Below are 57,671 nucleotides of genomic sequence, written 5' to 3'. Positions count from 1 at the left end.
GGTGTAACTTTTTAAGTCCAAGAGTTTTAACAGTAATACGTTGATCTTCAGGACGACCAATCACACTGCGAGTGAGGGTAATTTCTAACTTATTCGCCATTGTTTTCCCTCCTTATCCTAACAGTTCTTCTACCGTTTTTCCACGTAACTTCGCAACTTCTTCAGCACTCTTTAGATCATTTAATCCAGAGATTGTAGCACGAATCATATTAATTGGAGTGTTTGAACCTAAAGATTTTGAAAGAATATCAGCTACACCAGCTAACTCAAGTACCGCACGAACAGGTCCTCCTGCGATAACTCCAGTACCTTCTGATGCTGGTTTTAAGAGAATGTTACCTGCACCAAATTGACCGATAACTTGGTGAGGAATTGTAGTACCTACCATTGGTACCTCAATTAGATTTTTCTTAGCATCCTCAATTGCTTTACGGATTGCTTCTGGTACCTCTTGAGCTTTACCAGTACCGAAACCTACATGACCGTTTTTATCACCTACAACAACTAGTGCTGCAAAGCGGAAACGACGACCACCTTTAACAACTTTTGCAACGCGGTTTACCGTAACTACGCGTTCTTCAAGCTCTAATTTGTTTGGATCAATACGACGCATTCTTTGTGTCCCTCCTTTTGCGATTAAAATTCTAGTCCAGCCTCGCGAGCAGCTTCAGCTAGAGCCTTTACACGACCATGGTATAGATAACCCCCGCGATCAAATACAACTGTTTTAACGCCTTTTTCGATAGCACGTTTTGCTACTAATTCTCCAACCTTTTGAGCAGCATCAGCATTGCTTTTAGAATCTAAATTAAGATCTTTATCTAATGTAGACGCACTTACTAAAGTAACTGAGTTAGTATCGTCAATTACTTGAGCGTAAATGTGTTGGTTAGAACGATATACGTTTAAACGAGGACGTTCTGCTGTGCCTGTTAACTTAGCACGAACACGTGCGTGTCTTTTTTTACGTACAGCATTTTTATCAGCTTTAGTAATCATTTAGGTCACTCCTTTCTTATCAACTAAGCGATATTACTTCGCAGTTTTACCTTCTTTACGACGTACATGTTCGCCTTCGTAGCGAATACCTTTACCTTTGTAAGGCTCTGGTGGACGAACGTCACGAATATTAGCTGCAATAGCACCTACACGCTCTTTATCAGTTCCTTTTACAAGAACTTTAGTTTGTGATGGTACTTCAATTTCAATACCAGACTCAGGTGTGATTTCAACAGGGTGAGAGTAACCAACGTTAAGAACTAACTTGTTACCAGATTTAGATGCACGGTAACCGACACCGATAAGTTCTAAACCTCTTTCAAAACCTTTAGAAACACCTTCTACCATGTTTCCTAATAAGCTACGAGTTGTACCGTGTAAAGCACGGTGCTCCTTAGCATCAGAAGGACGAGTAACAGTTAACACGTTATCTTCAATAGCGATTTGCATATCAATATTGAATGTACGAGTTAATTCACCTTTAGGTCCTTTAACTGTTACAGTATTATCATCAGCGATGTTAATAGTAACACCAGCTGGGATTTCAAGTAATTTCTTACCAATACGAGACATTCATTACACCTCCATTCTATTTAAACGTATTACCAAACGTATGCTAATACTTCTCCACCAGTTTGTTTTGCACGAGCTTCTTTGTCAGTCAAAACACCTTGAGAAGTTGAAACGATCGCAATACCTAATCCGTTAAGTACACGTGGTACTTCACCAGCTTTAGCATATACACGAAGACCTGGTTTACTGATTCTTTTTAGGCCTGTAATTACACGTTCATTGTTAGCTCCGTATTTTAAGAAAATACGAATGATTCCTTGTTTGTTATCTTCTACATACTCTACGTCACGTACGAAACCTTCACGTTTTAAGATTTCAGCGATTTCCTTTTTGATTGTTGATGCAGGAAACTCAAGTTTTTCGTGACGTACCATATTCGCATTACGAATGCGAGTAAGCATATCTGCAATAGGATCTGTCATAACCATTACTAAATAACCTCCTTCCCGTTATACGGTTTTACCAGCTAGCTTTTTTCACGCCTGGAATTTGACCTTTGTAAGCAAGTTCACGGAAACAAATACGGCAAAGCTTAAATTTACGTAGTACTGAGTGTGGACGTCCGCAACGTTCGCAACGAGTGTACTCTTGTACTTTAAACTTTTGCGTGCGCTTTTGCTTAGCAATCATTGATTTTTTAGCCACAATTTCGCCTCCCTTTACTAGCGATTATTTTTGGAACGGCATACCGAACTGTGTTAATAGTTCGCGCGCTTCTTCATCAGTATTCGCAGTTGTTACGATAACGATATCCATACCACGAACTTTGTTAACTTTATCATAATCAATCTCAGGGAAGATTAATTGCTCTTTCACACCTAAAGTGTAGTTTCCACGACCATCAAAAGATTTCTTAGAAACCCCACGGAAGTCACGTACACGTGGTAATGAAACAGAAATTAATTTATCTAAGAATTGGTACATACGCTCACCACGTAGTGTAACTTTTGCACCGATTGGCATACCTTCACGTAGACGGAAGCCCGCGATTGATTTTTTTGCTTTCGTTACAACTGGTTTTTGACCAGTGATTTGTCCTAACTCCTCAACAGCTACATCTAGAGCTTTTGAGTTAGACACTGCATCACCAACACCCATGTTGATTACGATTTTTTCAATTTTTGGAGTTTGCATTACTGATTTGTATGAGAACTTTTTCATTAATGCAGGAGTAATTTCACTTTGATACTTTTCTTTAAGGCGGTTCATACATATACCTCCCTTCCTGATTTACTATTTATCTAAAGTTTCACCAGATTTTTTTGCTACACGTACCTTTTTACCGTCAACCACTTTATAACCAACACGAGTTGGCTCACCAGATTTAGGATCAAGTGGCATAACATTTGATACATGGATAGGTGCCTCTTGGTTTAAGATTCCACCTTGTGGGTTTGCTTGAGAAGGTTTAGCGTGTTTTTTCACGATGTTAATACCTTCTACAAGAATACGGTCTTTTTTAGGATAAGAAGCAAGAACAACGCCTTGTTTACCTTTATCCTTACCAGAGATAACCATTACTTTATCACCTTTTTTAACATGCATCCTAGTTGCACCTCCTTAGTAAGGCAATTCAATTTATTATAGAACTTCTGGAGCTAGAGAAACGATTTTCATGAAGTTGTTTTCACGTAATTCACGTGCAACTGGTCCGAAAATACGTGTACCACGTGGACCTTTGTCATCACGAATGATAACACATGCGTTTTCGTCGAATTTGATGTAAGAACCATCAGAACGACGAGCACCACTCTTAGTGCGCACGATTACAGCTTTTACAACATCACCTTTTTTGACAACGCCACCTGGTGTTGCTTGTTTTACCGTACAAACAATTACATCACCGATGTTAGCAGTCTTACGACCTGAACCACCTAACACTTTAATTGTTAATACTTCACGAGCACCAGAGTTGTCAGCAACTTTCAAACGAGATTCTTGTTGGATCATCTATGTTACCTCCCTTCGGAATTAACTATCCGAACAATATTAAATGATAATAGCTTCTTCAACAACACTAACTAAACGGAAGCGCTTTGTCGCAGATAATGGACGAGTTTCCATAATTCTTACGATATCGCCAGTTTTAGCTTGGTTGTTTTCATCATGAGCTTTGTATTTCTTAGAGTATTTTACACGTTTACCGTATAATGGGTGTGTTTTGTAAGTTTCTACAAGAACAGTGATAGTTTTATCCATTTTGTCAGAAACAACACGACCAGTATAGACTTTACGTTGGTTACGTTCACTCATTCAGTAAACCTCCTCTCTTATTAACGATTATTAGCAGCAAGCTCTCTTTCACGGATAACAGTTTTCATACGAGCGATCGATTTACGAACTTCACGGATGCGAGCAGTGTTTTCTAATTGTCCTGTCGCTAATTGAAAGCGAAGATTGAATAACTCTTCTTTAAGAGACTTTACTTTTTGTTCAATTTCAGCAGTGGTAAGGTCACGAATTTCATTAGCTTTCATTTGATTCACCACCAATTTCTTCACGTTTTACAAACTTCGTTTTAATCGGTAATTTATGAGAAGCTAAACGTAAAGCTTCACGAGCTACCTCTTCAGTAACACCAGAGATTTCGAACATAACTTTACCTGGTTTTACAACAGCTACCCAACCTTCTGGAGCACCTTTACCAGATCCCATACGTACCTCTAAAGGTTTTGCAGTATAAGGCTTAGAAGGGAAGATTTTGATCCAAACTTTTCCGCCACGTTTCATATAACGTGTCATCGCAATACGAGCAGCTTCGATTTGACGATTTGTGATCCAAGAAGCTTCAAGAGCTTGAATTCCGAACTCACCGAAATGTACTTCAGTACCGCCTTTAGCACGACCGCGCATTTTCCCACGGTGCTCTCTGCGATATTTTACGCGTTTTGGCAATAACATATTATTTTCCTCCTTCCTCAGTTTTCTTCTTAGTAGGAAGAACCTCTCCACGATAGATCCAAACTTTTACGCCTAATTTACCGTAAGTTGTATCAGCTTCAGCTGTTCCATAATCGATATCAGCACGAAGTGTGTGTAGTGGAACTGTTCCTTCGCTATAGTGTTCAGCACGTGCGATATCTGCTCCACCTAAACGACCAGATACTTGAGTTTTGATACCTTGAGCACCAGCACGCATTGCACGTTGGATTGTTTGTTTTTGTGCACGACGGAAAGAAATACGGTTTTCTAATTGACGTGCGATATTTTCAGCAACTAATTTAGCATCTAAATCAGCTTTTTTGATTTCAAGAATGTTAATGTGTACACGTTTGCCAGTTAATTGGTTAAGTGCTTTACGAAGTGCTTCAACTTCAGTACCACCTTTACCGATTACCATACCTGGCTTAGCAGTGTGGATTGTAATGTTTACACGGTTAGCAGCACGCTCGATCTCAATTTTAGAAACAGATGCATCGCTAAGACGTTTAGTAACATATTCACGAATTTTAATATCTTCATGTAAAAGAGTTGAGTAGTCTTTTCCTGCGAACCATTTTGACTCCCAATCACGAATAACTCCGATACGAAGACCGACTGGATTTACCTTTTGACCCACTGATTATCCCTCCTTCTTTTCTGTTAAGATGATTGTGATGTGGCTTGTGCGTTTGTTAATTGCACTTGCGCGACCCATAGCACGTGGACGGAAACGTTTAAGAGTTGGACCTTCGTTTGCATAAGCTTCTGTTACAACTAAGCTATTAATGTCCATTTCATAGTTATGTTCAGCGTTAGCCACTGCTGATTTTAGTACTTTCTCTATGATTGGAGAAGCAGCCTTTGGCGTGTGATTTAAAATCGCTACTGCTTCACCTACTTGCTTACCTCGAATAAGATCTAGAACTAAACGAGCTTTACGAGGAGCAATACGAACTGTTCTTGCGACAGCTTTAGATTGTTGCATTTAAATGCCTCCTCTCATTAACGTCTTGTTTTTTTGTCATCACTAGCATGACCTTTGTAAGTACGTGTAGGTGCGAACTCACCTAGTTTATGACCTACCATATCCTCAGTTACATATACAGGAACATGTTTACGTCCATCATAAACAGCGATAGTGTGACCAATAAATTGTGGGAAAATTGTAGAACGACGTGACCAAGTTTTAATAACTTGCTTTTTCTCAGTTTCATTTAATTTCTCAACTTTGTTCATTAAATGATCATCAACGAATGGTCCCTTTTTTAAGCTACGGCCCATGATTGTACCTCCCTTCGCGATCGTGCTACGGTTCGATTGAACCGTAGTTCAATCACGTTATTTTTTACGGCGACGCACGATAAATTTATCTGATTTGTTCTTCTTCTTACGAGTCTTAGCTCCAAGAGTTGGTTTACCCCATGGAGACATTGGTGATTTACGTCCGATTGGAGCGCGTCCTTCACCACCACCGTGTGGGTGATCGTTAGGGTTCATTACAGATCCACGAACAGTAGGACGTTTGCCTAACCAACGTGAACGACCTGCTTTACCAATGTTAATAAGTTCATGTTGCTCGTTTCCTACTTGACCTACAGTTGCACGGCAAGTAGCAAGAATCATACGAACTTCACCAGAGTTTAAACGTACAAGTACGTATTTACCCTCTTTACCTAATACTTGAGCAGAAGTACCTGCAGAACGAACTAATTGTCCACCTTTACCAGGTTTTAATTCGATGTTGTGTACTACTGTACCTACAGGAATGTTTAGTAATGGTAGTGCATTACCCACTTTAATATCTGCTTCAGGGCCAGACATAATCTCTAGACCTACTTTTAAATTCTTAGGTGCAAGGATGTATCTTTTCTCACCATCAACATAGTTGATTAATGCGATGTTTGCAGAACGATTTGGATCGTACTCGATTGTAGCAACGCGTCCTGGTATACCATCTTTGTCGCGTTTGAAATCAATCACACGATATTGGCGTTTGTGTCCACCACCTTGGTGACGAACTGTTAATTTACCTTGGTTATTACGACCACCTTTTTTGTGTAAAGGTGCAAGTAACGATTTTTCTGGTTGATCTGTCGTGATTTCAGCAAAATCCGATACTGTCATTCCACGACGACCGTTTGAGGTTGGTTTATATTTTTTAATCGCCATATCGATATCCCTCCTTTTCTATTAAAATTATACTTCGAATAATTCGATTTCTTTGCTATCTGCAGTAAGCTTGATGATCGCTTTACGACGACGGTTAGTTAAACCGCTGTAACGACCTACACGCTTTAATTTACCTTTGTAGTTCATGATGTTTACTTTTTCAACTTTTACGCCAAAGATTGATTCGATCGCATCTTTAACTTCAGTTTTATTAGCCTTAACATCTACTTCAAACGTATATTTTTTCTCAGTCATAAGATCTGTTGAACGTTCAGTGATTACGGGGCGCTTAATAATATCACGAGGATCTTTCATTATGCAAGTACCTCCTCTACTTTTTGCACCGCAGCTTTCGTCATAATAAGCTTATCGTGGTTAAGTACATCAAGTACATTTACACCACTCGCAGTAACAACTGTTACTCCAGGGATGTTACGAGCTGATAATGCAACATTTTCGTTGTTGTCAGCTGTTACAATTAACGCTTTTCTTTCAACAGAAAGACCTTTAAGAACAGAAGCCATTTCTTTTGTTTTTGGAGCGTTAAGTGCTAAATCCTCTAAAACAACGATATCGTTGTCAACTACTTTTGATGATAAAGCTGATTTGATTGCTAAACGGCGAACTTTTTTAGGTAATTTATAAGCATATGAACGTGGAGTTGGTCCAAATACAATACCACCACCGCGCCATTGTGGAGAGCGAATAGATCCTTGACGAGCACGTCCAGTACCCTTTTGACGCCAAGGTTTGCGTCCTCCGCCTGCTACTTCAGAACGATTTTTTACTTTGTGAGTTCCTTGACGTAAGGAAGCTCTTTGCATGATAACCGCTTCAAATAATACATGCTGATTAGGTTCGATACCAAATACAGAATCATTAAGTTCGATTTCTCCAACGTTTGATCCAGTTTGGTTTAATAATGCTACTTTAGGCATTACCCAATTCCTCCTTTCTTAAAGAAATTATTTAGATTTAACTGCGCTTTTCACAGTGATAAGTGCTTTTTTAGGTCCTGGTACATTACCTTTGATTAGTAATAGATTACGTTCTGCATCTACTCTAACGATCTCTAAGTTTTGAACCGTAATACGTTCTCCACCCATACGACCAGGTAACAGTTTGTTTTTGAATACACGGTTAGGTGCTACAGGTCCCATTGAACCTGGACGACGATGGTAACGAGAACCGTGAGACATTGGTCCACGAGATTGTCCGTGGCGTTTAATAGAGCCTTGGAAACCTTTCCCTTTAGAAATTCCTGTTACATCTACGATTTCACCTGCTGTGAAAATATCAACTTTGACTTCTTGACCTACTTCGATTTGCTCTAAGCTAGCTTCACGAAGTTCTTTAACGAAGCGCTTAGGTGCAGTATTAGCTTTTGCAACGTGTCCTTTTTCTGGTTTGTTAGAAAGCTTTTCACGTTTATCTTCAAATCCTAATTGAACTGCGTTGTATCCATCAGTATCAACAGATTTCTTTTGAAGAACTACGTTTGGAGAAGCTTCGATAACAGTTACCGGAATTAAATCACCGTTTTCAGCAAATACTTGCGTCATACCGACTTTTCTTCCTAAGATTCCTTTGGTCATGAGTCACACCTCCTATAAATTATCAATCATTTATTTTAAAAAATTATAATTTGATTTCAATGTCAACACCTGATGGTAAGTCAAGACGCATTAATGCATCAACAGTTTGTGGTGTTGGGCTGATGATATCAATTAAACGCTTATGCGTACGCATTTCGAATTGCTCACGAGAATCTTTGTATTTATGAACCGCACGTAGGATTGTGTATACTGATCTTTCTGTTGGTAACGGAATTGGACCAGAAACATTTGCACCTGAACGTTTTGCAGTTTCTACAATTTTCTCTGCAGATTGATCAAGAATTCTGTGATCATAAGCTTTTAAACGGATACGAATCTTTTGTTTTGCCATTATTTTCCCTCCTTTTCGCCTACTTTTAAAATAGACATTTTCTCCGCAAGAATTTTCCCTACACACGCCATGGCAAAGCGGCCGTGTGTATCGGCAACCTCCTGCTTCATCGCAGTCAAAGACCAACATTGTCTATTATACATAAAACTTATGTTAGATGCAAGAACTATTTAAAATACCTAGTTTCTTGAGCACTTTTCATATTATACATAGTTTGTATAAAGATATCAAGGATATCATTGTTGGTTTATTATTCATGTATTAGAAATGTAAGTGAAATGTTTTTTTAAAAGGACAGATCCTATTTAGATAGTCATTAATCAGTCTAATATATGTTACTATACTCAGAAGCCTATTAAGAGTAATCTTACTTATATAGTAGAAATAGGTCATATTCATACATCAAAGTATTAAAGATTATTGGATATCGGAATGTTAGTTGGTGCTCTTGGGCTTTTTTCTGCAAAGGTATAAGGCGGGGTTTATGTTATGGGGATATTTGTGGCAGAGGGGATAGTTGAAAGGATTGCCATGAGGAGTATCTTATCCTAGTTTGTATAGAGTTAGAACATTTTGTTAGTTTGGGCTTATTTTGACAGAGAGAGTGAACATTTTTACGAAGTTGATTACTTTTATACTTCATATCGTTTATGATGATCATCTCATTCTTCATTACCAGCATGTTTGGTCATCATCACTCTTATGAAGATCATTTCTTACTTTATTAATAATGCCTTTATTCTTCATTCCCTTTATGAAGACAATCTCTCTCTTCATTTCTATCACTTTTGTTCGTCATCCCTTTTATGAAGACCATTTCTCCATTCATTCCTATCACTTTTGTTCGTCATCCCTTTTATGAAGACCATTCCTCCGATCATTTCTATCGCCTTTGTTCCTCATTCCCTTTATGAAGACAATCTCACTCTTCTTTTCTATCGGCTTTGTTCTTCATCCCCTTTATGAAGAACATCTCTCTCTTCATTTCTATCACTATTGTTCGTCATCCCTTTTATGAAGACCATTTCTCCGTTCATTCCTATCATCTTTGTTCCTCATTCCTTTCTGAAGGCCACTCCCCCATATCCATCTCTTTGAATTTCATCAATTTTATAAAACTTCACTCACATCATTGTTAATATGTATGTACAAAAAAAGACGAGCATTATATGCTCGCCTTTTATATATTACAAATTAAGATTGGATAGAAGCTACAACGCCAGCGCCTACTGTACGTCCACCTTCACGGATTGAGAATTTAGTTCCTTCTTCAATCGCGATTGGAGCAATAAGTTCAACTGTCATTTCAACGTTATCCCCAGGCATAACCATTTCTACGCCTTCAGGAAGTTGGCAGATACCAGTTACATCAGTTGTACGGAAGTAGAACTGAGGACGGTAGTTAGTGAAGAATGGAGTGTGACGTCCACCTTCTTCTTTTGATAATACATAAACTTCTGCTTTGAAGTTAGTGTGTGGAGTGATTGTACCTGGTTTAGCAAGTACTTGTCCACGTTGAACATCATCACGAGCAACCCCACGAAGAAGTGCACCGATGTTGTCACCAGCTTCAGCATAATCAAGAAGCTTACGGAACATTTCAACACCTGTTACAGTAGTTGATTTTGGCTCTTCAGTTAAACCGATGATGTCGATTACGTCACCAACTTTAACTTGTCCACGCTCAACACGACCTGTAGCAACTGTTCCACGACCAGTGATTGAGAATACGTCCTCAACTGGCATCATGAATGGTTTGTCAGTGTCACGTTCTGGAGTTGGGATGTACTCATCAACAGCGTTCATAAGTTCAACGATTTTTTCTTCCCACTCAGCTTCACCTTCAAGTGCTTTAAGAGCAGAACCTTTGATTACAGGCACATCGTCACCTGGGAAATCATACTCAGAAAGTAAGTCACGAACTTCCATTTCAACTAGTTCTAATAACTCTTCGTCATCAACCATGTCACATTTGTTTAAGAATACAACAAGGTAAGGTACACCTACTTGACGAGATAATAGGATGTGCTCACGAGTTTGTGGCATTGGGCCGTCAGCAGCAGATACTACTAGGATACCACCGTCCATTTGAGCAGCACCAGTGATCATGTTTTTAACATAGTCAGCATGTCCTGGGCAGTCAACGTGTGCATAGTGACGAGTTTCAGTTTCATACTCAACGTGTGCAGTTGAGATAGTGATTCCACGCTCACGCTCTTCAGGAGCAGCATCGATCATATCATATGCCATCGCTGCACCTTTACCACTGCGCTTAGCAAGTACAGTTGTGATTGCAGCTGTTAAAGTTGTTTTACCATGGTCAACGTGTCCGATTGTACCGATATTAGCATGCGTTTTGGAACGGTCGAATTTTTCTTTAGCCATTCTAAAAATCCTCCTTAGAGTTCTAAAATTTTTTTGGATATATGTAACAGAAAGTGAAACATCACTTTCTGTTCTCACATAAGTAGTTATACTTCATTAAAGGGGGTAAAATCAATTACTCACCTTTATTTTTTTTGATAATTTCTTCAGAAATTGATTTTGGAACTTCTTCGTAGTGATCAAAGTGCATTGTGAACACACCGCGTCCTTGAGTGTTAGAACGTAATGAAGTTGCATAACCAAACATTTCAGATAGTGGAACCATAGCACGTACTACTTGAGCATTACCACGAGCTTCCATACCTTCTACACGTCCACGGCGAGAAGTAACTCCTCCCATGATATCTCCCATGTATTCTTCTGGAATTACAACTTCTACCTTCATAACTGGCTCTAGGATTACAGGGCTACATTTTGATACAGCATTTTTAAGAGCTAAAGATGCTGCGATCTTGAACGCCATCTCACTTGAGTCAACGTCATGGTAAGATCCATCTACTAAAGCAGCTTTTACATCAACTAATGGGAAACCAGCAAGAACACCGTTTTGCATTGCATCTTCAAGACCAGCTTGAACTGCAGGAACGTATTCACGTGGAACTACCCCACCAACGATTTTGTTTTCAAATTCGAAGCCTTTACCTTCTTCGTTTGGTTCGAACTCGATCCAAACGTGTCCGAATTGTCCACGACCACCAGATTGACGTGCAAACTTACCTTCAACTTTTGCTCCTTGACGGAATGTTTCACGGTATGCAACCTGTGGCGCACCAACATTAGCTTCTACTTTGAATTCACGTTTCATACGATCAACTAGGATATCTAGGTGAAGCTCACCCATACCCGCGATGATTGTTTGACCTGTTTCTGGGTCAGTATGAGCACGGAATGTTGGATCTTCTTCTTGAAGTTTTTGTAAAGCAGTAGTCATTTTATCTTGGTCTGCTTTTGATTTTGGTTCAACAGAAAGTTGAATAACTGGCTCAGGGAATTGCATAGACTCTAAGATAACAAGGTTTTTCTCGTCACATAGAGTGTCACCAGTTGTTGTATCTTTTAAACCTACAGCTGCAGCGATATCACCAGAGTAAACCTCAGAGATTTCCTCACGGCTGTTTGCGTGCATTTGAAGGATACGACCTACACGCTCACGCTTACCTTTAGTAGAGTTTTGGATGTAAGATCCAGAACTTAAAGTACCAGAGTAAACACGGAAGAATGTAAGTTTCCCAACGTAAGGATCTGTCATTACTTTGAAAGCTAATGCAGCGAATGGGCCTTCATCGCTAGATTCACGAGTTACTTCTTCTTCAGTATCAGGAATGATACCTTTAATTGCAGCTACGTCAATAGGAGCTGGAAGATAATCAATAACTGCGTCTAACATTTTTTGAACACCTTTGTTTTTGAACGCAGATCCACAGATTACTGGGTAGAATTCTACATTTAAAGTACCTTTACGAATTGCAGCTTTTAGCTCATCGTTAGAGATTTCTTCTCCACCAAGGTATCTTTCCATTAAGTCTTCATCAAGTTCTGCTACTGCTTCAACTAACTTTTCACGGTATTCTTCAGCTTGTTCTTGGTATTCTTCAGGAATTTCTTTATCAACGATATCAGTTCCTAAATCATTACCATAGAATGTAGCCTTCATTTCTACAAGGTCGATAATACCTTCAAATTGATCCTCAGCACCAATTGGTAATTGAATTGGGTGAGCATTCGCTTGAAGACGATCATGTAGAGTTGAAACAGAGTATAAGAAGTCAGCACCAATTTTGTCCATTTTATTAACGAACACAACACGTGGTACGCCATATGTTGTTGCTTGACGCCATACTGTTTCAGTTTGTGGCTCAACACCTGATTGAGCATCAAGAACTGCTACTGCACCATCAAGTACACGTAAAGAACGTTCAACTTCAACAGTGAAGTCTACGTGTCCTGGAGTATCAATGATGTTTACACGATGACCTTTCCACGACGCAGTTGTCGCCGCAGAAGTAATCGTGATTCCACGTTCTTGTTCTTGCTCCATCCAGTCCATCTGAGATGCACCTTCATGAGTTTCACCGATTTTGTGGATACGTCCAGTGTAATAAAGAACACGCTCAGTTGTTGTTGTTTTACCAGCATCAATATGAGCCATGATTCCGATATTACGAGTATTCTTTAAGGAGAACTCTCTTGCCATTGGGTAATTTCTCCTTCCTTATAGGAAATTTAGTTTGATTAGATTGTATTGATTACCAACGATAGTGAGCAAATGCTTTATTTGCTTCAGCCATCTTATGAGTATCTTCACGTTTCTTAACTGCTGCACCAGTGTTGTTAGCAGCATCTAGAATTTCGTTAGCTAAACGCTCTTCCATCGTTTTTTCTCCACGAAGACGAGCGTAGTTTACTAACCAACGTAAACCTAAAGTTGTACGACGATCTGGACGTACTTCTACAGGTACTTGGTAGTTAGCACCACCTACACGACGTGCTTTAACTTCAAGAACTGGCATGATGTTTTTAAGTGCTTGTTCAAACACTTCCATTGCATCATTACCTGAACGTTCTTTAATTAAATCGAAAGCATTGTAAAGTACAGATTGTGCTTTACCTCTTTTTCCGTCGATCATAATTCTGTTTACTAAACGTGTAACAAGCTTTGAATTGTAAATTGGATCTGGTAACACATCTCTTTTTGCTACAGGACCTTTACGTGGCATGTTATGTCCTCCCTTCATCTAAGTTTTTATTTTTAATGTCTTATAACATTATTTTTTAGCAGCTTTTGGACGTTTTGTACCGTATTTAGAACGGCCTTGCATACGTCCATCAACACCAGCAGTATCTAACGCACCACGAACGATGTGATAACGTACCCCCGGTAAATCTTTTACACGTCCACCACGGATAAGAACAACACTGTGCTCTTGTAAGTTGTGGCCAATACCAGGAATGTATGCTGTTACTTCAATTCCGTTTGTTAAACGAACACGAGCATATTTACGAAGCGCTGAGTTAGGTTTCTTCGGCGTCATCGTACCTACACGAGTACATACACCACGTTTTTGAGGTGAAGATACGTTAGTTTGCTCTTTTTTGAAGCTGTTGTAACCTTTGTTTAATGCAGGTGATTTAGATTTCTCTACTTTGCTTACGCGACCTTTACGCACTAATTGATTAATAGTAGGCATTATTGTTTTCCTCCCTTCACTTTTTAATACCACACATCCAGGTGGTTCATATTTAGGCAAAAACAAAGTTTCTGCATTTATGAATCTGCAAAAACATCTATTTTACCGGATTATAGCTACAGCTGCAGCTCCCACTTCTATTCCACAAGCTCTTCCAAGCTTTTTCATAGATGAAACTGTTGTTAAAGGGACTTTTTGAGTTTCTGCTGTTTGAATAACCTTTTGGATAATTCTATAATCAGCATCTTCTGCTATAATGATCTCTTTAACTTCATTATTCATAAGAGCTTTGACTGATTGCTTAGTACCAACAATGATTTCATTTGCCTGTGATACTTTATCATAAGACATAAACCTATATCCTCCAAAGCAACAGGTTTAAGATTGGAACACCTTGAATATAGTAACATTGCGCGAGACGGATGTCAACAATCATCTAAAAAAACTTTATTCATCCATTTCTTCACAGCTTACAAGGATTATATTTGATAAACTCCAGTAAAAATCATTGGGGGATTACCCCCCAATGATGGAGTTATAATCATTAATCTACTGATACTACTTCTTCAACTTGCTCAACTTTAGCAATTGGTTCAGTTTGACGATATCTTGTCATACCAGTACCTGCAGGAACAAGTTTACCAATAATTACATTTTCTTTAAGTCCTAGTAATTCATCACGTTTTCCTTTAATTGCTGCATCAGTAAGAACTCTAGTTGTTTCTTGGAATGATGCGGCAGATAAGAAGGAGTCAGTTTCAAGAGATGCTTTTGTAATACCAAGCAATACTGGACGTCCAGTTGCAGGGCGTTTACCATCTAACAACACTTGTTTGTTAGCATCAGTGAACTGATGAACATCAAGGAGTGTACCTGGTAGTACATCTGTATCACCAGCATCCATGACACGGACTTTACGTAACATTTGTCTTACCATAACCTCTACGTGTTTATCTCCAATTTCTACCCCTTGCATACGGTAAACTTTTTGAACTTCACGTAGTAAATATTGTTGAACTGCTTGAAGATCTTTTACTTTTAGTAATTCCTTAGGATCTATTGAACCTTCTGTCAAGACTTGACCACTCTCAATTTTATCACCTTGAGTAACTTTAAGTCTTGCATTATATGGAGCTGTATAAGAACGGGATTCTACATCACCTTGAATCACTATTTCTTGCTGTTTATCACGAACTTCATTGATCTCAGCTACAACACCATTTATTTCAGAAATGATCGCTTGACCTTTAGGATTCCTTGCTTCAAACAACTCTTGGATACGAGGTAAACCTTGTGTGATATCGTCTCCGGCAACCCCACCTGTATGGAATGTACGCATTGTTAATTGTGTACCAGGCTCACCGATTGATTGAGCAGCAATAATACCAACTGCTTCACCAACTTCTACTTCACTTCCTGTAGCAAGGTTACGTCCGTAACATTTTTTACATACACCATGTCTAGTGTTACAAGTAAATGCAGAGCGAATCCATACTTTATCAATTCCAGCTTCCATAATTTCTACTGCAATATCCTCAGTAATTAATTCATTTTCCTCAACAATTACCTTATCTGTTTCAGGGTGTTTTACAACTTTACGGCAATATCGACCAATTAGACGTTCATCTAATTTTTCAATAATCTCCGTGCCTTCTCTAATTGCCTCAGCTAGAATGCCTCGATCTGTACCACAATCATCATCACGGATGATAACATCTTGGGCAACGTCAACAAGACGACGAGTTAAGTAACCTGAGTCAGCTGTTTTTAAGGCAGTATCCGCAAGACCTTTACGTGCACCGTGTGTAGAGATGAAATACTCTAATACAGTTAAACCTTCACGGAAACTTGATTTGATTGGTAATTCAATGATACGCCCAGCCGGGTTGGCCATTAATCCACGCATACCAGCAAGCTGAGTAAAGTTAGATGCGTTACCACGGGCACCAGAGTCACTCATCATGAAGATCGGGTTACGTTTATCTAGGGACGCCATTAATTTCCCTTGAATATTATCTTTTGCAGCACTCCAGATAGAGATAACACGTTCATAACGCTCATCTTCAGTAATTAAACCTCTTCTGAACTGTTTTAATACGTTATCTACCTTAGCTTGTGCTTCACCGATAATTTCTTGTTTTTCTTTTAATACGATGATGTCAGATACACCAACCGTAATACCAGCTTTTGTAGAGTAACTGAAACCTAGGTTCTTCATGCGATCTAGCATTTTAGATGTTTCAGTAATATGGAATCTTTTGAAGATTTCTGCAATGATTTTCCCTAGAATCCCCTTCTTAAATGGCGGGATTTCATCTAGAGCTGCAACATGTTCTTTCACATCAACAGTTGGAGCTACAAAGTATTTATCAGGTGTTTTCTCTTCAATGTTTTCTTTTGTTGGTTCATTCATGTAAGGGAATGACTCAGGTAAGATTTCATTGAAGATTAACTTACCAACAGAAGTAACAAGCAACATTTTGTTTTGTTCTTCTGTGAATGTTTGATTTTTTAATGAAGATGCTTGAACCGCAACACGTGTATGTAAATGTACATATCCGTTTTGATAAGCAAGTAGTGCTTCATTCGTATCTTTAAAGATCATACCTTCACCAATTGCACCAGCACGCTCTAATGTTAAGTAATAGTTACCTAATACCATATCCTGAGAAGGAGTAACAACTGGCTTACCATCCTTAGGATTAAGGATATTTTGAGCTGCTAACATTAAAATACGTGCTTCAGCTTGTGCCTCAGCTGATAATGGTACGTGAACGGCCATTTGGTCACCGTCAAAGTCCGCATTATAAGCAGTACATACTAGTGGGTGAAGACGAATTGCACGACCTTCTACTAAAGTTGGTTCGAAGGCTTGAATTCCTAATCTATGAAGAGTTGGTGCACGGTTTAGTAAAACTGGATGTTCTTTAATAACTGATTCTAAAACATCCCATACTTCTGGCTGCACTCTCTCAATTTTACGTTTAGCACTCTTAATGTTATGAGCTAATCCTTTTTCAACTAACTCTTTCATAACAAATGGTTTAAACAGTTCTAGCGCCATCTCTTTTGGTAAACCACATTGATACATCTTAAGGTTTGGACCTACAACGATAACAGAACGACCAGAGTAGTCAACACGCTTACCTAATAAGTTCTGACGGAAACGTCCTTGTTTACCTTTTAACATATGTGAAAGTGATTTTAACGGACGATTACCTGGTCCTGTAACAGGGCGTCCACGACGTCCATTATCAATAAGAGCATCAACTGCTTCTTGAAGCATACGCTTCTCATTTTGAACGATAATGCTTGGTGCTCCAAGATCTAATAAACGCTTAAGACGGTTGTTACGGTTAATAACACGTCTGTATAAATCATTTAAATCAGAAGTAGCAAAACGTCCACCATCAAGCTGTACCATTGGACGTAATTCAGGTGGGATAACAGGAAGTACATCAAGAATCATCCAAGATGGTTCATTTCCTGAGTTACGGAATGCTTCAAGTACTTCTAGACGTTTAATTGCACGTGTACGACGCTGTCCTTGAGCTGTTTTTAACTCTTCTTTTAAAGAATCCACTTCTTTATCTAGATCAATATCTGATAATAGCTTTTTAATAGCTTCTGCACCCATAGATGCTTGGAAGGTATTACCGTACTTTTCACGGTAAGCTCGGTATTCTTTTTCAGAAAGTAATTGTTTTTTCTCAAGAGGAGTATCACCAGTTTCAGTTGTTACATAAGAAGCAAAATAAATAACTTCTTCTAAAGCACGTGGTGACATGTCTAGCACAAGCCCCATACGACTTGGAATTCCCTTGAAATACCAAATATGTGATACAGGAGCAGCTAATTCAATATGTCCCATTCTTTCACGACGTACTTTTGCACGAGTTACTTCAACTCCACAACGATCACAAACTACACCTTTATAGCGAACTCTTTTATATTTACCGCAATGACATTCCCAGTCTTTTGTTGGTCCAAAGATACGTTCGCAAAACAGACCATCTTTTTCTGGTTTTAATGTACGGTAATTGATTGTTTCTGGTTTCTTAACCTCACCAAAGGACCAAGAACGAATCTTGTCAGGTGAAGCTAAGCCGATGCTCATATATTCAAAATTATTTACATCTATCAAGGGGCCTACCTCCCTTTTCGTCTTCAGGTTCTACCCAATTTAAATGGCTGTATTTGAGTCAAGTTTAAAGTTCTTTTTAGTAGAAAGTTAAACTGCTATGTAAAAGCAAATTCATACTACATAATAAGGTTCATTAAACGGAGAGGTTAAACCTCCCCGCGTATGAATTCCTTAGTAAAACTTAAACTTTTATTATTCTTTCACTACTGTATCTTTTTCTAATTCAACAGCTTCAGGCTCTGGTTCTGGTTGATCATTCACCGCAAGACCTTCAGCTTGTTGTGAATCATCTTCATCATCAAGGTCTCTCATCTCGATTTCTTGCTCGTCACTTGAAAGCATTTTTACATCCATACCTAAACTTTGAAGTTCTTTAATCAATACTTTAAATGATTCAGGAACACCAGGCTCAGGGACATTTTCGCCTTTAACAATGGCTTCATATGTTTTCACACGACCAACGACGTCATCAGATTTAACAGTAAGTATCTCTTGAAGTGTATAAGCAGCACCATATGCTTCAAGTGCCCATACCTCCATCTCACCAAATCTTTGACCACCGAATTGAGCTTTACCACCTAGTGGCTGTTGAGTAACTAATGAGTATGGTCCAGTTGAACGGGCATGAAGTTTATCATCAACCATGTGAGCTAGTTTGATCATATACATAATCCCAACTGATACACGGTTATCGAATGGTTCACCAGTACGTCCATCATATAAAACAGTTTTAGCATCACGAGCCATGCCTGCTTCTTCTAATGTTGACCATACATCTTCCTCACGCGCACCATCAAATACTGGTGATGCAACATGAATACCAAGTTTTCGAGCAGCCATACCTAGGTGCAGCTCTAATACCTGACCGATATTCATACGTGAAGGAACTCCTAGAGGGTTTAACATGATATCAACAGGAGTACCGTCTGGTAAATAAGGCATATCTTCTTCCGGAAGGATACGAGAGATAACCCCTTTATTACCATGTCGTCCAGCCATTTTATCTCCCTCAGAGATTTTACGTTTTTGAACGATATAAACACGAACTAATTGGTTAACACCTGGTGGTAATTCATCACCGTCTTCACGGTTGAACACTTTAACATCAAGAATAATACCTTCTCCACCATGTGGTACACGGAGTGATGTATCACGAACTTCACGTGCTTTTTCACCAAAGATTGCATGTAAAAGTCTTTCCTCTGCTGTTAGCTCTGTTACACCCTTAGGCGTTACTTTACCAACTAGTAGATCTCCGTCTTTTACTTCTGCACCAACTCGGATAATTCCACGCTCATCTAAGTTTCTTAATGCATCTTCCCCAACGTTAGGGATATCACGTGTAATTTCTTCAGGTCCTAATTTAGTATCACGAGATTCAGACTCATATTCTTCAATATGAATAGATGTATACACATCATCTTTCACAAGTCTTTCACTCATGATAATAGCATCCTCATAGTTATAACCATCCCATGTCATGAAGGCAACCATTACGTTTCTACCTAATGCAAGCTCACCTTTTTCCATAGATGGACCGTCAGCAAGGATTTCACCTTTTACTACTTCATCGCCTTCACTTACGATTGGACGTTGATTATAGCAGGTACCTTGGTTCGATCGGATAAACTTTAACATACTATATTTATCAAGATTTCCTTTAACCTTTTGACCGTCAACTTCTTCATATCGACGTACCCAAACGTTCTTCGCTTCAACACGCTCAACAACACCTGGGTGTTTACAGATAACAGCAGCTCCTGAATCTTTACCAGAAACATATTCCATACCTGTACCAACAATAGGTGCTTCCGGATTCATTAATGGTACTGCTTGACGTTGCATGTTCGCTCCCATTAATGCACGGTTTGAGTCATCATTCTCCAAGAACGGAATACATGCTGTTGCAGCAGATACAACCTGTTTAGGAGATACATCCATATAGTCAATACGATCTCTATTAACAACTGTGTTTTCACCACGGAAACGTGCAACAATATCATTATCTATAAATGACCCATCTTCTGCTAACCTAGCATTTGCTTGGGCAACTACATAGTTATCCTCTTCATCAGCAGTTAAATAGTCAATTCTAGCTGTTACTTTACCAGTTTCAGGATCAACTCGGCGATATGGTGTTTCGATGAAGCCGAAACGATTTACTTTCGCATATGAGGAAAGTGAGTTGATCAACCCGATATTAGGACCCTCTGGAGTCTCAATTGGACACATACGACCATAGTGAGAATAGTGAACGTCACGAACTTCGAAGCCAGCACGTTCACGAGTTAAACCACCCGGTCCTAATGCTGATAAACGACGTTTATGTGTTAACTCACCTAGTGGATTTGTTTGATCCATAAATTGAGATAACTGAGAGCTACCGAAGAACTCTTTAATAGAAGCAATTACAGGACGAATATTAATAAGTTGTTGCGGAGTAATTGTATTCGTGTCTTGAATAGACATTCTCTCACGAACAACACGTTCCATTCTTGATAAACCAATTCTAAACTGGTTTTGCAGTAATTCCCCTACTGAACGTAATCTACGGTTTCCAAGGTGATCGATATCATCTGTATCACCAACACCATGTAGAAGGTTAAAGAAGTAACTAATAGAAGATAAAATATCTGCAACTGTAATATTTTTAACAGCTTCTTCTACATAAGCGTTACCTAATACATTAATAACCTTTTCACCTTCTGGGTCATTAGGTGCATAAATCTTAATAGATTGAATCGTTACTTCATCCTCAGTAACACCGCCTGATGGGTGTTCTTTTTTAAATCCAACACCACTTTCAAGATTCGGTATAATGCGGTCTAACGTTCTTCTATCAATCATTGTACCTTTTTCTGCAATGATTTCTCCTGTTTCAGGATCTACTAAAGTTTCTGCTAGTCTTTGATTAAAAAGACGATTTTTAATATGAAGCTTTTTATTAATTTTATAGCGACCAACATTCGCTAGATCATAGCGTTTTGGATCAAAAAATCTAGAGTCTAATAAACTCTTTGCATTTTCAACAGTTGGTGGCTCACCAGGACGAAGTCGCTCGTAAATTTCAAGCAAAGCCTTTTCTGTACTTTCCGTATTATCTTTATCAAGAGTATTACGTAAGTACTCGTTTTCACCTAATAAATCGATGATTTCTTGATCAGAGCCAAACCCAAGAGCACGTAAGAGAACCGTTACCGGTAATTTACGAGTACGATCTATACGCACATAAACAACATCTTTGGCGTCAGTTTCGTATTCTAACCAAGCCCCACGGTTTGGAATAACAGTCGCAGTAAAGCCTTTTTTACCATTTTTGTCGACCTTTGCACTGTAATATACACTTGGTGAACGGACTAGCTGAGAAACGATAACACGCTCTGCTCCGTTGACAACAAATGTACCTGTCTCTGTCATGAGAGGGAAATCTCCCATAAAGACATCCTGATCTTTTACTTCACCAGTTTCCTTGTTAATTAAACGAACCTTAACACGTAATGGCGCCGAATAGGTAACATCGCGTTCTTTTGATTCCTCAACAGGGTACTTAGGATCCCCCAAGCTATAATCAATAAACTCTAGCGAGAGGTTACCAGTGAAATCCTCAATTGGAGAAATATCTTGAAACATCTCTCTTAAGCCCTCATCAAGAAACCACTGATAGGAAGAGGTTTGAATCTCAATAAGATTTGGTAATTCTAACACTTCACTAATGCGTGCATAACTTCTACGTTGGCGGTGTCGTCCATACTGAACTAGTTGACCTGTCAACTCATTCACCCCTCAAATCAAGCGTAATAGGATCTTGCGTCGTACTATTATGTATACCTTTTTTAGACAGACGAATAAGAGAACTCACATATGATCATTCTCTTTAAAAAACAATATCTTAACATACTACCAATAAAAAATCTGTAATAAAACATAGGAAAATGCAAGTACTGACGCAAGGAAAAAACAAAAAATAAAAAGGGTTTCTAGTAAGAAAACCACAATTTTAAAACGTACTTTTGATTTTAATAGTATTCCCATAAAACTAATTTCTATACATCTTTTTCCTTGAAAATTAGATAGTTATGGAAATTATATATTGGCATTTTATAATACTAACACAACAAAAAAATGGAGTCAACTCTTTTTTGCTTTTATGATATAATAGCCTTTTTTCTTTTCCACAACTTCCACTTCATTAAACATTTCATTTAATTTATCCATCGCTGATGGTGCTCCCTGTTTTTTTTGGATAACAATCCATAACTCACCCTCATGCACTAGATGATCGAAACTTTTTTCGAAAATAGAGTGAACAACTTGTTTCCCCGCACGAATTGGTGGATTTGTTAAAACAGCAGCATACTTCCGGTCTTCACTAATGTTTTCAAATTGATTACTTTGAAAGATATTTACATTCTCGACTTTGTTAAGAGCAGCATTATCTTTTGCTAACTCTATTGCCCGTTCATTAATATCAATCATATCTACTTGTCTGTTAAAACTCTTTGCAAGAGACAATCCAATCGGCCCATATCCACAACCAACATCTAGAAAATCACCACTTACATCAGGCGGTAAGAACGATTCTATTAAAAGACGGGAACCAAAATCTACTTCATTTTTCGAAAACACTCCACGATCACTTTGAAACGTAAAAAGAAATTCCTTTAATTGAAATGTCCATGTTTTACGGTCACTTTCAACAGTTGGCTTCTCAGAATAATAATGATTACTCATAAAAGTTCCTCCTCTTACAGAAGAATAGGTTTTACATCACCCTTGCATTTTATACGTATTAAATAAAATTTAATGATAAAAAAATTACTTCCTACAAAATGCACATAGATGCATTAGTTACTTCAATTATTATAAAGTACAAAAAAGCTCGCCTTTAACCGGCGAGCTTTTTATATAGTACATTTATTACTTAACTTCTACAGAAGCTCCAACTTCTTCAAGTTTAGCTTTTAATTCTTCAGCTTCTTCTTTAGAAACGCCTTCTTTAAGTGGTTTTGGAGCGTTATCTACTAATTCTTTAGCTTCTTTTAAGCCTAAGCCAGTAGCTTCACGTACAACTTTGATAACCTTGATTTTTTGTCCGCCAGCACTTGCAAGTACTACGTCAAATTCAGTTTGCTCAGCAGCAGCTTCGCCACCAGCAGCAGCAACAGCTACAGGAGCCGCAGCAGTTACACCAAACTCTTCTTCGATTGCTTTAACTAAGTCGTTTAATTCTAAAACAGTCATATTTTTAACTGCTTCAATGATTTGTTCTTGAGTCATTATAATTTCCTCCTTGTTTTTCCTGTTAATATTTTATTAGTAAAGACATACTAGATTGTACCGATTAAGCACCTTGTTCTTCTTTTTGTTCTGCAACTGCTTTAGTAGCAAGAGCAAAGTTACGGATAGGAGCTTGAAGTACGCTAAGCAACATAGAAAGTAAGCCTTCGCGTGATGGAAGTTCAGCAAGAGCTTTAACTTCTTCAACACTAGCAACATTACCTTCAATTACACCAGCTTTAATTTCAAGAGCTTCATGCTTTTTAGCAAAGTCATTTAAAATTTTGGCTGGAGCTACAACATCATCATTACCAAAAGCAATTGCGTTTGGTCCAGTTAGAACATCGTTAAGACCAGTAATCTCAGCTTGTTCAACAGCACGACGAGTCATTGTATTTTTGTAAACTTTGAAGTCAATTCCTGCATCACGTAATTGTTTACGTAATTCAGTTACTTCACCTACAGTTAATCCACGGTAATCTACAATGATAGTAGATTTACTTTCACGGAACTTAGTAGAGATTTCTTCTACGATCTGCTTCTTTTGTTCGATAATTGCGCTCATTGTTACACCTCCTGTTAGATTCATGTAACACTAGTACCGTTCGGTGATGGTCATTAAAAAACCTCCACAAGACATGGAGGTTTTTGTACATACAATAAGCAAAATAATCATGCTTTATTCGTAAATACACCTCGGCAGGATATTTAAGCTCGTTAAAGCACCTACTGTCTACGGTATAGCGATATTTGTTTTAAACAACATTGATAATTATATATAAACTTCTATACGAAGTCAATAGTTATTATTTTACAGCAAAGCTTGAAGAATCTACTTTCACACCAGGTCCCATAGTAGAAGTAGCATTTACACTCTTCATATAAGTACCTTTTGCCGCAGATGGCTTAGCTTTTAGTAAAGTTTCATAAACTGTTGTAAAGTTTTCAACAAGTTTGCTATCTTCAAATGAAACTTTTCCGATAGGAACATGGATGATACCAGCTTTATCAAGACGGTATTCAACTTTACCAGCTTTGATTTCATTAACAGCTTTTGTTACATCAAAAGTAACTGTTCCAGTTTTAGGGTTTGGCATTAAACCTTTTGGTCCTAATACACGTCCTAATTTACCAACTTCACCCATCATGTCTGGAGTTGCAACGATTACGTCAAACTCAAACCAACCTTGTTGGATTTTGTTGATAAAGTCTGCATCACCAACATAATCAGCACCTGCTGCTTCAGCTTCTTTCGCTTTTTCACCTTTAGCAAATACTAATACACGTTGAGTTTTACCAGTACCATTTGGAAGTACTACTGCTCCACGGATTTGTTGGTCAGCTTTCTTAGGATCTACGCCTAAACGGAAAGCAACTTCTACAGTTGCATCAAATTTTGCGATGCTAGTCTTTTTAACTAGTTCTACTGCTTCTTGTACAGAGTAGAAATTTGAACGATCTACTAATTTAGCAGCTTCTAAAAACTTTTTACCTTTTTTAGCCATTTTCGTTTCCTCCTTAGTGGTTTTAGCGGAATAACCTCCCACGAATAAAGGTTGCGAACTTGTTTTTAAGCAAACTCGCAACCCCTTAACACAACTTGACTAATTAAAATTAGTCTTCGATAACGATACCCATGCTACGTGCAGTACCTTCTACCATACGCATTGCTGACTCAACACTAGCTGCGTTTAAATCAGGCATTTTTGTTTCAGCGATTTCACGTACCTTGTCACGCTTAACAGTCGCTACTTTATTACGGTTTGGTTCACCAGAACCAGACTCAATTCCAGCTGCTTTCTTAAGTAGTACAGCAGCAGGAGGAGTTTTCGTAATAAATGTAAATGAACGATCCTCGAATACTGTGATTTCAACTGGAATGATTAATCCAGCTTGTTCAGCCGTACGAGCGTTGAACTCTTTACAGAATCCCATGATATTAACACCAGCTTGACCTAATGCAGGACCAACTGGTGGAGCTGGATTAGCTTTAGCTGCAGGAATTTGCAATTTTACAATTTTAATTACTTTTTTAGCCACGAGACACACCTCCTTAAGTCCGTGATGTGGTAATGGGGTATATTACCCTCCCACTCATCTAGCCACTCGAGTTTCGAATGGTCATAATTAGAGCAACTCACAAATGAGTTTACCTACCCTTATACTTTCAGAAATAGAAATTTCTGATCAAAATAATATCTCAAGTCTCGAGACATACTGACCTATGAAATATTACCACTTTTCGAAATTGATTTCAAGTTTTTTTACATTATAATTTCGTTACTTGAGAAAAATCAAGTTCTACAGGTGTTTCACGGCCGAACATATTCACAAGAACTTTAAGTTTATTTTTATCTTGATCGATTTCTTCGATGGAACCTGTGAAATTAGCAAAAGGACCTTCTGTTACTTTAACAGTTTCTTTTAATTCATAATCAATCTCAACACGACGCTCATCCATACCCATGCGTTTCAAAATAAAACTCACTTCATCAGGTAATAGTGGTGTTGGTTTAGACCCATGACCTGCAGAGCCTACGAACCCAGTTACTCCAGGTGTGTTTCGCACAACATACCATGAGTCATCCGTCATGACGATCTCAACTAGCACATAACCTGGGAAAACTTTCTTTTTAACTACTTTCTTCTTGCCATCCTTAATATCTGTTTCTTCCTCTTCAGGTACAACCACGCGGAAGATCTTATCTTCCATTCCCATTGATTCTACACGTTTTTCAAGGTTGGCCTTCACTTTATTCTCATAACCTGAATAGGTGTGTACTACATACCAATTCTTTTCCATAGTTTCAGGACTACTTGTCCTTCCCTCCCCACAATAGGTTGATCAACAAACGATAGCATCTGCTTATATTATTCTTTTTTATACAATGAAAAAACCCGTTTAACGGGTTTTGCAGACAAAGTTTAATATTTTCTATTATAGCACGATTTTCCATTTATTATTCAAAAAACAAACGAATTAAAGAAGAAATACCTAAGTCAATAACCGCAAAGAACACTGCCACAAATGTAACAGTTGAAACAACTGTTATTGTGTACTTTGTAAGCTCTTTACCTTTAGGCCAGCTGACTTTTTTCATTTCACGAGTAACATCTCGGAAAAAACTAATTAAACGTTGCATTGTGCTACCTCCAGGATAATAAGGAAACTTCATTATATGAAATATATAAGTGCTGTACTATTTCGTTTCACGGTGGTTTGTATGCAAATTACATACTTTACAAAATTTATTAACATCCAACCGATCATTTGTGCTTGTACTATTTTTCATCGTTGTATAATTTCTACTTCCACACGATGTGCATGCAAGGATAATCTTTTTACGCATGTCATCACCTACCGCTACGTTTTATTCTTTAAAACTGTATCACAGTAGAATTTTTTCGTCAACAAACGTTCGTATCCTAATCTATATAATTATAAACTAATCTCTCGTAGTTCTAAATAGCGTTCTAGTTTTCTCTTCACTCGTTGGAGAGCGTTATCAATCGATTTAACATGTCTATTCAACTCTTCGGAGATCTCATGGTATGACCTACCGTCCAAATATAAAACTAAAACCTTTCGTTCAAGGTCACTTAATAACTCACCCATCTTTACCTCAATATCATCAAATTCCTCTTGATTGATAATGAGCTCCTCAGGGTCCATCACTTTTGCACCAGTAATAACGTCCATCAGTGTACGATCAGATTCTTCATCATATATTGGCTTGTCTAAAGAAACATAGGAATTCAGTGGAATATGCTTTTGTCGAGTTGCAGTTTTTATGGCGGTAATGATTTGCCTGGTAATACATAGCTCGGCAAATGCTTTAAAAGAAGTGAGCTTGTCCTCCTTGAAGTCACGAATGGCTTTGTATAAACCGATCATTCCCTCTTGGATTATATCTTCCCGGTCAGCACCAATTAGAAAATATGATCTTGCTTTTGCCCGGACAAAATTTCGGTATTTTGTTATTAAATAATCTAGCGCTTCACTTTCTCCAAAATGCACAAGTTCAACTACTTGTTCATCTTCCATTAATTCTAAATCTTCTTTGTTGACTTTGCCCCTGTTGATTGGTGAATTCAAGTCGATCCCCCCGACTGCACGCAAGATAACAATATTATACAGTATTGGTTTTGTAAGCGTCAACCAGCCATAACATAACGCCCTGTTACATGACTGTACATACACACCTATTTTCCTAAGCCTTGCACAGCTGTTGGATATCGTGCATTGCCAAAGGTATTAGATACTACCTACAGATCTCCTCTTCGCCACTTTTCTAATTTCTCAAGAACATCTTCTGGGATGGCAATCTTTGAAGAAGGTCGATTTTCTTCAATCTTCTTCACCTTATGTTTAATCCTGCCTTCAATAGATGTCATTTCATTTAATAACTCTCTGGCTGATTTTCTTAATGCACCTTGTCCAAAGATTGCCCATTGCTCAGTAAAGTCAGAAGTGGCTACATGAACTTGGGTTTTAATATTACTTAATGAAATAGCAAGCTTCTCAATTCTTTCATCAGCTGTTTCATTTTCTCTAGTAAAAATGACTTCAACTCGATAATTTTTCTGTTTTTTCTCAATTCCCTTTACCATATGAGCATCAAATACAATAATGACCCGGTATCCTGTATATGCTTGATATTCAGCCATTTTTTCAATTAACAGATCTCGTGCTCCCGCTAAATCATTTTTCTTAAGGTTTTGTAATTCCGGCCATGTACCGATAATGTTATATCCATCAACCAATAGGATATCCATTTCACTTTACTCCCCTAGAGGATATCTCTTTCTATATACCTCATACATTAAGAGACTAGCTGCTACAGATGCATTTAATGATGTTACATGTCCAACCATTGGCATCTTAACTAAGAAATCACATTTTTCTTTTATAAGACGACCAATCCCCTTACCTTCACTTCCTATAATTAATGCAAGTGACATCTTTCCATCAAGATTACGGTAATCATCTGCTCCTTTTGCATCTGTCCCAACAATCCATACTCCTTTTTCCTTTAGATCATCGATTGTTCTCGCCATATTCGTAACCCTTGCCACAGGGATATGTTCAATTGCACCAGTAGATGACTTTGCTACTGTCGCTGTTAGCCCAACTGCTCTTCGCTTAGGGATCACAATACCATGTGCCCCTACTGCATCAGCCGTTCTCATGATGGATCCGAGGTTATGTGGATCCTCAATTTCATCTAACAATAATAAAAATGGTGGTTCATTTCGTTCTTCGGCTACTTTTAGTAAATCGTCAACATGAACATATTCATAGGCAGCCACCTGGGCAACTACACCTTGATGGTTTCCTTCCACCATCTGATCAATCTTCTTTTTGGGAACAAAATTGATGGTTATACCTCTTTCTTTAGCAAGCTTCGTAATTTGCTGGGCTTGTCCTTTTAAAGAGTTTTCTGCTACCCATATTTTATTAATATCTCTCGATGATTTTAATACCTCGATCACCGGATTACGTCCAATAATAAAATCTTCACTCATGACATCCCCTCCTTTCCATCAATAAATGTGAATGACTTTTGAATTAACTCCTCAAGACGTTCATGCTCTTTTTCTAAGTAAAGGTGTCCAATTAGCGCTTCAAAAGCTGTACTATATCGATAAGTTTGTACATCTGTATTTTTAGGAATTGTCCCTGACTTTGCATTTCTTCCTCTTCTTAACACTGCTTGCTCTTCTTCAGTAAGAAACTCAAGTGAGAAAAAATGGTGTATTGTGCTTGCTTGTGCCTTGGCAGATACAAATCTTTTTGCTTGGTTATGAAGCTGATTAGGACGGATATTGCCTTTAGCTAAAAGATAATGCCTTACATAAATCTCATAAACAGCATCGCCAATATATGCCAAAGCCAAGCTATTTAAGAGCTTGGAATCTTTTATTGTTGGTAATTCTAAAAACATGGTGTTCCTCTTTTCCTATTGAAGGCAGAGCTACAGTAAATCTAAACATGGAGCCCTGCCTATATTAATAAAAATATTCCTTTTTATCTTTATTCCCCAATTATGTGAACCATAATCAACCACGCTTCCATCTCGTACCTTGTGGTGTATCCTCCAAGATGATATTTAGGTCTTTTAATTTATCACGGATTTCATCAGCTACAGCAAAATTGCGATCTTTTCTTGCTTGAATACGCTGTTGAATCATTTCTTCAATTTCTTCATCCAAAAGATCCGTTGATTCAAATGTTACCCCTAATACTTTACCCAGTTGATCAAATTGATCTAAGAAAGCTTGAATCACTTCAGTTGATGTATTCTGTTCCTGCAAATAGTAATTTGCTTGTTTTGATAAATCAAATAGAACAGAAATTGCATTGGCTGTATTAAAGTCATCATCCATTTCTTGTTTAAATTGCTGTTGATAGTTTTTAATTTTTGTTAGCCATTCTTCGTTATTATCTGTTAAATTTGTGCTGCTGTTTTTACGGTGCTTTAAATTCCCATATGATGTTGTTAAACGTTCAAACGCGTTCTTTGTACTCTCTAACAACTCCTGAGAGAAGTTGATTGGATGCCTATAATGAACAGACAGCATAAAGAAACGAACAATTTGTGGATCGATTTCTTTAATAATATCGTGAACTAAAACAAAGTTCCCTAAAGACTTTGACATCTTTTCATTATTAATATTAATATATCCGTTGTGTAACCAATACTTAGCAAACTGCTTACCTGTTACAGCTTCAGATTGAGCAATTTCATTTTCATGATGTGGGAATGTTAAGTCCTGACCACCAGCATGAATGTCAATTGTGTCACCTAAATATTTTTTTGCCATAGCAGAGCACTCAATATGCCAGCCAGGTCGACCATGTCCCCACGGACTTTCCCAGGAAATTTCTCCTTCTTTTGCTGATTTCCAAAGAACAAAATCTAGAGCATCCTGCTTTTTATCCCCTACTTCAATTCTATTTCCTAAGCGAAGTTCCTCGATCGATTGATGTGAAAGCTTTCCATACTCTTTAAATTCTCTTGTCTTATAATAAACATCGCCGCCCGCTTCATAAGCAAAGCCTTTATCAATTAAAGCTTGGATAAAATCAATAATAATATCAATGTTTTCTGTTACACGAGGATGTGTGGTCGCACGTTTGCAGCCAAGTGCTGTTACATCTTCAAAATATGCGTCAATAAACCGATCTGCAATGGTAGGAACATCTTCCCCCAATTCGTTAGCAGCTTTAATTAACTTATCGTCCACATCTGTGAAATTTGAGATATAGTTCACTTCATAGCCGCTATACTCTAGGTATCTTCTTACCGTATCATAAACAATTGCAGGTCTAGCATTTCCTATATGAATATAATTATAAACGGTTGGACCACAAACATACATTTTTACCTTTCCCGGTTCTAGAGGCTCAAACGTTTCTTTTTGTCTCGTTAGCGTATTGTACAACTTTATTGTCATAGTCATTCTTTCCTTTCCTTAGGTGTTGTACTTCATCTCTTAATTGTTTTAGCTCCACTTCTAATTCTTTAAAACGATCTGACACTGGATCTGGTAAATCTGAATGGTTTAAATCCTGGCCGACTCTCTTTCCATTTTGGATCACGACTCTTCCAGGAATTCCAACAACAGTAGAGTGATCTGGCACATCTTTTAGGACAACAGATCCTGCTCCTATCTTTGAGTATGCTCCAACAGTAATAGAGCCTAATACCTTTGCTCCTGTAGCAATTAGCGCATTGTCTTTAATGGTCGGATGCCTTTTCCCTTTTTCTTTTCCCGTTCCGCCAAGTGTTACTCCCTGGAAGACCGTCACATTGTCTCCAATTTCACATGTTTCACCGATAACAACGCCCATTCCATGGTCAATAAAGAAACGGCGCCCAATTCTTGCAGCAGGATGAATCTCAACTCCTGTAAAAAACCTGCTTATCTGCGAAATAGCCCTAGCTAAGAAAAAGAGCTTCTTTTTGTAAAAAGCATGAGCAATACGATGGCTCCAAATGGCATGTAATCCTGAATAAGTTAAAATAACTTCAAAATAATTTCTTGCTGCGGGATCTTGCTCAAAAACAACCTCTACGTCTTCTTTCATCATTTTCAACATAAATTTCCCCTCCAATCATAAACTTTATTAGATATTTTCTGAGAATATAAAAAAGCGCCTCTGCAACATGACAGAGACGCTTGAATGCGCGGTTCCACTCTGTTTAGGAAAGAGTTATACGATCACTCTAACCTCAACTTTAACTCTGTAACGTAGAGGGTACGCCTTTGCTTACTAGTCTACATGACGTTTAGCAAAGGACTCTAAGGTGCACTTCAAGAATTACTTCACTTAAACCCCTTCCAGCCGATGAGGGTTCTCTCTAAAAGGAAATAAAACTCTACTCTCCTTATCAACGCTTTAAATATAGTTTAACAATACTATATTACATTTTTATGCAAATGTTAACTGAATCATCTTCATAATGTACAATTTGTTACAAAAAAACGTTGGAGGTTCATTTTCACAGTGCATTTCTTCGTAAATTCAACAATAAGCTTGATGAAAGAAGGCTTTATTTTTTTGATTTAAAAGCGACCATTGAACTCAACTAATTACATTTTGTAATCTAGCTAAAACGGTAGATTTCCCTAAAACCGCAATCGATTTTGGCAAATCTGGGCCATGTGTTTGACCTGTTATCGCTACACGAATCGGCATAAATAAATTTTTCCCTTTTTGTCCTGTTGCTTTCTGGACAGCCTTTATCATTGTTTTCACTGTATCAGCTGAAAATTCATCGCTTTGATTGATTTCACTGACAAATGCTGATAAAACTTCAGGAACTTGCTCTCCTGCAAGAACATCCTTGGCTTCCTCTCCATAAGAAATCTCTTCTTTAAAGAAAAGCTCCGTTAAATCAACAATTTCTGCTCCAAAGTTCAATTGTTCTTGATAGAGCGCAATTAATTGATGAGTTCTTTCCTGTTCTTCATCGCTCATGTTTTCCGACACTTTCCCCGCTTTAATTAAATGCGGCAAGCAAAGTGGAATTAATTTTTCAAGATCTAGTTGCTTAATATATTGATTATTCATCCAAGCTAATTTATGTGTATCAAAGACAGCTGGAGATTTAGAAAGACGATTCGCATCAAAGATTTCAATTAATTGATCCTTTGTAAATACCTCTTCTTCTCCGCCCGGTGACCAACCAAGTAATGAAATAAAATTAAATAATGCTTCTGGTAGATAACCAAGCTCTTCATATTGCTCAATAAATTGAATGATTGATTCATCACGTTTACTTAATTTTTTGCGATTTTCATTTACGATTAATGTCATATGACCGAATACAGGAATATCCCAGCCAAACGCTTCATAAATCATCAATTGCTTTGGCGTATTAGAAATATGGTCTTCCCCTCTTAGTACATGTGAAATCCCCATTAAGTGGTCATCAACAGCTACTGCAAAATTATAAGTAGGTGTTCCGTCCTTCTTCACAATAACAAAGTCACCCATTCCTTCTGACTCAAAGGAAATATCACCTTTTACCATGTCATTAAAACGGTACTCTTTATTAGCAGGTACTCGAAAACGAATGCTTGCTTGAAGCCCTTGTGATTCTAATTCATTTTGTTCTTCTTTTGTTAAGTTAGCATGCTTACCTGAATACTGAGGTGTTTCACCTCTCGCCATTTGTTCTTCGCGTTCTTTTTCCAGCTCTTCTTCTGTACAATAACATTTATAAGCTAAACCTTTGTCTAGAAGCTCTTCGTAATATTTCTTGTAAATATCATTTCTCTCTGATTGGCGATATGGACCATATTCTCCTCCAACATCAATACTTTCATCCCAATCAATTCCTAACCATTTTAAGTACTTTAATTGACTTTCTTCTCCACCAGCAATATTACGTTTCTTATCAGTATCTTCAATACGGATAATAAATTTTCCACCTTGATTTTTAGCGAATAAATAATTAAATAATGCTGTTCTTGCATTTCCGATATGTAAATGTCCAGTTGGACTTGGTGCATAACGAACTCTAACTTCCTTTGTCATCTCTGGTACCTCCGTCTTTTTGACTCTTTGTTTCCAAGCTGCTTAGAAATACAAGCAACCCTTAGTAATAACCCTTATGTAAAATTATGAATAACGTATAAGACCAGACCTAATTTTACCATCAAAATAAAGCAGATACAAAATAAATAAACAAACTAATTTATGCTATGTACGCTGCTGAATAAGGACTGTTGCCATTGAAGCAATCCCCTCTTGTCTACCTGTAAAACCTAATTTTTCAGTTGTTGTTGCTTTTACATTCACTTGTGATACATCAGCTTCTAATAATTCAGCAATCCTATTTCTCATATCTTCAATATATGGAGCCATTTTTGGCTTTTGCGCAATGATTGTACAATCAATATTGCCTAGTTCATACCCTTTATTTTTCACAATCTCCCACACATGTTTTAATAACCTTGCAGAATCCGCATCTTTAAAAGTGGGATCTGTATCAGGGAAGTGTTTCCCAATATCCCCTTCACCTATTGCACCTAAGCAAGCATCTGCAACAGTATGTAATAATACATCAGCATCTGAATGACCTAATAACCCCTTTTCGTACGGAATCTCAATTCCTCCAATGATCAATGGGCGACCTTCCACTAATTGATGTACATCAAAACCTTGTCCAACTCTTATCATTATTATTCCCACTTTCTATAACCTAATAGACACTATGAAATTTACATCTTTCTCTTCGACAAAATTGCTTCTGCTATGTAAAGGTCCTCGGGTGTTGTTATTTTAATATTCGTATATTCACCAGCAACGATTGAAACCGCTTGGTCTACTCTTTCTAGAAGACTAGCATCATCTGTTCCCAGAAAGTTTTCTCTCACTGCTTTTTCATGTGCTTCTAAAATAATTGGTAAATGGAACGCTTGTGGAGTTTGGATTGACCAAAGTGAAGAACGTTCAACTGTTTCGACTACCACTCCATCTTTCGCTCTCTTTATTGTATCTTTAACTGGTACAGCAAGTGTTGCCGCACCGGTTAGGATTGTTTTTGACAAGAGTGCCTCTATACTTTCATGAGTAAGAAAAGGTCTTGCTCCATCATGCACAAGAACTAAATCTCCCTCTTCCACAGCCTTTAGCCCATTATAAACACTGTATTGGCGCTCTTGTCCACCAGATACTAAATGTTTGATTTTGGATATACGGTATTTTTTTATCAGCTGTTGAAAATCAGCCTTTTCTGCATCATTGATTACTAATATAATACCCTTGCAATAGGAATGTTCTTCAAAAACCTTTAGTGTATGTATAATAATTGGAATCTGTTCTAGTTCAATAAACTGCTTATTCTTACCTGCATTCATCCGTTTCCCCTGACCAGCAGCAGGTATTATGACTTGATAATTCATTGGAGTTACTCCTTCAATAATTCAGTATAACATCATAATAAAAGATTCCTCTCTATATGTAAAACAGCCCATGAGACATAGAGTTAAATGCTTCATGGGCTGAGGTATATTATAATGCTTTTTCTAATAGCTTGGGTTTTGCAAAGATCATTCTTCCAGCCGAAGTCTGAAGAACACTTGTTACAAGCACATCGATATGCTTTCCAATGTAATTTCGACCATCCTCAACTACAATCATTGTTCCATCGTCTAGATAGGCAACACCTTGATTATGCTCTTTCCCATCCTTAATGACCTGAACATTCATTTCTTCACCAGGTAACACAACAGGCTTAACCGCATTTGCCAAATCATTAATATTCAAAACATGAACCTTTTGTAATTCACATACCTTATTTAGGTTAAAATCATTTGTCACAACAACACCAGATGTGAGTTTTGCAAGCTTAACGAGTTTACTATCTACCTCTTGTATTTCCTCAAAATCACCTTCATAAATTTCTACATTTATAGAAAGCTCTTTTTGAATACGGTTTAAGATATCAAGACCTCTTCTTCCACGATTTCGTTTTAATACATCAGAAGAATCCGCAATATGCTGTAGTTCTTCTAGAACAAACTGAGGGATAACGATTGTTCCTTCTAGAAATCCTGTTTGACAGATATCCGCAATTCGCCCATCTATAATGACACTCGTGTCCAATATTTTAAGCTTTTTATCTTCAGTTTCAACCTCGTCATCAGACATTCCTTTTTTCTTGCCTATTTTATTTTGAACGGTAAAAACATTAATTAGTTCGTCTCGTTTCTTAAATCCTACTTGAAAACCTAAGTATCCAAGCAGAAGCGTTAAAAATATTGGAATAATGGTGTTAAAGACTTGGTACTGGATCGTATTTAAAGGGATAACAATAAGAAAAGCAACTATAAGACCAAATATTAATCCTAGACTACCAAATAAAACATCTGTAACAGGGGCTTTTACAACAGCTTCTTCTAAGACCCTGATCCAATTCACAACATAATCGACCAACCAAAATGTTGCCACAAAGAATATGATTGCACCTAGTACTGCTAGCGTATAAGGTGTATTAATAAAAGGTATGTCCTGCATATTCATTAATTCAAGTAGTTGTGGCATAAATAGGATTCCTAACATCCCACCTACACTTAGAAAAAATAGTTGGATTATGCGTTTAATTAACATACCTTCACCTCCTTTTTAATTATTACTACTTTATCCTAATTTGCTGACTTGTGAAATAGATAAATCAAAATGTAAATAGATTGATACATGTCTGTAATCTTGACTATGACCCAAAAACACATACATTAAAAAACAATTTTAATATACCCTATTTTACAGAAATTAAAACAGTAATCGTAAAATTTTCATGAAATCTTCTTATATATGACGATCAATTAGAAGTTGGTCTTGCAATCTCTTTAATCCCTCTTTTATTTTTTTCGCTCTGACCTCACCAATCCCTTCTACCTCGTCTAACTGTTCTACGGATGCCTTCATAATAAGTTTCAAATTTTTATATGTTGTCACTAAATTTTCAATAATGATTGTAGGCAGTCTCGGAATTTTATTTAAAATGCGATAACCACGTGAAATAACTGGACTGTCTATATTTGTAAAAGAAGAATAGCCTAATAATTTAAACAGAACGGAATCTTCCAATAGCTCAAAGCTCGATAAGTCTTGAAGCTGTTTAATGACTGGGTAAGGATCAACTGACTTATCAACAGCATAATCCTTAATTAAGAGAGCCGCTTCTTCTTCTAACCCTGTCAAAAGTTCCGCTAACTGCAAGCGAATCAGATGTCCTTCAGCTCCAAGTTCATTCACATAATCATTTATTTCATCCTTAATTCTTAGAACCATCTCAAACCTGTGAAGTACTTGAAGGACTTCTTTAAATGTTACTAGCTCTTCTAATTCAAGTGCACCTAGCGTCATGATTGATTGATCTAACACAATTTTATATTTTTCTAATGTTTGAATGGCTTGATTTGCCTTTGTTAAGATAACACCTATATCCCTTAACGCATATCTGAGCTCTCCATGATACAGGGTGATCACATTTCTTCTTTGAGAAATGGCAATGACTAAATTACCCGTTTGTTTCGCTACACGCTCAGCTGTGCGATGTCTCATTCCAGTTTCAGAGGAATAGATAGTAGGGTCAGGAACAAGTTGAGCATTTGCATACATAATTTTATTACCTGAATCACTTAAGATGATAGCTCCATCCATTTTCGCAAGCTCATATAAGTGAGCAGATGAAAATGGACATTCAATTGTAAAGCCTCCATCAATTACTTCCTTTACCTTGTCATTATGACCTACAACGATTAACCCGCCTGTTTTTGCTCGAAGTACATTTTCTATCCCTTCTCTAATAGGTGTTCCAGGCGCTACAAACTGCAAAATTTCATTTAATGTCTTTTCGCCTGACTTACTCTCTATATCTGTCATTTATGATCCCCCTAATGTTTTTTGGAGGGCCTCTGCTACATTTTTTACTCCTATAATTTCTATATCATCTGGTGGATTCCAACCGCCTATATTTGCATGTGGAATGACCGCCCTCTTAAAACCTAGCTTTGCAGCTTCAATCACTCTTTGTTCAATTCTCGACACTCTACGAACCTCACCTGTTAACCCCACTTCCCCAATAATAACGTCAGTCGGTTTTGGTGGCGCATCCTTAAAGCTAGAAGCAATACTAACAGCAACAGCTAAATCAATAGCAGGTTCATCAAGCTTTACGCCTCCGGCAACCTTTAAATATGCATCCTGGTTTTGCAAAAGAAGACCAACACGTTTCTCTAAAACAGCCATTAACAATGGCACTCGATTATGATCTATTCCAGTTGCCATTCTCCTTGGATTTCCAAAACTGGTCGGAGAGATAAGAGCCTGAATTTCAACAAGCACTGATCTGGTACCCTCCATTGAGGCAACAACTGTTGAACCTGCTGCACCCTTAGACCTTTCTTCTAGAAAAATCTCTGATGGGTTTTGCACCTCTTCTAAACCAGCTTCTTTCATTTCGAAAATTCCCATCTCATTTGTAGACCCAAAGCGGTTTTTTACAGCACGTAATATTCGATACGTATGATGTCTTTCTCCTTCAAAATAGAGGACTGTATCAACCATATGCTCTAATAGCCTTGGCCCTGCAATTGATCCCTCTTTCGTTACATGACCAACAATGAATACCGCAATACCCTTTGTTTTGGCTATTCTCATTAATTCAGCTGTTGATTCTCTCACTTGAGATACACTACCCGGAGCAGAGCTTATTTCACTATGATAAACAGTTTGAATCGAATCGACCACTACAAAGGCTGGGTTTGTTTCATCGATTGCTTTTGAAATAAAGCTTAAGTCTGTTTCAGATAAAACTAATAATTTATTAGATTTTACTCCTAAGCGATCTGCCCTTAATTTCGTTTGTTTAACTGATTCTTCACCAGATATATATAAAACATCATGACCGTTATCAGCTAATTGAGAGGATACTTGTAATAGCAGTGTTGATTTCCCAATACCAGGATCACCACCAATTAAAACTAAAGATCCCTTCACAATACCACTTCCGAGTACACGGTTAAATTCTTTAAGGTTTGTAAATATTCTTGGTTCTTGGGTTGTTTCAATTTTTGTTATCGGCGAGGGTTTTTGTACCGTTTGATTGGAATGAGCAAAAACAGCCCTTCGAGGTGACCCAGACTTTAATACTTCTTCTGACATTGTATTCCATTCACCACAACCTGGGCATTTCCCCATCCACTTCGGTGATTCATAGCCACAGGTTTGACAAATAAACTTTACCTTTGCTTTTGCCATAAAATTGTTCCTCTCTTATTAGATTACCAAATAGACAAGTTAATTATGATACTTATCCTTAATTATATAAAACTGAAAGTGCTCTAAAGGGAAATCTTTTCGAAAATTACGTTTAATTCTTATCAGACGGGCAAAAGGGGGATTATTCTTATTCCCAATGTCCGTAGTATTATCCATAGGAGAAAAAAGAAAGTGAGGCACACAATTAAAATCGTATGCCTCTAAACATTCTTTATTTAATTAGATTTCACTTCTTCTTTTTCAGCTGTCTTCACAACAAACTCGCCATTTTCCACATCAAGAATAATTTTTTGGCCTTTATCAATTGTACCTTTTAACAGCTCTTCAGAAAGACGGTCTTCCACATTCTTTTGAATCGAACGACGTAATGGTCTTGCACCATATTCTAAGTCAATTCCCTCATCAGCAATTTTCTCTTTCGCAGATTCTGTTAATTCTAATGAAAGATCTTGTTCTTTTAAACGTTTCGTTAATTGATCAGACATAAGCGAAACGATTTCTTTTAAATGCTTTTTCTCTAAAGAATGGAAGACAATGATTTCATCAATACGGTTGATGAACTCAGGACGGAATGCACGTTTTAGCTCATTCATTACCTTATCTTTCATGTCTTTATAGTTTTGTGTTTCATCTTGGATATTAAAGCCAACATATTTATTGCGTTTTAGTTCACTAGCTCCAACGTTAGAAGTCATGATTAAAATCGTATTTCTAAAGTCTACAGTACGCCCTTTAGAATCAGTTAATCTTCCGTCTTCTAATACTTGTAGTAAAATATTAAACACATCAGGGTGGGCTTTTTCAATCTCATCTAAAAGGACAACTGAGTAAGGCTTTCTTCTAACCTTCTCTGTTAACTGACCACCTTCATCATAGCCTACATATCCTGGAGGTGAACCAACCAGTCGTGATGTTGAATGCTTCTCCATATATTCAGACATATCAATACGAATCATCGCATCCTCATCACCAAAGATCGATTCTGCAAGAGCGCGAGCTAACTCAGTTTTACCTACACCCGTTGGTCCTAAGAAGATGAATGAACCGATTGGACGTTTTGGATCCTTTAAGCCAGCACGTGCACGGCGTACCGCTTTTGCAACAGCAACTACCGCTTCTTCTTGACCCACTACTCTTGAATGAAGGATGTTTTCCATGTTTAACAGTTTGTCAGTTTCTGTTTGTGCCAACTTCGAAACTGGGACACCAGTCCAACTAGAAACAACCATTGCAATATCTTCAACTGTCACTTCAGTATTTTCTTGACCTTGTTTTTCTTTCCACGTTTTTTTCGTTTCCTCTAGCTGCTCACGTAAACGTTGCTCTGTATCACGTAAAGATGCTGCTTTTTCAAACTCTTGGCTTTGAACAGAGGCATCTTTTTCTTTACGGATTTCCTCAAGCTTATGTTCAAGCTCTTTTAAATTAGGTGGTGTAGTAAAAGAACGTAAGCGAACCTTTGAACCTGCTTCATCAATTAAATCAATCGCTTTGTCTGGAAGGAAACGATCAGAAATATAACGATCTGATAATTTAACAGCAGCATCAATCGCTTCATCTGTAATTGATACTCTATGATGTGCCTCATAACGATCACGTAAACCTTTTAAAATTTGAACACTCTCATCAACAGAAGGTTCATCGACTTGAATTGGCTGGAATCTACGCTCTAATGCGGCATCTTTTTCAATATATTTTCTATATTCATCAAGTGTTGTTGCACCAATACATTGAAGCTCACCACGAGCTAATGACGGCTTAAGAATATTTGAAGCATCAATAGCTCCTTCTGCACCACCAGCACCGATTAATGTGTGTAACTCATCAATAAAGAGAATGATATTACCCGCTTGGCGAATTTCATCCATTACCTTTTTCAGACGATCTTCAAATTCACCACGATATTTTGTCCCTGCAACAACTGTTCCCATATCTAACGTCATAACACGCTTATCACGTAAAATTTCAGGTACTTCATTTTGGACAATTTGTTGAGCCAAGCCTTCAGCAATGGCCGTTTTACCAACACCTGGCTCCCCAATTAATACAGGGTTGTTTTTCGTACGTCTACTCAACACTTCAATAACACGCTGAATTTCTTTACTTCTACCAATTACAGGATCTAAGCTTCCTTCTCTAGCAATCGCCGTTAAATCACGTGCAAGACTATCCAAAGTAGGTGTATTTGCATTCGTAATGCCTCCACCTTGATGGTTTGCTGAAGATTCGTTGCTTCCTAATAATTGAAGAACCTGTTGTCTTGCTTTGTTTAAACTCACACCTAAATTATTAAGTACTCGTGCAGCTACCCCTTCTCCCTCACGAATAAGACCTAGGAGAATATGTTCTGTTCCGACATAAGAATGTCCCAGCTTTCTTGCTTCGTCCATTGATAGCTCAATGACCTTTTTTGCTCTTGGTGTATAGTGAATAGTTTGTGAGGCATCTTGACCTCTACCAATCAATCCTTCTACTTCTTTTTGAATTTTATCTGGACCTAGACCTAATGCTAATAAAGCTTTAGCAGCGATACCTTCGCCTTCACTAACAAGACCTAGAAGAATATGCTCTGTTCCAATATTATTATGTCCTAATCGAACTGCTTCCTCTTGTGCTAAAGCCAGTACTTTTTGCGCGCGTTCTGTAAATCTTCCAAACATCATAATTCATCATCCTCCATCCGTTTATTACGATCCATTTCTAGGTTTAACCGCTCTCTAATGAGTGCAGCTCGACGAATATCTCTCTCATTTGGACGTAATGGTCCGCCAAAATACTGCTGCAAAAATCCAGGCTGTGTTAATATCATCAGTTCATTTAAGATAGTACGGGAAATATCTTTAATAATTCGTAAATCAATACCTAATCTAACATCAGATAAGCATTTTGCTGTCTCGTTAGATTCTATGATTCGGCTGTATACCAAAGTTCCAAAGGAACGGTAAACCCTGTCTTCTAACTGAGTGTGTGATGACTGATATAAAGCTTCACGAGTAGATCTTTCCTGCTCAATTAGTTGTTGTACAACACTAACCAGATCTTCTACAATATCCTTCTCTGACTTACCTAATGTAATTTGGTTTGATATTTGAAAAAGATTTCCTACTGCTTCACTACCTTCTCCATATATTCCTCTTACAACCAAGCCAAGCTGATTAATTGCCGGGATAATTCGATTAATCTTTTGAGTGATAACTAACGCTGGGAGATGCATCATCACTGATGCCCTAAGCCCTGTTCCTACATTGGTAGGACAGCTTGTTAAATAGCCTCTTTGTTCATCGAAGGCATAATCAACTTCTTCCTCAATCCAATCATCCAGCTGATTCGCTGTATGTAAGGCTTCTTCCAGCTGAAATCCAGGATATAAGCATTGAATTCGAATATGATCCTCTTCATTTAACATGATGCTTACCTCTTCATTTTCTGAAAGCAAACAACCTCCATATTCAGAGCGGTCAGCTAAGTTAGGACTTATTAAATGCTTTTCTACGAGGACCCTTTTTTGAATTGCTTGCAAATCATTCATTTTTAAAAGCTCTAATTGGCCTAATTTTTTGAATGTTTTATTTGCATATGTGTTTTCAAAGAAATTTAGAACTTCCTGTGCTTCCTCATTTGTAGAGAGAGTTGGGAATTTGTATTGATTTATATTTCGTGCTAAACGAATTCGGCTGCTTAATACAATGTCTGAATCAGGCCCTTCCTGACTCATCCAAGCACTCATTGCCTTATTCATAAAGTTCTGGAGTGACATCTAAAATCCCTCCTCATCAAAGCTACTTAATTTTTTTTCGAGTGAGCGAATCTCATCTCTCACTAAAGCAGCTTGTTCAAACTCTTCTTGACTAATAAAACTTCTGATTTTCTCTTTTAAATCGTCAATTTTTTTCCTTATATGAATATCTCCACCAATTCTCTTAGGGATTTTCCCGGAATGTTCTGTGTTGCCACCATGAACTCGTCTTAGAATCGGTGCAATATAATTTTTAAAAGTTGGGTAACAATTGGAGCAACCAAACCTACCAGATTTCTTAAAATCCTGGAAAGTCATTTTACATCGATCACATTGAGGAACACTTTCTGTTTTAAACACATTCTGCTCCTCTGCTTTTGCAAAGCCATGCTCCATATTTAGTAAACCTGTTAACAGGCTGTTTAACGAGAATCCTGAGCTTGAATTAAACATAAAAAATTCACTATTTTCTTTTGCACAGTGCTCACATATATGAACTTCTGTTTTCTCACCATTAATCACTTTTGTAAAGTGAAACGTTGCCGGTCTTTCATTACATTCCTGGCAAATCATCCGTCTCCCCTACTTTCACTTATATTTCAATGAAGTTAACATGGCTTTCACCATTCTTGCCCTTAACTCATCCCTATGAGGAAGGTCGATATATAAGACTGAACGATCTATAACACTCATCATCAGCTTTGCTTCTCGAGGAGATATAACCTCTTCTGTTACAAGCCGACTAATGATATCCTCTGCAGCTGCTTGTGAGAGGCGATTATTAATTAAAGCTAATAATTGATCAAGTAAGTGTGCTTGAGTTTCAGCATGAACTTTAATAATTCTAATATAGCCTCCTCCACCACGCTTACTTTCTACGAGATAACCTCTTTCAATCGTAAATCTTGTGTTTATAACATAGTTTATCTGTGAAGGCACACATTGAAATTGATCAGCTATTTCACTCCGTTTAATTTCAACAATTTCTTTCCCACTACTGTCCAGCACTTTTTTTAAATACTGTTCAATAATGTCTGAAATATTTCTCACTCAACCTCCCCCTCACTGACTTTGACTATATTTGACTATAATCTAAATATAAAACGAACAGAAAAATTTTTCAACTCTTCTGTTTCATTTTAAATATTGCCAAAATAGCAAGAGGTGAAACCTTATTTAAAAGATTTTTTCTACTTCCTTGATTTCCTTCATTACAAGCTCCAGCTTTTCATACCCTATTGAATGAATGTTAATATTAATATCTAACTGATAATAAAAAGTTACATTCCCTTCTCGGTCCTTTCGACTTGATGTCATCACAATACTATTTGTCTTAATGCTATATGTCGAAAGACGCTGAATCACTTCATCAATTGAAGATTTAGTTGAATTTACAACAACCTTCATTTTTCTTCTCGTTTTTTTTACATACATATACTTCTCTAATCTATTTAAAAAAATTAGGCACATTAAGACAATAATCGTTGTAAAAAATGCCAGAATATACATTCCCGAGCCGATAATTAAACCTAATCCAGCTACAATCCAGATAGAAGCAGCTGTTGTTAATCCTCTAACCGTTGCACCTTTTACTAGAATTGTTCCTCCACCTAAAAAACCTATGCCACTAATCACATAAGATGGAATCCGTGACGGATCGAATTGCACTGTTTTATGATCCTGAAGATAATGCTCAAAACCATACAAAGACAATATCATCATGAGACATGATCCTATTCCTACTAACAAATGTGTTCGAAACCCCGCAGGATGATTTTTAAACTCCCGTTCTAACCCTATAACCCCACATAAAAGAGCTGCAATAAGGATACGAGAAAACATCGTATAATCCTCTTGACTAAAAAACTCAAACATATGCATTTCCCCTAGTTTAATAAGACATATAAGTTGTTCTATTATATATATACTCAAAAGATAGTTTTCAAACACTTATTTTTTTAGAAGAAGAGTTGGGGGGTGGGGGTGGTGCCTGTCACTTCCCGGATTTTGTAGAATAATGTCGGTTAGAAATAAAGTTGATAAGATAAGCAATAATGAATAGATGTAAGGCATATTCATTGTGGTATACTCTTCTTTTTGTTTTCTACAGAGTTTTCTTTGTTATTTTGAAACTTTTAGCTATATTTGGTTTGTGATTACTATGTAAACACAGGTCTTCTACTTAAGACTAGAGCTACAGGTTCACTTCCATAGACAATTTAGATGTGGTTTATATGTTTATCTTCGATTCTGAGTACTTTATCTACGATTATGGAAGTTTTATCTTCGATTCTGAATACTTTATCTTCGATTATTAAAGTTTTATCTTCGATTTTACAAATTTCTACAACCTTCAACATTTCATTTTATAACTACACAAAAAAAGATCAGCATCTCTACTGATCTTTTCTCCATCTTACTTGGCGACGTCCTACTCTCACAGGGGAAAACCCCCAACTACCATTGGCGCAAGAGCTTAACTTCCGCGTTCGAACTATCGGCTTGCGATAAGCGGCGAATCTCCGCGTCAGTTTGTTCGTTCAAATTCTCATGTACCAAAACCGCACATTCCGGTCTTCACTCCCTGCGCTTCCTTGACCTTCTTGCTTCTCCCAAGCCTCAGGCTAGTAGTCTTATTTAGTCTCTATCTCTCTATTTCAAATCTTCGATTTTATTACCTTTTACTACACAAAAAACATTCATGATCTTTCGCTCTCAACCCAGGAATGAAAATAGAGTTCTCATCCCATAATGTTGATACCGCAAACAGTGAGTATATAACGTGGTCTTTATTGGTGGTTCGACCCTGTACAAAAAACTGTTGGAATGAATTTGGTGTACAACCCATTGTTAGCTCCCTATGTCTAGGATGACTACGAACAGAAAAATGTTTAATTTCAAATTCATTCCACTGTCTGTGGAATAATTTTATGAAGGTGAATAAGGTGGAAACTTTACACAAACGTTGTGCTGGTTTGGATGTTCACTCAGAAACCATTGTGGCTTGTGTATTACTAGGTGATTCAGAAGCTGAATTGGAAAGAGTAATTGAAACTTTCCCAACATTAACGAAGGATTTATTTCGTCTGCTTAAATGGTTAGAAGAAAAAGAAGTCACTCACATTGCGATGGAGAGTACGGGAGTTTATTGGAAACCAGTTTACAACATCTTAGAAGATTTTTTTGATATTACTTTGGCTAATGCACAAAGGATTAAAAACGTTCCCGGTAGGAAGACAGATGTTTCGGACGCAGAATGGATAGCTAAATTATTAAGACATGGACTAATAGAGAAAAGCTTTGTCCCTCCAGAAGACTTTCGAAATTTACGAGATTTGACTCGACTTAGAAAGAAATGGATTGGGCATATGACATCTGAGAAGAACCGAATTCAAAAAGTGTTAGAGACTTCAAACATAAAATTAAGTACTGTTATTTCAGATGTTTTTGGTGTTTCAGGAAGGAAACTCTTGGAACAATTAATATCTGAAGGTTTTATTGATCAGGAAGAAGTTGAGAAAAAGATACATGGAAGAATGGCTCATAAAAAACAATTGATTACTGATTCTTTATTCGGTACATTAAATGATCATCAACTTTTTCTAATCCAACAATCCTGGATGCATATTACTTATCTAGAAACGTTAATATCCGATATTGAGAAAAGGATCGATGAAATCTTACTAGACTATCAGGAAGAAGTTCAACTTTTAATCACAATGCCGGGTATTAAAAAAGATACAGCTGCAGTCATCCTTGCAGAAATTGGTGTAGATATGGGACAGTTTCCAACTTCTAAACATCTCGCTTCATGGGCAGGATTATCACCTGGAAATCATGAAAGTGCAGGAAAAAGAAAAAGTACACGAACAGTTAGAGGAAATCCACATATTAAATCTGCATTGTGCGAAGCTGCATGGGCTGTTTCAAGGAGTCGTAATAAAAGGTTGGGAATCAAATATTGGTCGTTGGCTGCGAGAAGAGGAAAGAAAAAAGCACTCGTTGCCATAGGACACCGAATGCTTACGATTGTCTATCATATGCTTCAGAACAAAGAACCCTACCACGAGTTAACTTCAAATTAGCATTATAGACAAAAAATAGAAAAGTTAAACGAGAAACCGTAAAGTACGGTAGCTCTGCTTTCCTATTGCCAAATTTAATTATCTATAGCTTAATCAAATGCGATCAAGTTTAAACCTTTAATTTATTTTCACAGAAAAAGACCAGCATCTCTACTGATCTTTTCTCATCTTACTTGGCGACGTCCTACTCTCACAGGGGGAAACCCCCAACTACCATCGGCGCTGAAGAGCTTAACTTCCGTGTTCGGCATGGGAACGGGTGTGACCTCTTCGCCATCATCACCAAATAATATTTAGTTTGAAGGATATTCCTTCAAAACTAGATAACGATTCACAATTCAACTTCACTAAGCTTACGCTTTTATTAGGTTAAGTCCTCGATCGATTAGTATCAGTCAGCTCCACACGTCACCGCGCTTCCACCTCTGACCTATCAACCTGATCATCTTTCAGGGATCTTACTCACTAATGTGATGGGAAATCTCATCTTGAGGGGGGCTTCATGCTTAGATGCTTTCAGCACTTATCCCTTCCGCACATAGCTACCCAGCTATGCCTTTGGCAAGACAACTGGTACACCAGCGGTGCGTCCATCCCGGTCCTCTCGTACTAAGGACAGCTCCTCTCAAATTTCCTACGCCCACGACGGATAGGGACCGAACTGTCTCACGACGTTCTGAACCCAGCTCGCGTACCGCTTTAATGGGCGAACAGCCCAACCCTTGGGACCGACTACAGCCCCAGGATGCGATGAGCCGACATCGAGGTGCCAAACCTCCCCGTCGATGTGGACTCTTGGGGGAGATAAGCCTGTTATCCCCGGGGTAGCTTTTATCCGTTGAGCGATGGCCCTTCCATGCGGAACCACCGGATCACTAAGCCCGACTTTCGTCCCTGCTCGACTTGTAGGTCTCGCAGTCAAGCTCCCTTGTGCCTTTACACTCTACGAATGATTTCCAACCATTCTGAGGGAACCTTTGGGCGCCTCCGTTACATTTTAGGAGGCGACCGCCCCAGTCAAACTGCCCACCTGACACTGTCTCCCAGCCCGATCAGGGCTGTGGGTTAGAATTTCAATACAGCCAGGGTAGTATCCCACCGACGCCTCCACCGAAGCTAGCGCTCCGGCTTCTCAGGCTCCTACCTATCCTGTACAAGCTGTACCAAAATTCAATATCAGGCTACAGTAAAGCTCCACGGGGTCTTTCCGTCCTGTCGCGGGTAACCTGCATCTTCACAGGTACTATAATTTCACCGAGTCTCTCGTTGAGACAGTGCCCAGATCGTTACGCCTTTCGTGCGGGTCGGAACTTACCCGACAAGGAATTTCGCTACCTTAGGACCGTTATAGTTACGGCCGCCGTTTACTGGGGCTTCGGTTCAAAGCTTCGCTTGCGCTAACCTCTCCCCTTAACCTTCCAGCACCGGGCAGGCGTCAGCCCCTATACTTCGCCTTGCGGCTTCGCAGAGACCTGTGTTTTTGCTAAACAGTCGCCTGGGCCTATTCACTGCGGCTTTTCCGGGCTATTCACCCTAAAAAGCACCCCTTCTCCCGAAGTTACGGGGTCATTTTGCCGAGTTCCTTAACGAGAGTTCTCTCGCTCACCTTAGGATTCTCTCCTCGCCTACCTGTGTCGGTTTGCGGTACGGGCACCTCTCACCTCGCTAGAGGCTTTTCTTGGCAGTGTGGAATCAGGAACTTCGGTACTATAATTCCCTCGCCATCACAGCTCAGCCTTCACGACAACGGGATTTGCCTCATTGTCAGCCTAACTGCTTGGACGCGCATATCCAACAGCGCGCTTACCCTATCCTTCTGCGTCCCCCCATTGCTCAAACGGTGAGGAGGTGGTACAGGAATTTCAACCTGTTGTCCATCGCCTACGCCTTTCGGCCTCGGCTTAGGTCCCGACTTACCCTGAGCGGACGAGCCTTCCTCAGGAAACCTTAGGCATTCGGTGGAGGGGATTCTCACCCCTCTTTCGCTACTCATACCGGCATTCTCACTTCTAAGCGCTCCACCAGTCCTTACGGTCTGGCTTCACAGCCCTTAGAACGCTCTCCTACCACTGTTCGTAAGAACAGTCCACAGCTTCGGTGATACGTTTAGCCCCGGTACATTTTCGGCGCAGAGCCACTCGACCAGTGAGCTATTACGCACTCTTTAAATGGTGGCTGCTTCTAAGCCAACATCCTGGTTGTCTAAGCAACTCCACATCCTTTTCCACTTAACGTATACTTTGGGACCTTAGCTGGTGGTCTGGGCTGTTTCCCTCTTGACTACGGATCTTATCACTCGCAGTCTGACTCCTGAACATAAGTCTTTGGCATTCGGAGTTTGACTGAATTCGGTAACCCGATGGGGGCCCCTAGTCCAATCAGTGCTCTACCTCCAAGACTCTCATTTCAAGGCTAGCCCTAAAGCTATTTCGGAGAGAACCAGCTATCTCCAAGTTCGATTGGAATTTCTCCGCTACCCACACCTCATCCCCGCACTTTTCAACGTGCGTGGGTTCGGGCCTCCATTCAGTGTTACCTGAACTTCACCCTGGACATGGGTAGATCACCTGGTTTCGGGTCTACGACCACGTACTCTTTCGCCCTATTCAGACTCGCTTTCGCTGCGGCTCCGTCTTATCAACTTAACCTTGCACGGGATCGTAACTCGCCGGTTCATTCTACAAAAGGCACGCCATTACCCATTAACGGGCTTTGACTACTTGTAGGCACACGGTTTCAGGATCTCTTTCACTCCCCTTCCGGGGTGCTTTTCACCTTTCCCTCACGGTACTGGTTCACTATCGGTCACTAGGGAGTATTTAGCCTTGGGAGATGGTCCTCCCTGCTTCCGACGGGATTTCACGTGTCCCGCCGTACTCAGGATCCACTCTGGAGGGAACGAAGTTTCAACTACAGGGTTGTTACCTTCTTTGACGGGCCTTTCCAGACCTCTTCATTTACTCCGTTCCTTTGTAACTCCGTATAGAGTGTCCTACAACCCCAAGAGGCAAGCCTCTTAGTTTGGGCTTCTTCCGTTTCGCTCGCCGCTACTCAGGAAATCGCGTTTGCTTTCTCTTCCTCCGGGTACTTAGATGTTTCAGTTCCCCGGGTCTGCCATCATCACCCTATGAATTCAGGTGAAGATACTACTCCATTACGAGCAGTGGGTTTCCCCATTCGGAAATCTCCGGATCAAAGCTTACTTACAGCTCCCCGAAGCATATCGGTGTTAGTACCGTCCTTCATCGGCTCCTAGTGCCAAGGCATCCACCGTGCGCCCTTAACAACTTAACCTTTGACATCAAAGATGTCGTTTAAATCAATTATTAAGAGAATCACTAAACTAAGCGTTTAAACTCAGTGAATTACTTGAATTGTTTTCGTTATCTAGTTTTCAAGGAACATAAAACACAGGATGTTCAAATGCACTTTGCATTTAGACTCCTATGTATTGAGTCTTACTTATATAGAAAGATCATTATGATCTCTCAAAACTAAACAAAATACCAAGCGTGCCTCATTTTCCTTAGAAAGGAGGTGATCCAGCCGCACCTTCCGATACGGCTACCTTGTTACGACTTCACCCCAATCATCTGTCCCACCTTAGGCGGCTGGCTCCTTACGGTTACCCCACCGACTTCGGGTGTTACAAACTCTCGTGGTGTGACGGGCGGTGTGTACAAGGCCCGGGAACGTATTCACCGCGGCATGCTGATCCGCGATTACTAGCGATTCCGGCTTCATGCAGGCGAGTTGCAGCCTGCAATCCGAACTGAGAATGGTTTTATGGGATTGGCTTGACCTCGCGGTCTTGCAGCCCTTTGTACCATCCATTGTAGCACGTGTGTAGCCCAGGTCATAAGGGGCATGATGATTTGACGTCATCCCCACCTTCCTCCGGTTTGTCACCGGCAGTCACCTTAGAGTGCCCAACTGAATGCTGGCAACTAAGATCAAGGGTTGCGCTCGTTGCGGGACTTAACCCAACATCTCACGACACGAGCTGACGACAACCATGCACCACCTGTCACTTCGTCCCCCGAAGGGGAACCTTCTATCTCTAGAAGTAGCGAAGGATGTCAAGACCTGGTAAGGTTCTTCGCGTTGCTTCGAATTAAACCACATGCTCCACCGCTTGTGCGGGCCCCCGTCAATTCCTTTGAGTTTCAGTCTTGCGACCGTACTCCCCAGGCGGAGTGCTTAATGCGTTTGCTGCAGCACTAAAGGGCGGAAACCCTCTAACACTTAGCACTCATCGTTTACGGCGTGGACTACCAGGGTATCTAATCCTGTTCGCTCCCCACGCTTTCGCGCCTCAGCGTCAGTTACAGACCAGAGAGTCGCCTTCGCCACTGGTGTTCCTCCACATCTCTACGCATTTCACCGCTACACGTGGAATTCCACTCTCCTCTTCTGCACTCAAGTTCCCCAGTTTCCAATGACCCTCCACGGTTGAGCCGTGGGCTTTCACATCAGACTTAAGAAACCGCCTGCGCGCGCTTTACGCCCAATAATTCCGGACAACGCTTGCCACCTACGTATTACCGCGGCTGCTGGCACGTAGTTAGCCGTGGCTTTCTGGTTAGGTACCGTCAAGGTACCAGCAGTTACTCTGGTACTTGTTCTTCCCTAACAACAGAACTTTACGACCCGAAGGCCTTCATCGTTCACGCGGCGTTGCTCCGTCAGACTTTCGTCCATTGCGGAAGATTCCCTACTGCTGCCTCCCGTAGGAGTCTGGGCCGTGTCTCAGTCCCAGTGTGGCCGATCACCCTCTCAGGTCGGCTACGCATCGTCGCCTTGGTGAGCCGTTACCTCACCAACTAGCTAATGCGCCGCGGGTCCATCTGTAAGTGACAGCTAAAAGCCGTCTTTCAATCTTGAACCATGCGGTTCAAAATGTTATCCGGTATTAGCTCCGGTTTCCCGGAGTTATCCCAATCTTACAGGCAGGTTACCCACGTGTTACTCACCCGTCCGCCGCTAACCTCAGGGAGCAAGCTCCCATTGGTTCGCTCGACTTGCATGTATTAGGCACGCCGCCAGCGTTCGTCCTGAGCCAGGATCAAACTCTCCAATAAAGAGTTGATGTAGCTCATAAAGTTTGTACTATATAGTACGTTTTTTTTGTTAATAAAAATTAACGTTGGCACGCTTGGTTTTGTTTAGTTTTCAAAGATCATTGTTTTACAATAACTTTCTTATAATATCATTCTCATTCGAGAAAAGCAAGACATTATTTCAAAAAGTTTTGGTGGAGCCTAGCGGGATCGAACCGCTGACCTCCTGCGTGCAAAGCAGGCGCTCTCCCAGCTGAGCTAAGGCCCCATAATTTAGTTAATGGTCGGGAAGACAGGATTCGAACCTGCGACCCCTTGGTCCCAAACCAAGTGCTCTACCAAGCTGAGCTACTTCCCGAATATGGCGCGCCCGAGAGGAGTCGAACCCCTAACCTTTTGATCCGTAGTCAAACGCTCTATCCAATTGAGCTACGGGCGCTAGTAATCTAAATTAATCTATAAAAATTAAGGTAAGTTATTTTCGCTAGCGCGAAAAAACTATGGTGCCGAGGACCGGAATCGAACCGGTACGGTAGTCACCTACCGCAGGATTTTAAGTCCTGTGCGTCTGCCAGTTCCGCCACCCCGGCACTTACTATTGGAGCGGAAGACGGGATTCGAACCCGCGACCCCCACCTTGGCAAGGTGGTGTTCTACCACTGAACTACTTCCGCATATTAAATGAGTAATCTTATTATCGTAAAAATAATGGTGCGGGTGAAGGGACTTGAACCCCCACGTCATAAAGACACTAGATCCTAAGTCTAGCGCGTCTGCCAATTCCGCCACACCCGCAAGGTGTGTTAAATGGTGAGCCATGAAGGACTCGAACCTTCGACCCTCTGATTAAAAGTCAGATGCTCTACCAACTGAGCTAATGGCTCATTTTATAATGAGTTATTATTATTAAAATGAGTGGTGCCGGCGAGAGGACTTGAACCCCCAACCTACTGATTACAAGTCAGTTGCTCTACCAGTTGAGCTACACCGGCATTATTATAAATGTGTAAATGGTGAGTTATTTTCACTAGCGTGAAAAAACTATGGTGGAGGATGACGGGATCGAACCGCCGACCCCCTGCTTGTAAGGCAGGTGCTCTCCCAGCTGAGCTAATCCTCCATTATACCTGGCAACGTCCTACTCTCACAGGGGGAAACCCCCAACTACCATCGGCGCTGAAGAGCTTAACTTCCGTGTTCGGCATGGGAACGGGTGTGACCTCTTCGCCATCATTACCAGATATCTCATTAAATTTTAGCGACAAAAACTATTATATAATATTCTGTCGAAAAATCAATATATTTTTTTGAAGAAAATATATTCCTTCAAAACTAGATAACGATTCACAATTCAACTTCACTAAGCTTACGCTTTTATTAGGTTAAGTCCTCGATCGATTAGTATCAGTCAGCTCCACACGTCACCGCGCTTCCACCTCTGACCTATCAACCTGATCATCTTTCAGGGATCTTACTAGCTAATGCTATGGGAAATCTCATCTTGAGGGGGGCTTCATGCTTAGATGCTTTCAGCACTTATCCCTTCCGCACATAGCTACCCAGCTATGCCTTTGGCAAGACAACTGGTACACCAGCGGTGCGTCCATCCCGGTCCTCTCGTACTAAGGACAGCTCCTCTCAAATTTCCTACGCCCACGACGGATAGGGACCGAACTGTCTCACGACGTTCTGAACCCAGCTCGCGTACCGCTTTAATGGGCGAACAGCCCAACCCTTGGGACCGACTACAGCCCCAGGATGCGATGAGCCGACATCGAGGTGCCAAACCTCCCCGTCGATGTGGACTCTTGGGGGAGATAAGCCTGTTATCCCCGGGGTAGCTTTTATCCGTTGAGCGATGGCCCTTCCATGCGGAACCACCGGATCACTAAGCCCGACTTTCGTCCCTGCTCGACTTGTAGGTCTCGCAGTCAAGCTCCCTTGTGCCTTTACACTCTACGAATGATTTCCAACCATTCTGAGGGAACCTTTGGGCGCCTCCGTTACATTTTAGGAGGCGACCGCCCCAGTCAAACTGCCCACCTGACACTGTCTCCCAGCCCGATCAGGGCTGTGGGTTAGAATTTCAATACAGCCAGGGTAGTATCCCACCGACGCCTCCACCGAAGCTAGCGCTCCGGCTTCTCAGGCTCCTACCTATCCTGTACAAGCTGTACCAAAATTCAATATCAGGCTACAGTAAAGCTCCACGGGGTCTTTCCGTCCTGTCGCGGGTAACCTGCATCTTCACAGGTACTATAATTTCACCGAGTCTCTCGTTGAGACAGTGCCCAGATCGTTACGCCTTTCGTGCGGGTCGGAACTTACCCGACAAGGAATTTCGCTACCTTAGGACCGTTATAGTTACGGCCGCCGTTTACTGGGGCTTCGGTTCAAAGCTTCGCTTGCGCTAACCTCTCCCCTTAACCTTCCAGCACCGGGCAGGCGTCAGCCCCTATACTTCGCCTTGCGGCTTCGCAGAGACCTGTGTTTTTGCTAAACAGTCGCCTGGGCCTATTCACTGCGGCTTTTCCGGGCTATTCACCCTAAAAAGCACCCCTTCTCCCGAAGTTACGGGGTCATTTTGCCGAGTTCCTTAACGAGAGTTCTCTCGCTCACCTTAGGATTCTCTCCTCGCCTACCTGTGTCGGTTTGCGGTACGGGCACCTCTCACCTCGCTAGAGGCTTTTCTTGGCAGTGTGGAATCAGGAACTTCGGTACTATAATTCCCTCGCCATCACAGCTCAGCCTTCACGACAACGGGATTTGCCTCATTGTCAGCCTAACTGCTTGGACGCGCATATCCAACAGCGCGCTTACCCTATCCTTCTGCGTCCCCCCATTGCTCAAACGGTGAGGAGGTGGTACAGGAATTTCAACCTGTTGTCCATCGCCTACGCCTTTCGGCCTCGGCTTAGGTCCCGACTTACCCTGAGCGGACGAGCCTTCCTCAGGAAACCTTAGGCATTCGGTGGAGGGGATTCTCACCCCTCTTTCGCTACTCATACCGGCATTCTCACTTCTAAGCGCTCCACCAGTCCTTACGGTCTGGCTTCACAGCCCTTAGAACGCTCTCCTACCACTGTTCGTAAGAACAGTCCACAGCTTCGGTGATACGTTTAGCCCCGGTACATTTTCGGCGCAGAGTCACTCGACCAGTGAGCTATTACGCACTCTTTAAATGGTGGCTGCTTCTAAGCCAACATCCTGGTTGTCTAAGCAACTCCACATCCTTTTCCACTTAACGTATACTTTGGGACCTTAGCTGGTGGTCTGGGCTGTTTCCCTCTTGACTACGGATCTTATCACTCGCAGTCTGACTCCTGAACATAAGTCTTTGGCATTCGGAGTTTGACTGAATTCGGTAACCCGATGGGGGCCCCTAGTCCAATCAGTGCTCTACCTCCAAGACTCTCATTTCAAGGCTAGCCCTAAAGCTATTTCGGAGAGAACCAGCTATCTCCAAGTTCGATTGGAATTTCTCCGCTACCCACACCTCATCCCCGCACTTTTCAACGTGCGTGGGTTCGGGCCTCCATTCAGTGTTACCTGAACTTCACCCTGGACATGGGTAGATCACCTGGTTTCGGGTCTACGACCACGTACTCTTTCGCCCTATTCAGACTCGCTTTCGCTGCGGCTCCGTCTTATCAACTTAACCTTGCACGGGATCGTAACTCGCCGGTTCATTCTACAAAAGGCACGCCATTACCCATTAACGGGCTTTGACTACTTGTAGGCACACGGTTTCAGGATCTCTTTCACTCCCCTTCCGGGGTGCTTTTCACCTTTCCCTCACGGTACTGGTTCACTATCGGTCACTAGGGAGTATTTAGCCTTGGGAGATGGTCCTCCCTGCTTCCGACGGGATTTCACGTGTCCCGCCGTACTCAGGATCCACTCTGGAGGGAACGAAGTTTCAACTACAGGGTTGTTACCTTCTTTGACGGGCCTTTCCAGACCTCTTCATTTACTCCGTTCCTTTGTAACTCCGTATAGAGTGTCCTACAACCCCAAGAGGCAAGCCTCTTGGTTTGGGCTTCTTCCGTTTCGCTCGCCGCTACTCAGGAAATCGCGTTTGCTTTCTCTTCCTCCGGGTACTTAGATGTTTCAGTTCCCCGGGTCTGCCATCATCACCCTATGAATTCAGGTGAAGATACTACTCCATTACGAGCAGTGGGTTTCCCCATTCGGAAATCTCCGGATCAAAGCTTACTTACAGCTCCCCGAAGCATATCGGTGTTAGTACCGTCCTTCATCGGCTCCTAGTGCCAAGGCATCCACCGTGCGCCCTTAACAACTTAACCTTTGACATCAAAGATGTCTTTTAAATCAATTATTAAGAGAATCACTAAACTAAGCGTTTAAACTCAGTGAATTACTTGAATTGTTTTCGTTATCTAGTTTTCAAGGAACATAGTAAAGAAAGATCATAATGATCTCTCAAAACTAAACAAAATACCAAGCGTGCCTCATTTTCCTTAGAAAGGAGGTGATCCAGCCGCACCTTCCGATACGGCTACCTTGTTACGACTTCACCCCAATCATCTGTCCCACCTTAGGCGGCTGGCTCCTTACGGTTACCCCACCGACTTCGGGTGTTACAAACTCTCGTGGTGTGACGGGCGGTGTGTACAAGGCCCGGGAACGTATTCACCGCGGCATGCTGATCCGCGATTACTAGCGATTCCGGCTTCATGCAGGCGAGTTGCAGCCTGCAATCCGAACTGAGAATGGTTTTATGGGATTGGCTTGACCTCGCGGTCTTGCAGCCCTTTGTACCATCCATTGTAGCACGTGTGTAGCCCAGGTCATAAGGGGCATGATGATTTGACGTCATCCCCACCTTCCTCCGGTTTGTCACCGGCAGTCACCTTAGAGTGCCCAACTGAATGCTGGCAACTAAGATCAAGGGTTGCGCTCGTTGCGGGACTTAACCCAACATCTCACGACACGAGCTGACGACAACCATGCACCACCTGTCACTTCGTCCCCCGAAGGGGAACCTTCTATCTCTAGAAGTAGCGAAGGATGTCAAGACCTGGTAAGGTTCTTCGCGTTGCTTCGAATTAAACCACATGCTCCACCGCTTGTGCGGGCCCCCGTCAATTCCTTTGAGTTTCAGTCTTGCGACCGTACTCCCCAGGCGGAGTGCTTAATGCGTTTGCTGCAGCACTAAAGGGCGGAAACCCTCTAACACTTAGCACTCATCGTTTACGGCGTGGACTACCAGGGTATCTAATCCTGTTCGCTCCCCACGCTTTCGCGCCTCAGCGTCAGTTACAGACCAGAGAGTCGCCTTCGCCACTGGTGTTCCTCCACATCTCTACGCATTTCACCGCTACACGTGGAATTCCACTCTCCTCTTCTGCACTCAAGTTCCCCAGTTTCCAATGACCCTCCACGGTTGAGCCGTGGGCTTTCACATCAGACTTAAGAAACCGCCTGCGCGCGCTTTACGCCCAATAATTCCGGACAACGCTTGCCACCTACGTATTACCGCGGCTGCTGGCACGTAGTTAGCCGTGGCTTTCTGGTTAGGTACCGTCAAGGTACCAGCAGTTACTCTGGTACTTGTTCTTCCCTAACAACAGAACTTTACGACCCGAAGGCCTTCATCGTTCACGCGGCGTTGCTCCGTCAGACTTTCGTCCATTGCGGAAGATTCCCTACTGCTGCCTCCCGTAGGAGTCTGGGCCGTGTCTCAGTCCCAGTGTGGCCGATCACCCTCTCAGGTCGGCTACGCATCGTCGCCTTGGTGAGCCGTTACCTCACCAACTAGCTAATGCGCCGCGGGTCCATCTGTAAGTGACAGCTAAAAGCCGTCTTTCAACTTTGAACCATGCGGTTCAAAATGTTATCCGGTATTAGCTCCGGTTTCCCGG

Annotated in this window: 53 protein-coding genes, 9 tRNA genes, 6 rRNA genes and 2 other annotated features (2 of these 70 cut by a window edge); of the genes, 1 reads left to right on the top strand and 67 read right to left on the bottom strand. The window is 40.1% G+C overall.

The window, feature by feature from the left end; all coding sequences use genetic code 11:
- From rpmD to D9842_RS20820, 52 genes are all read right to left on the bottom strand, one after another.
- Positions 1–100 carry the 5' portion of a 50S ribosomal protein L30 gene (gene rpmD / locus D9842_RS21075; RefSeq protein ID WP_026561237.1) on the bottom strand. Its footprint begins 83 nt before the window's first position, so the window shows 100 of its 183 coding nt (coding positions 1–100); its start codon is at positions 98–100; its stop codon lies beyond the left edge, outside the window.
- 12 nt (positions 101–112) lie between these two features.
- The gene (rpsE, locus tag D9842_RS21070; protein WP_098798310.1) at positions 113–613 is read right to left on the bottom strand and encodes a 30S ribosomal protein S5; all 501 of its coding nucleotides are present in this window, start codon (positions 611–613) and stop codon (positions 113–115) included.
- Between the two features lie 23 nt (positions 614–636).
- Positions 637–999: a 50S ribosomal protein L18 gene (rplR, locus tag D9842_RS21065; RefSeq protein WP_121664187.1), complete on the bottom strand. Its 363-nt coding sequence runs from the start codon at positions 997–999 to the stop codon at positions 637–639.
- A gap of 33 nt (positions 1,000–1,032) precedes the next feature.
- Positions 1,033–1,572, bottom strand: a complete 540-nt coding sequence (gene rplF / locus D9842_RS21060; RefSeq protein ID WP_121664186.1) for a 50S ribosomal protein L6 — start codon at positions 1,570–1,572, stop codon at positions 1,033–1,035.
- A gap of 29 nt (positions 1,573–1,601) precedes the next feature.
- Positions 1,602–2,000 (bottom strand): 30S ribosomal protein S8, encoded by a 399-nt coding sequence (rpsH, locus tag D9842_RS21055; RefSeq protein WP_098798313.1) that lies wholly within the window; start codon positions 1,998–2,000, stop codon positions 1,602–1,604.
- A 31-nt stretch (positions 2,001–2,031) separates the two neighbouring features.
- Positions 2,032–2,217, bottom strand: coding sequence for a 30S ribosomal protein S14 (rpsN, locus tag D9842_RS21050; protein ID WP_010285078.1), 186 nt, complete (start codon positions 2,215–2,217; stop codon positions 2,032–2,034).
- A 24-nt stretch (positions 2,218–2,241) separates the two neighbouring features.
- Positions 2,242–2,781, bottom strand: a complete 540-nt coding sequence (gene rplE, locus D9842_RS21045; protein WP_098798314.1) for a 50S ribosomal protein L5 — start codon at positions 2,779–2,781, stop codon at positions 2,242–2,244.
- A gap of 24 nt (positions 2,782–2,805) precedes the next feature.
- Entirely contained in the window at positions 2,806–3,117 is a 312-nt protein-coding gene (gene rplX / locus D9842_RS21040) for a 50S ribosomal protein L24 (RefSeq protein ID WP_098798315.1), read from the bottom strand.
- A 36-nt stretch (positions 3,118–3,153) separates the two neighbouring features.
- On the bottom strand, positions 3,154–3,522 hold the full coding sequence (rplN, locus tag D9842_RS21035) for a 50S ribosomal protein L14 (protein WP_026561230.1): 369 nt from the start codon (positions 3,520–3,522) through the stop codon (positions 3,154–3,156).
- A gap of 39 nt (positions 3,523–3,561) precedes the next feature.
- Positions 3,562–3,825 carry a 30S ribosomal protein S17 gene (gene rpsQ / locus D9842_RS21030; protein ID WP_098798316.1) on the bottom strand — a complete coding sequence of 88 codons (264 nt, stop codon included), beginning with the start codon at positions 3,823–3,825 and terminating at the stop codon, positions 3,562–3,564.
- A 20-nt stretch (positions 3,826–3,845) separates the two neighbouring features.
- A complete protein-coding gene (gene rpmC / locus D9842_RS21025) occupies positions 3,846–4,049 on the bottom strand; it encodes a 50S ribosomal protein L29 (protein WP_098798317.1) in 204 nt (67 codons plus the stop codon).
- The gene (gene rplP / locus D9842_RS21020; protein ID WP_098798318.1) at positions 4,039–4,473 is read right to left on the bottom strand and encodes a 50S ribosomal protein L16; all 435 of its coding nucleotides are present in this window, start codon (positions 4,471–4,473) and stop codon (positions 4,039–4,041) included. Before rplP ends, rpmC begins: the two co-directional genes overlap by 11 nt.
- Position 4,474: 1 nt before the next feature.
- Positions 4,475–5,131, bottom strand: coding sequence for a 30S ribosomal protein S3 (gene rpsC, locus D9842_RS21015; protein ID WP_098798319.1), 657 nt, complete (start codon positions 5,129–5,131; stop codon positions 4,475–4,477).
- A gap of 3 nt (positions 5,132–5,134) precedes the next feature.
- Positions 5,135–5,479, bottom strand: coding sequence for a 50S ribosomal protein L22 (rplV, locus tag D9842_RS21010; protein WP_121664185.1), 345 nt, complete (start codon positions 5,477–5,479; stop codon positions 5,135–5,137).
- A gap of 17 nt (positions 5,480–5,496) precedes the next feature.
- Positions 5,497–5,775 carry a 30S ribosomal protein S19 gene (gene rpsS, locus D9842_RS21005; RefSeq protein ID WP_026561224.1) on the bottom strand — a complete coding sequence of 93 codons (279 nt, stop codon included), beginning with the start codon at positions 5,773–5,775 and terminating at the stop codon, positions 5,497–5,499.
- Between the two features lie 57 nt (positions 5,776–5,832).
- On the bottom strand, positions 5,833–6,663 hold the full coding sequence (gene rplB / locus D9842_RS21000) for a 50S ribosomal protein L2 (protein ID WP_098798322.1): 831 nt from the start codon (positions 6,661–6,663) through the stop codon (positions 5,833–5,835).
- Between the two features lie 27 nt (positions 6,664–6,690).
- The gene (gene rplW, locus D9842_RS20995) at positions 6,691–6,978 is read right to left on the bottom strand and encodes a 50S ribosomal protein L23 (protein ID WP_098798323.1); all 288 of its coding nucleotides are present in this window, start codon (positions 6,976–6,978) and stop codon (positions 6,691–6,693) included.
- Positions 6,978–7,601, bottom strand: a complete 624-nt coding sequence (rplD, locus tag D9842_RS20990; RefSeq protein WP_121664184.1) for a 50S ribosomal protein L4 — start codon at positions 7,599–7,601, stop codon at positions 6,978–6,980. The genes rplW and rplD overlap by 1 nt, the downstream gene beginning before the upstream one ends.
- Before the next feature lie 27 nt (positions 7,602–7,628).
- Positions 7,629–8,258, bottom strand: coding sequence for a 50S ribosomal protein L3 (rplC, locus tag D9842_RS20985; RefSeq protein ID WP_121664183.1), 630 nt, complete (start codon positions 8,256–8,258; stop codon positions 7,629–7,631).
- A 43-nt stretch (positions 8,259–8,301) separates the two neighbouring features.
- The gene (gene rpsJ, locus D9842_RS20980) at positions 8,302–8,610 is read right to left on the bottom strand and encodes a 30S ribosomal protein S10 (protein ID WP_026561219.1); all 309 of its coding nucleotides are present in this window, start codon (positions 8,608–8,610) and stop codon (positions 8,302–8,304) included.
- A 1,194-nt stretch (positions 8,611–9,804) separates the two neighbouring features.
- Positions 9,805–10,995, bottom strand: coding sequence for an elongation factor Tu (gene tuf, locus D9842_RS20975; RefSeq protein WP_121664182.1), 1,191 nt, complete (start codon positions 10,993–10,995; stop codon positions 9,805–9,807).
- Positions 10,996–11,110: 115 nt separating this feature from the next.
- Entirely contained in the window at positions 11,111–13,189 is a 2,079-nt protein-coding gene (gene fusA, locus D9842_RS20970; RefSeq protein ID WP_098798327.1) for an elongation factor G, read from the bottom strand.
- Between the two features lie 52 nt (positions 13,190–13,241).
- On the bottom strand, positions 13,242–13,712 hold the full coding sequence (rpsG, locus tag D9842_RS20965; RefSeq protein WP_098798328.1) for a 30S ribosomal protein S7: 471 nt from the start codon (positions 13,710–13,712) through the stop codon (positions 13,242–13,244).
- 48 nt (positions 13,713–13,760) lie between these two features.
- Positions 13,761–14,183 carry a 30S ribosomal protein S12 gene (gene rpsL / locus D9842_RS20960; RefSeq protein WP_066330432.1) on the bottom strand — a complete coding sequence of 141 codons (423 nt, stop codon included), beginning with the start codon at positions 14,181–14,183 and terminating at the stop codon, positions 13,761–13,763.
- 102 nt (positions 14,184–14,285) lie between these two features.
- Positions 14,286–14,534, bottom strand: a complete 249-nt coding sequence (locus D9842_RS20955) for a 50S ribosomal protein L7ae-like protein (RefSeq protein ID WP_121664181.1) — start codon at positions 14,532–14,534, stop codon at positions 14,286–14,288.
- Positions 14,535–14,727: 193 nt separating this feature from the next.
- Positions 14,728–18,327, bottom strand: a complete 3,600-nt coding sequence (gene rpoC, locus D9842_RS20950) for a DNA-directed RNA polymerase subunit beta' (RefSeq protein WP_121664180.1) — start codon at positions 18,325–18,327, stop codon at positions 14,728–14,730.
- A 192-nt stretch (positions 18,328–18,519) separates the two neighbouring features.
- Positions 18,520–22,098 (bottom strand): DNA-directed RNA polymerase subunit beta, encoded by a 3,579-nt coding sequence (rpoB, locus tag D9842_RS20945; protein WP_121664179.1) that lies wholly within the window; start codon positions 22,096–22,098, stop codon positions 18,520–18,522.
- A gap of 357 nt (positions 22,099–22,455) precedes the next feature.
- Positions 22,456–23,058: a class I SAM-dependent methyltransferase gene (locus D9842_RS20940; RefSeq protein ID WP_121664178.1), complete on the bottom strand. Its 603-nt coding sequence runs from the start codon at positions 23,056–23,058 to the stop codon at positions 22,456–22,458.
- Positions 23,059–23,244: 186 nt separating this feature from the next.
- On the bottom strand, positions 23,245–23,604 hold the full coding sequence (rplL, locus tag D9842_RS20935) for a 50S ribosomal protein L7/L12 (protein ID WP_121664177.1): 360 nt from the start codon (positions 23,602–23,604) through the stop codon (positions 23,245–23,247).
- A 64-nt stretch (positions 23,605–23,668) separates the two neighbouring features.
- Positions 23,669–24,169, bottom strand: coding sequence for a 50S ribosomal protein L10 (gene rplJ, locus D9842_RS20930; protein WP_121664176.1), 501 nt, complete (start codon positions 24,167–24,169; stop codon positions 23,669–23,671).
- 46 nt (positions 24,170–24,215) lie between these two features.
- Positions 24,216–24,361: a sequence feature (ribosomal protein L10 leader region), on the bottom strand.
- A gap of 49 nt (positions 24,362–24,410) precedes the next feature.
- Positions 24,411–25,109, bottom strand: coding sequence for a 50S ribosomal protein L1 (gene rplA / locus D9842_RS20925; RefSeq protein ID WP_121664175.1), 699 nt, complete (start codon positions 25,107–25,109; stop codon positions 24,411–24,413).
- Positions 25,110–25,218: 109 nt separating this feature from the next.
- Entirely contained in the window at positions 25,219–25,644 is a 426-nt protein-coding gene (gene rplK / locus D9842_RS20920) for a 50S ribosomal protein L11 (protein WP_141549707.1), read from the bottom strand.
- A gap of 229 nt (positions 25,645–25,873) precedes the next feature.
- The gene (gene nusG / locus D9842_RS20915) at positions 25,874–26,407 is read right to left on the bottom strand and encodes a transcription termination/antitermination protein NusG (RefSeq protein ID WP_121664174.1); all 534 of its coding nucleotides are present in this window, start codon (positions 26,405–26,407) and stop codon (positions 25,874–25,876) included.
- Positions 26,408–26,564: 157 nt separating this feature from the next.
- Positions 26,565–26,747 carry a preprotein translocase subunit SecE gene (gene secE / locus D9842_RS20910; RefSeq protein ID WP_026561205.1) on the bottom strand — a complete coding sequence of 61 codons (183 nt, stop codon included), beginning with the start codon at positions 26,745–26,747 and terminating at the stop codon, positions 26,565–26,567.
- Between the two features lie 57 nt (positions 26,748–26,804).
- On the bottom strand, positions 26,805–26,954 hold the full coding sequence (gene rpmG / locus D9842_RS20905) for a 50S ribosomal protein L33 (RefSeq protein WP_121664173.1): 150 nt from the start codon (positions 26,952–26,954) through the stop codon (positions 26,805–26,807).
- Positions 26,955–27,043: 89 nt separating this feature from the next.
- Positions 27,044–27,700 (bottom strand): RNA polymerase sporulation sigma factor SigH, encoded by a 657-nt coding sequence (gene sigH / locus D9842_RS20900; RefSeq protein ID WP_121664172.1) that lies wholly within the window; start codon positions 27,698–27,700, stop codon positions 27,044–27,046.
- Positions 27,701–27,870: 170 nt separating this feature from the next.
- Positions 27,871–28,380 carry an NYN domain-containing protein gene (locus D9842_RS20895; protein WP_121664171.1) on the bottom strand — a complete coding sequence of 170 codons (510 nt, stop codon included), beginning with the start codon at positions 28,378–28,380 and terminating at the stop codon, positions 27,871–27,873.
- Positions 28,381–28,386: 6 nt separating this feature from the next.
- Entirely contained in the window at positions 28,387–29,130 is a 744-nt protein-coding gene (gene rlmB / locus D9842_RS20890; RefSeq protein ID WP_121664170.1) for a 23S rRNA (guanosine(2251)-2'-O)-methyltransferase RlmB, read from the bottom strand.
- A complete protein-coding gene (locus D9842_RS20885) occupies positions 29,127–29,549 on the bottom strand; it encodes a Mini-ribonuclease 3 (protein ID WP_121664169.1) in 423 nt (140 codons plus the stop codon). Before D9842_RS20885 ends, rlmB begins: the two co-directional genes overlap by 4 nt.
- A gap of 115 nt (positions 29,550–29,664) precedes the next feature.
- Positions 29,665–31,062 carry a cysteine--tRNA ligase gene (gene cysS / locus D9842_RS20880; protein ID WP_121664168.1) on the bottom strand — a complete coding sequence of 466 codons (1,398 nt, stop codon included), beginning with the start codon at positions 31,060–31,062 and terminating at the stop codon, positions 29,665–29,667.
- Complete coding sequence (gene cysE / locus D9842_RS20875) at positions 31,013–31,708, bottom strand: serine O-acetyltransferase (protein ID WP_121664167.1); 696 nt, start codon at positions 31,706–31,708, stop codon at positions 31,013–31,015. The genes cysS and cysE overlap by 50 nt, the downstream gene beginning before the upstream one ends.
- Before the next feature lie 69 nt (positions 31,709–31,777).
- Positions 31,778–32,013 (bottom strand) — a binding site (T-box leader).
- A gap of 181 nt (positions 32,014–32,194) precedes the next feature.
- Positions 32,195–33,652 (bottom strand): glutamate--tRNA ligase, encoded by a 1,458-nt coding sequence (gene gltX / locus D9842_RS20870; RefSeq protein ID WP_121664166.1) that lies wholly within the window; start codon positions 33,650–33,652, stop codon positions 32,195–32,197.
- A 165-nt stretch (positions 33,653–33,817) separates the two neighbouring features.
- Positions 33,818–34,297: a 2-C-methyl-D-erythritol 2,4-cyclodiphosphate synthase gene (ispF, locus tag D9842_RS20865; protein ID WP_121664165.1), complete on the bottom strand. Its 480-nt coding sequence runs from the start codon at positions 34,295–34,297 to the stop codon at positions 33,818–33,820.
- A 41-nt stretch (positions 34,298–34,338) separates the two neighbouring features.
- Positions 34,339–35,022: a 2-C-methyl-D-erythritol 4-phosphate cytidylyltransferase gene (ispD, locus tag D9842_RS20860; RefSeq protein WP_121664164.1), complete on the bottom strand. Its 684-nt coding sequence runs from the start codon at positions 35,020–35,022 to the stop codon at positions 34,339–34,341.
- Positions 35,023–35,131: 109 nt separating this feature from the next.
- Positions 35,132–36,229: a PIN/TRAM domain-containing protein gene (locus D9842_RS20855; RefSeq protein ID WP_121664163.1), complete on the bottom strand. Its 1,098-nt coding sequence runs from the start codon at positions 36,227–36,229 to the stop codon at positions 35,132–35,134.
- 198 nt (positions 36,230–36,427) lie between these two features.
- A complete protein-coding gene (gene disA / locus D9842_RS20850) occupies positions 36,428–37,507 on the bottom strand; it encodes a DNA integrity scanning diadenylate cyclase DisA (protein ID WP_121664162.1) in 1,080 nt (359 codons plus the stop codon).
- Positions 37,508–38,884, bottom strand: coding sequence for a DNA repair protein RadA (radA, locus tag D9842_RS20845; RefSeq protein WP_121664161.1), 1,377 nt, complete (start codon positions 38,882–38,884; stop codon positions 37,508–37,510). It lies immediately after the preceding gene.
- A 236-nt stretch (positions 38,885–39,120) separates the two neighbouring features.
- The gene (gene clpC / locus D9842_RS20840) at positions 39,121–41,568 is read right to left on the bottom strand and encodes an ATP-dependent protease ATP-binding subunit ClpC (protein WP_121664160.1); all 2,448 of its coding nucleotides are present in this window, start codon (positions 41,566–41,568) and stop codon (positions 39,121–39,123) included.
- Positions 41,565–42,662: a protein-arginine kinase McsB gene (locus tag D9842_RS20835; RefSeq protein ID WP_121664159.1), complete on the bottom strand. Its 1,098-nt coding sequence runs from the start codon at positions 42,660–42,662 to the stop codon at positions 41,565–41,567. Before D9842_RS20835 ends, clpC begins: the two co-directional genes overlap by 4 nt.
- Complete coding sequence (locus tag D9842_RS20830; protein WP_121664158.1) at positions 42,663–43,214, bottom strand: protein-arginine kinase activator protein McsA; 552 nt, start codon at positions 43,212–43,214, stop codon at positions 42,663–42,665.
- A 15-nt stretch (positions 43,215–43,229) separates the two neighbouring features.
- Positions 43,230–43,691: a CtsR family transcriptional regulator gene (locus D9842_RS20825; protein WP_121664157.1), complete on the bottom strand. Its 462-nt coding sequence runs from the start codon at positions 43,689–43,691 to the stop codon at positions 43,230–43,232.
- 126 nt (positions 43,692–43,817) lie between these two features.
- Positions 43,818–44,516: an MgtC/SapB family protein gene (locus D9842_RS20820; RefSeq protein WP_162987523.1), complete on the bottom strand. Its 699-nt coding sequence runs from the start codon at positions 44,514–44,516 to the stop codon at positions 43,818–43,820.
- A 1,070-nt stretch (positions 44,517–45,586) separates the two neighbouring features.
- Between D9842_RS20820 and D9842_RS20815 the strand changes: the two genes are divergently transcribed.
- Positions 45,587–46,726 (top strand): IS110 family RNA-guided transposase, encoded by a 1,140-nt coding sequence (locus D9842_RS20815; RefSeq protein WP_121664156.1) that lies wholly within the window; start codon positions 45,587–45,589, stop codon positions 46,724–46,726.
- Positions 46,727–46,897: 171 nt separating this feature from the next.
- Here the strand turns inward: D9842_RS20815 and rrf (D9842_RS20810) are convergent.
- From rrf (D9842_RS20810) to D9842_RS20740, 15 genes are all read right to left on the bottom strand, one after another.
- Positions 46,898–47,013: ribosomal RNA gene (rrf, locus tag D9842_RS20810) — 5S ribosomal RNA — on the bottom strand.
- A gap of 78 nt (positions 47,014–47,091) precedes the next feature.
- A 23S ribosomal RNA gene (locus tag D9842_RS20805) occupies positions 47,092–50,020 on the bottom strand.
- Positions 50,021–50,256: 236 nt separating this feature from the next.
- Positions 50,257–51,807 (bottom strand): 16S ribosomal RNA (locus D9842_RS20800).
- 171 nt (positions 51,808–51,978) lie between these two features.
- Positions 51,979–52,054: transfer RNA gene (locus D9842_RS20795), tRNA-Ala, on the bottom strand.
- Positions 52,055–52,067: 13 nt separating this feature from the next.
- A tRNA-Pro gene (locus tag D9842_RS20790) sits at positions 52,068–52,144 on the bottom strand.
- A gap of 4 nt (positions 52,145–52,148) precedes the next feature.
- Positions 52,149–52,225, bottom strand: a tRNA-Arg gene (locus D9842_RS20785).
- Between the two features lie 62 nt (positions 52,226–52,287).
- A tRNA-Leu gene (locus D9842_RS20780) sits at positions 52,288–52,376 on the bottom strand.
- A gap of 9 nt (positions 52,377–52,385) precedes the next feature.
- Positions 52,386–52,460, bottom strand: a tRNA-Gly gene (locus tag D9842_RS20775).
- A 35-nt stretch (positions 52,461–52,495) separates the two neighbouring features.
- Positions 52,496–52,581 (bottom strand) — tRNA-Leu (locus D9842_RS20770).
- Positions 52,582–52,594: 13 nt separating this feature from the next.
- A tRNA-Lys gene (locus D9842_RS20765) sits at positions 52,595–52,670 on the bottom strand.
- A 32-nt stretch (positions 52,671–52,702) separates the two neighbouring features.
- A tRNA-Thr gene (locus D9842_RS20760) sits at positions 52,703–52,778 on the bottom strand.
- A 52-nt stretch (positions 52,779–52,830) separates the two neighbouring features.
- Positions 52,831–52,906, bottom strand: a tRNA-Val gene (locus D9842_RS20755).
- 5 nt (positions 52,907–52,911) lie between these two features.
- Positions 52,912–53,027, bottom strand: a 5S ribosomal RNA gene (gene rrf / locus D9842_RS20750).
- 137 nt (positions 53,028–53,164) lie between these two features.
- A 23S ribosomal RNA gene (locus D9842_RS20745) occupies positions 53,165–56,093 on the bottom strand.
- 178 nt (positions 56,094–56,271) lie between these two features.
- A 16S ribosomal RNA gene (locus tag D9842_RS20740) occupies positions 56,272–57,671 on the bottom strand (it continues 151 nt past the right edge of the window).
- Together the 16S, 23S and 5S rRNA genes with 9 tRNA genes alongside form the textbook arrangement of a ribosomal RNA operon.

The sequence above is a fragment of the Metabacillus litoralis genome, from assembly GCF_003667825.1.
GTDB classification, from domain to species: Bacteria; Bacillota; Bacilli; order Bacillales; family Bacillaceae; genus Metabacillus; species Metabacillus litoralis_B.
The sequence above is the reverse complement of the archived record's forward strand: the minus strand, read 5'-3'. Positions and strand labels throughout refer to the sequence as shown.

What these genes read in the sequence shown, in the direction of transcription:
- rplV (WP_121664185.1), bottom strand. Translation starts at nt 5,479, where the DNA reads ATGCAACAATCTAAAGCTGTCGCAAGAACAGTTCGTATTGCTCCTCGT.
- disA (WP_121664162.1), bottom strand. Translation starts at nt 37,507, where the DNA reads ATGACAGATATAGAGAGTAAGTCAGGCGAAAAGACATTAAATGAAATT.
- rplA (WP_121664175.1), bottom strand. Translation starts at nt 25,109, where the DNA reads ATGGCTAAAAAAGGTAAAAAGTTTTTAGAAGCTGCTAAATTAGTAGAT.
- rplE (WP_098798314.1), bottom strand. Translation starts at nt 2,781, where the DNA reads ATGAACCGCCTTAAAGAAAAGTATCAAAGTGAAATTACTCCTGCATTA.
- rplD (WP_121664184.1), bottom strand. Translation starts at nt 7,601, where the DNA reads ATGCCTAAAGTAGCATTATTAAACCAAACTGGATCAAACGTTGGAGAA.
- rpsH (WP_098798313.1), bottom strand. Translation starts at nt 2,000, where the DNA reads ATGGTTATGACAGATCCTATTGCAGATATGCTTACTCGCATTCGTAAT.
- rlmB (WP_121664170.1), bottom strand. Translation starts at nt 29,130, where the DNA reads ATGAGTGAAGATTTTATTATTGGACGTAATCCGGTGATCGAGGTATTA.
- rpmC (WP_098798317.1), bottom strand. Translation starts at nt 4,049, where the DNA reads ATGAAAGCTAATGAAATTCGTGACCTTACCACTGCTGAAATTGAACAA.
- D9842_RS20885 (WP_121664169.1), bottom strand. Translation starts at nt 29,549, where the DNA reads ATGTTTTTAGAATTACCAACAATAAAAGATTCCAAGCTCTTAAATAGC.
- rplW (WP_098798323.1), bottom strand. Translation starts at nt 6,978, where the DNA reads ATGAAAGATCCTCGTGATATTATTAAGCGCCCCGTAATCACTGAACGT.
- fusA (WP_098798327.1), bottom strand. Translation starts at nt 13,189, where the DNA reads ATGGCAAGAGAGTTCTCCTTAAAGAATACTCGTAATATCGGAATCATG.
- D9842_RS20820 (WP_162987523.1), bottom strand. Translation starts at nt 44,516, where the DNA reads ATGTTTGAGTTTTTTAGTCAAGAGGATTATACGATGTTTTCTCGTATC.
- D9842_RS20955 (WP_121664181.1), bottom strand. Translation starts at nt 14,534, where the DNA reads ATGTCTTATGATAAAGTATCACAGGCAAATGAAATCATTGTTGGTACT.
- D9842_RS20855 (WP_121664163.1), bottom strand. Translation starts at nt 36,229, where the DNA reads ATGTTAATTAAACGCATAATCCAACTATTTTTTCTAAGTGTAGGTGGG.
- cysS (WP_121664168.1), bottom strand. Translation starts at nt 31,062, where the DNA reads ATGACAATAAAGTTGTACAATACGCTAACGAGACAAAAAGAAACGTTT.
- rpmG (WP_121664173.1), bottom strand. Translation starts at nt 26,954, where the DNA reads ATGCGTAAAAAGATTATCCTTGCATGCACATCGTGTGGAAGTAGAAAT.
- rpsL (WP_066330432.1), bottom strand. Translation starts at nt 14,183, where the DNA reads ATGCCTACTATTAATCAATTAGTGCGTAAAGGTCGCGTAAGCAAAGTA.
- rplC (WP_121664183.1), bottom strand. Translation starts at nt 8,258, where the DNA reads ATGACCAAAGGAATCTTAGGAAGAAAAGTCGGTATGACGCAAGTATTT.
- rplL (WP_121664177.1), bottom strand. Translation starts at nt 23,604, where the DNA reads ATGACTCAAGAACAAATCATTGAAGCAGTTAAAAATATGACTGTTTTA.
- nusG (WP_121664174.1), bottom strand. Translation starts at nt 26,407, where the DNA reads ATGGAAAAGAATTGGTATGTAGTACACACCTATTCAGGTTATGAGAAT.
- secE (WP_026561205.1), bottom strand. Translation starts at nt 26,747, where the DNA reads ATGCAACGTTTAATTAGTTTTTTCCGAGATGTTACTCGTGAAATGAAA.
- rpsE (WP_098798310.1), bottom strand. Translation starts at nt 613, where the DNA reads ATGCGTCGTATTGATCCAAACAAATTAGAGCTTGAAGAACGCGTAGTT.
- clpC (WP_121664160.1), bottom strand. Translation starts at nt 41,568, where the DNA reads ATGATGTTTGGAAGATTTACAGAACGCGCGCAAAAAGTACTGGCTTTA.
- rplR (WP_121664187.1), bottom strand. Translation starts at nt 999, where the DNA reads ATGATTACTAAAGCTGATAAAAATGCTGTACGTAAAAAAAGACACGCA.
- D9842_RS20835 (WP_121664159.1), bottom strand. Translation starts at nt 42,662, where the DNA reads ATGTCACTCCAGAACTTTATGAATAAGGCAATGAGTGCTTGGATGAGT.
- rpsG (WP_098798328.1), bottom strand. Translation starts at nt 13,712, where the DNA reads ATGCCACGTAAAGGTCCTGTAGCAAAAAGAGATGTGTTACCAGATCCA.
- rplB (WP_098798322.1), bottom strand. Translation starts at nt 6,663, where the DNA reads ATGGCGATTAAAAAATATAAACCAACCTCAAACGGTCGTCGTGGAATG.
- rplN (WP_026561230.1), bottom strand. Translation starts at nt 3,522, where the DNA reads ATGATCCAACAAGAATCTCGTTTGAAAGTTGCTGACAACTCTGGTGCT.
- gltX (WP_121664166.1), bottom strand. Translation starts at nt 33,652, where the DNA reads ATGACAAAGGAAGTTAGAGTTCGTTATGCACCAAGTCCAACTGGACAT.
- cysE (WP_121664167.1), bottom strand. Translation starts at nt 31,708, where the DNA reads ATGTTGAAAATGATGAAAGAAGACGTAGAGGTTGTTTTTGAGCAAGAT.
- ispF (WP_121664165.1), bottom strand. Translation starts at nt 34,297, where the DNA reads ATGATAAGAGTTGGACAAGGTTTTGATGTACATCAATTAGTGGAAGGT.
- D9842_RS20830 (WP_121664158.1), bottom strand. Translation starts at nt 43,214, where the DNA reads ATGATTTGCCAGGAATGTAATGAAAGACCGGCAACGTTTCACTTTACA.
- rpsJ (WP_026561219.1), bottom strand. Translation starts at nt 8,610, where the DNA reads ATGGCAAAACAAAAGATTCGTATCCGTTTAAAAGCTTATGATCACAGA.
- rplP (WP_098798318.1), bottom strand. Translation starts at nt 4,473, where the DNA reads ATGTTATTGCCAAAACGCGTAAAATATCGCAGAGAGCACCGTGGGAAA.
- tuf (WP_121664182.1), bottom strand. Translation starts at nt 10,995, where the DNA reads ATGGCTAAAGAAAAATTCGACCGTTCCAAAACGCATGCTAATATCGGT.
- rpsQ (WP_098798316.1), bottom strand. Translation starts at nt 3,825, where the DNA reads ATGAGTGAACGTAACCAACGTAAAGTCTATACTGGTCGTGTTGTTTCT.
- D9842_RS20940 (WP_121664178.1), bottom strand. Translation starts at nt 23,058, where the DNA reads ATGAGTAATCATTATTATTCTGAGAAGCCAACTGTTGAAAGTGACCGT.
- rplX (WP_098798315.1), bottom strand. Translation starts at nt 3,117, where the DNA reads ATGCATGTTAAAAAAGGTGATAAAGTAATGGTTATCTCTGGTAAGGAT.
- ispD (WP_121664164.1), bottom strand. Translation starts at nt 35,022, where the DNA reads ATGAATTATCAAGTCATAATACCTGCTGCTGGTCAGGGGAAACGGATG.
- rplJ (WP_121664176.1), bottom strand. Translation starts at nt 24,169, where the DNA reads ATGAGCGCAATTATCGAACAAAAGAAGCAGATCGTAGAAGAAATCTCT.
- rplF (WP_121664186.1), bottom strand. Translation starts at nt 1,572, where the DNA reads ATGTCTCGTATTGGTAAGAAATTACTTGAAATCCCAGCTGGTGTTACT.
- D9842_RS20895 (WP_121664171.1), bottom strand. Translation starts at nt 28,380, where the DNA reads ATGGATATCCTATTGGTTGATGGATATAACATTATCGGTACATGGCCG.
- radA (WP_121664161.1), bottom strand. Translation starts at nt 38,884, where the DNA reads ATGGCAAAAGCAAAGGTAAAGTTTATTTGTCAAACCTGTGGCTATGAA.
- rpsS (WP_026561224.1), bottom strand. Translation starts at nt 5,775, where the DNA reads ATGGGCCGTAGCTTAAAAAAGGGACCATTCGTTGATGATCATTTAATG.